General features: G+C 61.7%; 41 protein-coding genes, 1 tRNA gene, 1 pseudogene and 2 riboswitches (1 of these 45 running past the window's edge). Of the genes and pseudogenes, 25 read left to right on the top strand and 18 right to left on the bottom strand.

What is annotated here, in order from left to right; genetic code table 11:
* The 5 genes in view from AC3EA7_RS12145 to AC3EA7_RS12125 are tightly spaced (at most 32 nt apart) and all read left to right on the top strand, a layout consistent with a single transcriptional unit that may run on beyond the window.
* Positions 1-1,301, top strand: partial view of an amidohydrolase gene (locus AC3EA7_RS12145; RefSeq protein WP_488614322.1) — the 3' portion only. Its footprint begins 292 nt before the window's first position; only the last 1,301 of its 1,593 coding nucleotides appear in the window; its start codon lies beyond the left edge, outside the window; it ends in the stop codon at positions 1,299-1,301.
* A gap of 32 nt (positions 1,302-1,333) precedes the next feature.
* Positions 1,334-2,770, top strand: coding sequence for a tetratricopeptide repeat protein (locus AC3EA7_RS12140; protein ID WP_488614321.1), 1,437 nt, complete (start codon positions 1,334-1,336; stop codon positions 2,768-2,770).
* Positions 2,771-2,784: 14 nt separating this feature from the next.
* Entirely contained in the window at positions 2,785-3,864 is a 1,080-nt protein-coding gene (gene aroC / locus AC3EA7_RS12135) for a chorismate synthase (protein WP_488614320.1), read from the top strand.
* Positions 3,865-3,885: 21 nt separating this feature from the next.
* Positions 3,886-5,859: an acetoacetate--CoA ligase gene (locus AC3EA7_RS12130; RefSeq protein WP_488614319.1), complete on the top strand. Its 1,974-nt coding sequence runs from the start codon at positions 3,886-3,888 to the stop codon at positions 5,857-5,859.
* Positions 5,860-5,862: 3 nt separating this feature from the next.
* Positions 5,863-6,495 carry a shikimate kinase gene (locus tag AC3EA7_RS12125; protein WP_488614318.1) on the top strand — a complete coding sequence of 211 codons (633 nt, stop codon included), beginning with the start codon at positions 5,863-5,865 and terminating at the stop codon, positions 6,493-6,495.
* A 136-nt stretch (positions 6,496-6,631) separates the two neighbouring features.
* Here AC3EA7_RS12125 and AC3EA7_RS12120 read toward each other — a convergent pair whose 3' ends face one another.
* Positions 6,632-7,042 carry a response regulator gene (locus AC3EA7_RS12120; RefSeq protein ID WP_488614317.1) on the bottom strand — a complete coding sequence of 137 codons (411 nt, stop codon included), beginning with the start codon at positions 7,040-7,042 and terminating at the stop codon, positions 6,632-6,634.
* Positions 7,043-7,512: 470 nt separating this feature from the next.
* Positions 7,513-8,982, bottom strand: a complete 1,470-nt coding sequence (locus AC3EA7_RS12115; protein ID WP_488614316.1) for a sensor histidine kinase — start codon at positions 8,980-8,982, stop codon at positions 7,513-7,515.
* Between the two features lie 182 nt (positions 8,983-9,164).
* Here AC3EA7_RS12115 and AC3EA7_RS12110 point away from each other — a divergent pair, with 182 nt between their 5' ends.
* Positions 9,165-9,473: a hypothetical protein gene (locus tag AC3EA7_RS12110; RefSeq protein ID WP_488614315.1), complete on the top strand. Its 309-nt coding sequence runs from the start codon at positions 9,165-9,167 to the stop codon at positions 9,471-9,473.
* Between the two features lie 138 nt (positions 9,474-9,611).
* Positions 9,612-10,046, top strand: a complete 435-nt coding sequence (locus AC3EA7_RS12105) for a CBS domain-containing protein (protein WP_488614314.1) — start codon at positions 9,612-9,614, stop codon at positions 10,044-10,046.
* Positions 10,047-10,604: 558 nt separating this feature from the next.
* Here AC3EA7_RS12105 and AC3EA7_RS12100 read toward each other — a convergent pair.
* The 9 genes from AC3EA7_RS12100 to AC3EA7_RS12060 all read right to left on the bottom strand — a co-directional run bounded on the left by AC3EA7_RS12100 (position 10,605) and on the right by AC3EA7_RS12060 (position 22,689).
* The gene (locus AC3EA7_RS12100; RefSeq protein WP_488614313.1) at positions 10,605-11,639 is read right to left on the bottom strand and encodes a homoserine kinase; all 1,035 of its coding nucleotides are present in this window, start codon (positions 11,637-11,639) and stop codon (positions 10,605-10,607) included.
* 193 nt (positions 11,640-11,832) lie between these two features.
* Positions 11,833-12,309: a flavodoxin family protein gene (locus AC3EA7_RS12095; RefSeq protein WP_488614312.1), complete on the bottom strand. Its 477-nt coding sequence runs from the start codon at positions 12,307-12,309 to the stop codon at positions 11,833-11,835.
* An 807-nt stretch (positions 12,310-13,116) separates the two neighbouring features.
* Positions 13,117-15,921, bottom strand: coding sequence for a VWA domain-containing protein (locus AC3EA7_RS12090; protein ID WP_488614311.1), 2,805 nt, complete (start codon positions 15,919-15,921; stop codon positions 13,117-13,119).
* A gap of 1 nt (position 15,922) precedes the next feature.
* Entirely contained in the window at positions 15,923-17,857 is a 1,935-nt protein-coding gene (locus AC3EA7_RS12085) for a VWA domain-containing protein (RefSeq protein WP_488614310.1), read from the bottom strand.
* Positions 17,858-17,870: 13 nt separating this feature from the next.
* Complete coding sequence (locus AC3EA7_RS12080) at positions 17,871-18,761, bottom strand: DUF58 domain-containing protein (RefSeq protein ID WP_488614309.1); 891 nt, start codon at positions 18,759-18,761, stop codon at positions 17,871-17,873.
* 416 nt (positions 18,762-19,177) lie between these two features.
* Positions 19,178-20,182, bottom strand: a complete 1,005-nt coding sequence (locus AC3EA7_RS12075; protein WP_488614308.1) for an AAA family ATPase — start codon at positions 20,180-20,182, stop codon at positions 19,178-19,180.
* A gap of 12 nt (positions 20,183-20,194) precedes the next feature.
* Positions 20,195-20,392: a hypothetical protein gene (locus AC3EA7_RS12070; RefSeq protein ID WP_488614307.1), complete on the bottom strand. Its 198-nt coding sequence runs from the start codon at positions 20,390-20,392 to the stop codon at positions 20,195-20,197.
* A 48-nt stretch (positions 20,393-20,440) separates the two neighbouring features.
* A complete protein-coding gene (locus tag AC3EA7_RS12065) occupies positions 20,441-22,249 on the bottom strand; it encodes a hypothetical protein (protein WP_488614306.1) in 1,809 nt (602 codons plus the stop codon).
* A gap of 11 nt (positions 22,250-22,260) precedes the next feature.
* The gene (locus AC3EA7_RS12060; RefSeq protein WP_488614305.1) at positions 22,261-22,689 is read right to left on the bottom strand and encodes a zinc-ribbon domain-containing protein; all 429 of its coding nucleotides are present in this window, start codon (positions 22,687-22,689) and stop codon (positions 22,261-22,263) included.
* Between the two features lie 145 nt (positions 22,690-22,834).
* Here AC3EA7_RS12060 and AC3EA7_RS12055 point away from each other — a divergent pair.
* A tRNA-Lys gene (locus tag AC3EA7_RS12055) sits at positions 22,835-22,910 on the top strand.
* A 247-nt stretch (positions 22,911-23,157) separates the two neighbouring features.
* Here AC3EA7_RS12055 and AC3EA7_RS12050 read toward each other — a convergent pair.
* Positions 23,158-24,507 (bottom strand): NAD(P)/FAD-dependent oxidoreductase, encoded by a 1,350-nt coding sequence (locus AC3EA7_RS12050; protein WP_488614304.1) that lies wholly within the window; start codon positions 24,505-24,507, stop codon positions 23,158-23,160.
* A complete protein-coding gene (locus AC3EA7_RS12045; protein ID WP_488614303.1) occupies positions 24,504-25,769 on the bottom strand; it encodes a DegT/DnrJ/EryC1/StrS family aminotransferase in 1,266 nt (421 codons plus the stop codon). Before AC3EA7_RS12045 ends, AC3EA7_RS12050 begins: the two co-directional genes overlap by 4 nt.
* Positions 25,770-26,188: 419 nt before the next feature.
* On the opposite strand from AC3EA7_RS12045, the gene AC3EA7_RS12040 reads away from it, so the two are divergent.
* From AC3EA7_RS12040 to AC3EA7_RS12010, 7 genes and pseudogenes are all read left to right on the top strand, one after another.
* On the top strand, positions 26,189-27,136 hold the full coding sequence (locus AC3EA7_RS12040; protein WP_488614302.1) for a ribose-phosphate diphosphokinase: 948 nt from the start codon (positions 26,189-26,191) through the stop codon (positions 27,134-27,136).
* Positions 27,137-27,139: 3 nt separating this feature from the next.
* Positions 27,140-27,946: an MBL fold metallo-hydrolase gene (locus AC3EA7_RS12035; protein WP_488614301.1), complete on the top strand. Its 807-nt coding sequence runs from the start codon at positions 27,140-27,142 to the stop codon at positions 27,944-27,946.
* Positions 27,947-28,325: 379 nt separating this feature from the next.
* Positions 28,326-28,697, top strand: a complete 372-nt coding sequence (gene hypA / locus AC3EA7_RS12030) for a hydrogenase maturation nickel metallochaperone HypA (RefSeq protein ID WP_488614300.1) — start codon at positions 28,326-28,328, stop codon at positions 28,695-28,697.
* Positions 28,698-28,784: 87 nt separating this feature from the next.
* Positions 28,785-30,011 (top strand): tetratricopeptide repeat protein, encoded by a 1,227-nt coding sequence (locus tag AC3EA7_RS12025; RefSeq protein ID WP_488614299.1) that lies wholly within the window; start codon positions 28,785-28,787, stop codon positions 30,009-30,011.
* Positions 30,012-31,019: 1,008 nt separating this feature from the next.
* Positions 31,020-31,931 carry a DUF1641 domain-containing protein gene (locus tag AC3EA7_RS12020; protein ID WP_488614298.1) on the top strand — a complete coding sequence of 304 codons (912 nt, stop codon included), beginning with the start codon at positions 31,020-31,022 and terminating at the stop codon, positions 31,929-31,931.
* On the top strand, positions 31,909-32,604 hold the full coding sequence (gene hypB / locus AC3EA7_RS12015) for a hydrogenase nickel incorporation protein HypB (protein ID WP_488614297.1): 696 nt from the start codon (positions 31,909-31,911) through the stop codon (positions 32,602-32,604). Before AC3EA7_RS12020 ends, hypB begins: the two co-directional genes overlap by 23 nt.
* Before the next feature lie 43 nt (positions 32,605-32,647).
* Positions 32,648-32,869, top strand: a pseudogene (locus AC3EA7_RS12010) (transposase); the annotation flags it as partial.
* A 297-nt stretch (positions 32,870-33,166) separates the two neighbouring features.
* Here AC3EA7_RS12010 and AC3EA7_RS12005 read toward each other — a convergent pair.
* Positions 33,167-35,479 (bottom strand): serine/threonine-protein kinase, encoded by a 2,313-nt coding sequence (locus tag AC3EA7_RS12005; RefSeq protein WP_488614296.1) that lies wholly within the window; start codon positions 35,477-35,479, stop codon positions 33,167-33,169.
* 233 nt (positions 35,480-35,712) lie between these two features.
* On the opposite strand from AC3EA7_RS12005, the gene AC3EA7_RS12000 reads away from it, so the two are divergent.
* The 8 genes from AC3EA7_RS12000 (at position 35,713) to AC3EA7_RS11965 (ending at position 47,282) form a co-directional block, all read left to right on the top strand.
* On the top strand, positions 35,713-38,682 hold the full coding sequence (locus tag AC3EA7_RS12000; protein ID WP_488614295.1) for a PBS lyase: 2,970 nt from the start codon (positions 35,713-35,715) through the stop codon (positions 38,680-38,682).
* Complete coding sequence (locus AC3EA7_RS11995) at positions 38,645-39,436, top strand: response regulator (protein WP_488614294.1); 792 nt, start codon at positions 38,645-38,647, stop codon at positions 39,434-39,436. Before AC3EA7_RS12000 ends, AC3EA7_RS11995 begins: the two co-directional genes overlap by 38 nt.
* Positions 39,437-39,486: 50 nt before the next feature.
* Positions 39,487-39,589: riboswitch (glycine riboswitch) on the top strand.
* A 2-nt stretch (positions 39,590-39,591) separates the two neighbouring features.
* Positions 39,592-39,669: riboswitch (glycine riboswitch) on the top strand.
* Positions 39,670-39,722: 53 nt separating this feature from the next.
* A complete protein-coding gene (gene gcvT / locus AC3EA7_RS11990) occupies positions 39,723-40,835 on the top strand; it encodes a glycine cleavage system aminomethyltransferase GcvT (protein ID WP_488614293.1) in 1,113 nt (370 codons plus the stop codon).
* 41 nt (positions 40,836-40,876) lie between these two features.
* Positions 40,877-41,266 (top strand): glycine cleavage system protein GcvH, encoded by a 390-nt coding sequence (gene gcvH / locus AC3EA7_RS11985; protein WP_488614292.1) that lies wholly within the window; start codon positions 40,877-40,879, stop codon positions 41,264-41,266.
* 622 nt (positions 41,267-41,888) lie between these two features.
* On the top strand, positions 41,889-43,226 hold the full coding sequence (gene gcvPA / locus AC3EA7_RS11980; RefSeq protein WP_488614291.1) for an aminomethyl-transferring glycine dehydrogenase subunit GcvPA: 1,338 nt from the start codon (positions 41,889-41,891) through the stop codon (positions 43,224-43,226).
* Positions 43,227-43,577: 351 nt separating this feature from the next.
* The gene (locus AC3EA7_RS11975) at positions 43,578-44,483 is read left to right on the top strand and encodes a phosphotransferase family protein (protein ID WP_488614290.1); all 906 of its coding nucleotides are present in this window, start codon (positions 43,578-43,580) and stop codon (positions 44,481-44,483) included.
* A 126-nt stretch (positions 44,484-44,609) separates the two neighbouring features.
* Complete coding sequence (gene gcvPB / locus AC3EA7_RS11970) at positions 44,610-46,166, top strand: aminomethyl-transferring glycine dehydrogenase subunit GcvPB (RefSeq protein ID WP_488614328.1); 1,557 nt, start codon at positions 44,610-44,612, stop codon at positions 46,164-46,166.
* A gap of 486 nt (positions 46,167-46,652) precedes the next feature.
* Complete coding sequence (locus AC3EA7_RS11965; protein WP_488614289.1) at positions 46,653-47,282, top strand: hypothetical protein; 630 nt, start codon at positions 46,653-46,655, stop codon at positions 47,280-47,282.
* A gap of 3 nt (positions 47,283-47,285) precedes the next feature.
* On the opposite strand, the gene AC3EA7_RS11960 is transcribed toward AC3EA7_RS11965, so the two are convergent.
* The 4 genes from AC3EA7_RS11960 to AC3EA7_RS11945 form a co-directional block, all read right to left on the bottom strand.
* A complete protein-coding gene (locus AC3EA7_RS11960; protein ID WP_488614288.1) occupies positions 47,286-49,565 on the bottom strand; it encodes a protein kinase domain-containing protein in 2,280 nt (759 codons plus the stop codon).
* A 304-nt stretch (positions 49,566-49,869) separates the two neighbouring features.
* Positions 49,870-53,055, bottom strand: a complete 3,186-nt coding sequence (locus tag AC3EA7_RS11955; protein ID WP_488614287.1) for a clostripain-related cysteine peptidase — start codon at positions 53,053-53,055, stop codon at positions 49,870-49,872.
* A gap of 400 nt (positions 53,056-53,455) precedes the next feature.
* Entirely contained in the window at positions 53,456-54,262 is an 807-nt protein-coding gene (murI, locus tag AC3EA7_RS11950) for a glutamate racemase (RefSeq protein ID WP_488614286.1), read from the bottom strand.
* Between the two features lie 17 nt (positions 54,263-54,279).
* On the bottom strand, positions 54,280-55,059 hold the full coding sequence (locus AC3EA7_RS11945; RefSeq protein ID WP_488614285.1) for an LLM class F420-dependent oxidoreductase: 780 nt from the start codon (positions 55,057-55,059) through the stop codon (positions 54,280-54,282).
* A gap of 188 nt (positions 55,060-55,247) precedes the next feature.
* On the opposite strand from AC3EA7_RS11945, the gene AC3EA7_RS11940 reads away from it, so the two are divergent.
* Both AC3EA7_RS11940 and AC3EA7_RS11935 read left to right on the top strand, forming a co-directional pair.
* On the top strand, positions 55,248-56,618 hold the full coding sequence (locus AC3EA7_RS11940) for an NAD(P)/FAD-dependent oxidoreductase (protein ID WP_488614284.1): 1,371 nt from the start codon (positions 55,248-55,250) through the stop codon (positions 56,616-56,618).
* Positions 56,619-56,739: 121 nt separating this feature from the next.
* Positions 56,740-57,429, top strand: a complete 690-nt coding sequence (locus AC3EA7_RS11935) for a hypothetical protein (RefSeq protein ID WP_488614283.1) — start codon at positions 56,740-56,742, stop codon at positions 57,427-57,429.
* Positions 57,430-57,671 lie beyond the last annotated feature (242 nt).

Raw genomic sequence — 57,671 nt, 5'->3', positions numbered from 1 at the left:
CGGCAGAACGCCTTCCCGAAGGCGCCTGGGTGCAGGGGCGCGGCTGGGACCATTCGCACTGGGGGCGCTGGCCCACTGCCGCCGATCTCGATGCCATCCTTGGTGATCGACCGGCATATTTCTCGCGGAAGGACGGGCATTCCGCATGGGTCAGCAGCGCGGCGCTGCGTCTGGCAGGCATTACCGCCGATACTCCCGACCCGGTTGGCGGCGCGATCCAGCGTGAACGCGGCGAACCAACCGGCATCCTGCTCGAAACCGCCGTCGATCTGGTGCGACGCCATATTCCCCAACCGGGGCAGGAAGAGCGTCTGGCAGCGGTGCGCGAGGCCATCGCAGAAGCGCATACTTACGGTATGGTCGGCATGCACCTGCCCACCAGCATGATCCCTGGCGATGGGCGGATGACACTCGATGATCTGCAAGCATTGCGTGAACGCGGTCACCTCCAGTTGCGCTGCCTGGTCTATCTCGGTCTCGACGGTCTCGATGCGGCGCTGGCGCTTGGGCTGCATAGCGGACTCGGCGACCGCTGGATTCGCATCGGCGGCGTCAAGATGTTTGCCGACGGGTCGCTCGGTTCGCAAACCGCAGAGATGCTGGCGCCATACGAGGGGAGCGGGAACCGCGGGATTGCTGTGCTGTCAGCCGAGGAGTTGCGCAACGCTGTGCGCCGTTCGATCCATGGCGGTCTGGCGGTGATGGTGCATGCCATTGGCGATGCTGCCAACCGCAAGGTGCTCGACGCTATCGAGGCGGCGCTGCCCGGTGCGCCATCCCTGCTCATCCCCAATCGCATCGAGCACTGCCAGGCGCTGCACCCGGACGATCTGCCCCGCTTTGCGCGCCTCGGCATCGTCGCTTCGATGCAACCGATCCATTGCACTGCCGACATGGAGATGGCGGATGTGCTGTGGGGAAAACGCTGCGCCAACGCCTACGCCTGGCGCGCGCTCCTCAATGCCGGCGCAACGCTCGCTTTCGGTTCTGATGCGCCGGTCGAGTCGCTCAATCCCTGGCTTGGCGTCCATGCTGCGGTGACCCGCCAGCGACCGGATGGTACGCCGGATGGCGGCTGGCATCCTGAACAGTGCCTGACAGTCGAAGAGGCGTTGCGCGGTTTTTGCCACGGGTGCGCAGTGGCTGCCGGCGCTGCCGGTGAGCAGGGAATGATCGCGCCCGGCATGCTCGCCGACCTCGCCGTTCTGTCCGCCGATCCGTTCAAAATCGACCCGTCGGCGTTACATGCCATCCACGCTGAGATGACCATTCTCGAAGGCAATGTCGTTTGGGAACGGTAATACCTGCGGCGGCATCGTCGAAGGATACGTCTATGAATGCCAATGCCTTGTTGCACCAGGCAATTGCAGCAGCGCGTGATGGTCGCCGTGACGATGCGCGCGTTCTGTTGATGCGCACGCTGGAAGCGGAGCCGCGCAACGAGCGCGCCTGGCTCTGGTTGTCGGGGGTTGTTGATGATCCTTATGATGTGAAAATCTGCCTGGAAAACGTTCTGGCGCTGAACCCTTCAAATGCGCGCGCGCGCCAGGGATTGGAATGGCTGCATGCGCGCATCGGGTTGCCATTGCCGCCATCGCCGTTGCCGGCACGGTCCGACGGCAGCACCGAGCGCGAGATCGACGCCAGCGCCTTCTCGCTGACCCGCCTGCGTGTGTATCGGTCCGCGCCGGCGAACGTCACGGCTGCGCCGGAGACAGGACATCGGTCTGCACCGGCGCCCGCATCCGCTCACCAGAAGAGCCTCCAAGCATCGGCGCCTGCTGCGGCGCGCCAGAGCGCCCAGCCGACGCCAGCATCGGCGCGCACTGCCGTCCAGAGCGGCAATCGTGTCGTCACCTCTGCGCCGACGCCTGCTGCGGCGCGTCTGGCGTCAATCGAAACGGACGACAACACGATTCCCTGCCCCTACTGCGGCGCACCAACCGTCGAAGCGCAGCGCCGCTGCACACAGTGCGGCGGAAGCCTGCTCGTGCGGGTCGCCCTTCCGGATGAACGGTCGCTGATTGTGCCGGCGCTGGTCTGGCTCTGGCGCGGCGGCGCGATCGCAACGGTGCTGATTGCGCTGATCTTTCCTGCCCTTGGCATATTGCTCTATGAGGAGAACCCGTCACGCGGCTTTCCTATCGGCATCCTGATCCCGGCTGTCATCCTCGCGCTGGTCGGCATGACCGGCTTCTGGCTGGCTCAACACCTGGCACAACGCGCAGTGTGGGCGCTGTATCTGGCATCGGGATTGACGGCTGCCGGGTTGATTGCCGCGTTTGCGCCGGTTGCTCGCCCCGATGCGATGATCGACATCCTTAACCGGTTGCTCGGTGCGACGCCCCTGCCCTCCGGCTGGCCAGCATCGCTGCAATCTGGCGCCCGATTTGTCGCCATCAGCGCGATTGTGGCGCACATAACCGCCCTCGCGCTCATGATCATCGGGTACAATGACATCGTTGGCCGCCTCGAGCGGTTCCGCCATATCCTGAAGCCCTCCGACCACGTGACGCACTACAACAACGGCGTTGCGTTGAAAAACCGCGGGATGTGGTATGCTGCCTCCCTCGAATGGGAATGGGCCGTCAAAAAAGCCTCCTACGACGTCACCTATTTGCGCGCTCTGGGGCTGGCATATGCACGGTTGAAACAATTCGACAAAGCGCGGGCCATGCTCGACCGCGCGCTTCAGGCAGCGCCCAATCAACCCGGTCTGGCTGATGATCGCGCACTGATCGAGCGCCTGGCAGCGCAGAACGAACGCTAGGAGAAGCACGACTCATGCCCGGAAATACGTTTGGACAGGTTTTTCGACTGACGACCTGGGGTGAATCGCACGGGCCGGCAGTCGGGTGTGTAGTCGATGGATGCCCGGCAGGTCTTGAGATTTCGGAAGCGGATATTCAGCGCGAACTGGATCGCCGGCGGGTCGGGCAGAGCCGGGTAACCTCGGCGCGCCAGGAACCTGACCGGGTGCAGATTCTGTCGGGCGTGTTCGAGGGGCGCTCGACCGGAACGCCGATCAGTATGCTGGTGTTCAACACTGATGCGAAGCCGGGGCACTATGAGAACATCAAAGACCTCTACCGCCCCGGTCACGCCGATTACACCTGGGACGCCAAATACGGCTTCCGCGACTGGCGCGGCGGCGGGCGCAGCAGCGCGCGCGAGACGATCGGGCGTGTCGCTGGCGGCGCGATTGCCAAACGCCTCCTTGCGCAGCATGGCATCTCGGTGATTGCCTGGACGGCGCAACTCGGCGATCTGACAGCCGAGGTGATCGACGAGAGCGAAATCGAGCGTAATATCATGCGCTGCCCGGATGCGCGCGTGGCGGCGCTGATGGTCGAGCGCGTCGAACAGGCGCGTCGCAGCCTCGACTCGCTCGGCGGCGTGGTCGAAGTGCGCGCGCGTGGCGTTCCCCCCGGTCTCGGCGAACCGGTCTTCGATAAACTCCAGGCAGATATCGGCAAGGCGATGTTCAGCATCCCGGCAATTAAAGGCGTCGAGTTCGGTGAGGGCTTCGGCGTGGCGCATATGACCGGCTCTATCCACAATGACCCCTTCCTCCGCCGCGCCGATGGTACGATTGGCACTGAATCCAACCATCATGGCGGCATTCTGGGCGGGATCAGCACCGGTGAGGAGATCGTGCTGCGCATTGCCGCCAAACCTCCTGCCTCGATCGCCCGTCCGCAACGCACCGTTGATCGCGCGGGGAATCCGGCGGAGATCGAAATCCACGGACGCCACGATCCGACCGTGCTCCCGCGGCTGGTTCCGATCGCAGAGGCAATGCTGGCGCTGGTGCTCGCCGATCACCTGCTGCGTCAGCGCCTGGCACGGATGGATAGATGGTAAAGAAGCAACAGGTGATGGCTTATGACTGAGCATCCTGTCCGCGAAGGCGACCTGCTCTGGTCACCGCCTCCGGCGGTGATGCGCGCCAGCCGCATGCAGCAGTACATCGACTGGCTGGCGCATACGCGCGGTCTGGCATTCGATGATTACCACGCGCTCTGGCAGTGGTCGGTCACGGACCTCTCCGCGTTCTGGCAATCGATCTGGGACTTCTTCGATGTCCAGGCAACCACGCTGCCGCAGGCGGCGCTCGCCGACGCCCGTATGCCCGGCGCGCTCTGGTTTCCCGGCGCAACCCTCAACTATGCGGCGCACGCCTTCCGCTACGCCGCAGCGGAACGTCCCGCGATGATCTTCCAGTCCGAAGGCGGATCGCCGCAGACGATGACATGGGCTGAGTTGCAGCGCCAGGTTGCTGCGGTTGCCGCTGGTCTGCGAGCGCTTGGCGTGCGCCGGGGGGATCGTGTGGCGGCAGTGCTGCCCAATGCACCGCAGGCAGTCGTCGCCTTCCTTGCATGCGCATCGCTTGGCGCCATCTGGTCAAGTTGCTCCCCTGAAATGGGGGTTGCCAGCGTCGCCGACCGTTTTCGGCAGATTGAACCGCGCGTTCTGATTGCCGTCGATGGCTACCGCTACGGCGGGCGCGCCTTCGACCGTCGCGCCGCGCTTGCCGAACTGCGCAATGCGCTGCCTGGCGTCGAGCGTGTTGTGATTGTTCCTTCCCTCGATCCCGATGCGCGCGTGGCGGATACCGTTCCGTGGGACGAACTGCTGAACCATGATGCGGCGCTCCAGTTTGAACCGGTTCCTTTCGATCATCCGCTCTGGATTCTCTACTCATCTGGCACAACCGGTCTGCCAAAGCCAATCGTTCAAGGGCATGGCGGCATCCTGCTCGAACACCTGAAATCGTTGGCGCTGCACCTTGACCTCCGTCCGCAGGACCGCTTCTTCTGGTTCACCACTACCGGCTGGATGATGTGGAACTTCCTGGTCAGCGGTCTGCTGGCGGGCAGCACCCTCCTGCTGTACGACGGCAGCCCCGCATGGCCAGACATGAATGCGCTCTGGCGGTTCGCTGCCGATACCGGCATGACCCTGTTCGGCACGAGCGCCGCCTACCTTATGTCATGCCGCAAAGCCGGTATCACGCCCGGCGAAGCATTCGATCTGACCCGCCTGCGCGCCATAGGTTCGACCGGTTCGCCGCTGCCGGTCGAAGGATTCCACTGGGTCTACCAGCAAGTCAAACGCGACCTCTGGCTGGTCTCACTCAGCGGCGGCACCGACGTCTGCACGGCATTTGTCGGCGGCTGCCCACTGTTGCCGGTCACCGCCGGCGAGATCCAGTGCCGCTGCCTGGGGGCGCGCGTCGAGGTCTTCGACGAACAGGGGCGCTCGATTGTCGGCGATGTCGGCGAACTGGTCCTTACCGCGCCGCTCCCTTCCATGCCCCTCTTCTTTTGGGGCGATGCCGACGGATCACGCTACCACAGCAGTTACTTTGACGTCTACCCCGGCGTCTGGCGGCACGGCGACTGGGTCAAACTGACCGAACGGAGAACGCTGGTTATCTACGGACGTTCCGATTCAACGATCAACCGTCACGGCGTGCGTATGGGCACGAGTGAAATGTACCGTGCCATCGAGGGTATTGCCGAAGTGCGCGACAGCCTGGTGATCGACCTGGAAACCGCCGACGGCGCCGCCAGAATGTACCTGTTCGTCGCTCTCGAACCGGACGTCGTCCTGGACGACGCCCTGAAGGAGCGGATTCGCAGCCGGATTCGCGCCGCACTTTCGCCGCGCCACGTCCCCGACGACATCATCGCCATTCCCGATGTGCCGCGCACACTGAACGGCAAAAAACTGGAAGTGCCGATCAAAAAAATCCTGCGCGGCGTCCCGCCCGAACAAGCCGCCAACCGCGACGCCATGGCGAACCCGGAGACGCTCGACGCATTCGTGGCGCTTGCAGCCCAACTCCAGAGGTAGCGCGTGATTATCGGACTGATCGGCATGGCAGGCATCGGCAAGTCGCGCTGGGCAGCGCGGCTGGCGGATGCCGGATTCCAGGCGTTGCACTGCGACGACCTGATTGCCGAACGGCTGCGAACCGCATACCACGCCAATACCTTCACCGTCTACGACATCGGGCGCTGGATGGGGTTTCCATACGATACGCACTACGCCGAGCGAGAACGCATCTACCTCGCCTGCGAACACGCGGTGATGGCGGAGATCGCGGAACGGATTGCCGGGGAAGAGAATATCGTTATCGACACGACCGGCAGCATTGTCTATCTCGACGCCGCGCTCCTGGAACGCATCAAACGCCGCACAACGATGGTCTACCTGGCGGACGACGCCGATCTGCGGGTACGTTTGCTGGAAGACTACCTGGCGCGACCACGTCCGATTGTCTGGAACGGGATGTACCGGCCACGCTCCGACGAAACGCCAGCAGCGACGCTGACGCGCTGCTACCCGCAGTTAGTGCGCGCGCGCGCCGCGCTCTACCGGCAGATCAGCGACATCGTGATCGAACCGCAGCGCCACCGCAATCCGGCATTCACCGTCGCCGATTTTCTGGGGATGATCGATGCGTCATCCTGCTCCCGGACACCGTAGGGGCGGGTCTGACGATCAACCAGATGTTGCACAATCCTTGCCCGAGGTGACCGTCTTGCGGCGGACGGTGGCTTCGACAGGCTCAGACAACGTCAGCCGCTCCACGTCGGGCGGGTCTCTGAACCGCCCCTACGGATCAATTCATTGCCGAAGACATCTGCGCATTGTTGAGCGACTCAAGCACACCGCTGACCGTATTCTTCAACTCCGCCAATCCCACCGGCTTGGCAAGGTAGTGACGCACGCCCAGTCGCTTCATCTGTGTGCGCAGACGCGGTGTATCGTATGCTGTCAGCACCACAACGGGGATGTGGGGTCGTTCGTCGTGCAGCGCCTTGATCAACGCCGCTGCCGCGCGGCTTGGGGGGCTTGGATCCACGATCAGCAGATCAACCGACTCACGCATACAGCGCAGCCAGGCTGCCCCTGGCGATGGCGCCAGCGCGACTTCGACATCTTTGCCGAGCAGTCGTTGCAGTCCCTGCTGCGTTACCATCGCGGCAACCGGATCGTTGTCGACAACCAGAATGTGCTGCAAGTTCGACACGATGCCTTTCCAAACTGACAGTCATTGGGGAGAGCCGTCTGGAGCGCTTGATCCGCGCGTTCGCTTCGATTGCTCCGTTGCCACTATAACAAAAAGCGCCAGAATCGAGGAAAGTGAGGCGACAACTCCGTGTTGTAATCACACAACATCAAGATGGTACGGCACCAGAGATTCTTTGTACCGTTGGTTACAATCTTGCTATTTCTGGTTGAGAAGGGACAACAGGGGCGAGGGACGATAGAAGTGAACGTGGAAGATAGAAACGCGCCGGTAGTGCGCCGACGCAATCGCCAGCATTGCAAAAGAGAGCGTTCTCAGTTCTTGGTTCTCAGTTCTTGGTTCTCAGTTCTTGGTTCTCAGTTCTTGGTTCTCAGTTCTTGGTTCTCAGTTCTTGGTTCTCAGTTCTTGGTTCTCAGTTCTTGGTTCTCGGTTCTTGGTTCTCAGTTCTTGGTTCTTGGTTCTCAGAACCCCTACCCATCTTCCTCTCTTGCCCGATCCACAGGAAGCAGGACCGTGAAAGTACTGCCGGCGCCGGGCGTGCTTTCGACCTGGATATGACCGCCGTGCTGCGTCACGATATGAGCGCTGATCGCCAGCCCCAGCCCGGTGCCTTGCGGCTTCGTGGTGTAAAACGGCTCGAAGAGGTGCGGCATATGTTCCGGGCTAATCCCCACACCAGTATCGCGCACCACAACGACCACATACTGCATGCCTGCGTCGTGATCACGGGACAATTCGGTTGCAATGTGCAACTGCCCGCCGTGAGGCATAGCATCGCATGCGTTGAGCATCAGGTTGAGAAACACCTGACGCAACTGATCGGGATGCGCAATCAGGCGAGGGAGATGCGGGCAAAAATCGATCGCCACCGTCACCTGCCCGTGGCGCAGATGGGTCTGTACCAATTCGATCGTTTCCGCCAGCAGATCGTTGATCTCTGTCGGCTCCAGTTCATCACGCGCCGGACGGTAGAAATCGCGCATGCGCGTAATAATGCGGGCGATACGACCAAGTTCGTTCTGGGCAATGGTGAGAAAATGGCGCTGCGGCGTATCGGGAGGAATATCCTGTTCCACCAGGTAGAGACTGTTCCGCGCTGCGTAGAGCGGATTGTTGATTTCATGCGCCACCGACGCCGCCAGCTCGCCGACGGCTGCAAGTTTTGCGCTCTGCAACAGTTGCGCCTGCGCCGCATTGAGCCGCGCCTGCGCCTCCGCGTGAAGCGACTGTGTCTGATCGAGATCGCGCTGCAACGTTGCTGCCCGCACACGCTGGGCATGTTCCGCGATTGCAACTGCCGTCAAATCCGCCAGCGCCTGCACGAACGGAATATCGCGCGGATGGATCAGGTGTGGATTTTGATCGCCATACAGCACCAGAGCACCCATCCGGGACTCCTCGGTCCGTAACGGCGCCAGTAGTGCGCTCGCGGGGGGCCAGAACGCCAGGATTTTCTTCTTCTGCGCAAGCTGCGCCTCGCTCAACTCGCTCAAGGCCGCTTCGATCTCTGGACCGGCAACCAGCATCGCGCGCGGCGAAAGAAATGCACGCCCCGCCAGACCCTGACCGGGACGCAGGGATAGTTTACCGGTTTTACCATTGCTGCTGGCGACAAGCCGCAGCCGCATCCCTGCCTGATCGGCGAGAAACAGCAACGCGCTGCTCGTACCGGGAAACAGTTGAACAGCCTCGCGCACGACCAGCTGCAGGATGGTATCTATCTCGTGGGTGATAAGGAAAGCGGCGCTGATCGTCAGGATAGCGTTCAATCGTTCATTTGCCAGATGCACACGTTGAACAGACGCAGCCATCTGCGCTTCAAGCTCGGCAATACGCGCCTGTGCAGCCATCAATTCAGCTCGCAGATGCGCACTATCGTCCGCCTGACCGTTGACAGACCGCACAGGTTGCTGCGTCGGGGAGAGTCGTTGCTCGCTCATTGACCTGGTTTGCGCACGCTACTACAGTAACGTGGACCATCGTATCACACCTTTCCATCTCTCGCAAATCGAATGTTGCGAGACAATAACGGTTGGTCGAGAAGATTTCCCGTGGCGATCAGCACAAAGAAAGTACACTATCGCCATCCTGGTGTGGTTATTGTATCGGTAAGGGTAAACCTATGCCACGAAGAAAACGTCAACATCCGCTCATCAAAGTCGCGCGCGCATATCTGAGCGAACATCAACCGGTATTGAAAGACTCGCCGCTGCGCATCCATATGCTCGACGGACCTCCTGGCTCACCGAGATATGCCGTCTCGATCGAGCAGTGTGTTGCCAATGGATGCCCATACGACGTGCCTCCCGAGGATGCCGCCAATGGCCGCTGTCCGGTGATCGACTGTCCGGTACGGCATTCGGTGCGGTTGCTCTTCGACCGCAACGGCAAACTGGTCAATGCTTCCGAGAGCGGCATCCACTGGGGCTAGGGCATCGAAGCATCGATGCTCTCGGCCAACGTCGCCTGGCGGCGGGCTGAGAGCCTGCCTTTGTCGCAGCGAACACCAGCCAGGAGCGTCGGTTTGCAAGCAGAGCGTACCGCACACCACAGCGGACAATCTGAGCCTATGGATACAGTACGTGACTGGATGAACCAGCCGCCAATTTGCGTTTCCGACTCGACAACCCTCCCCGAAGCGCGACGATTGATGCATCGACACCGTGTGCGGCGTCTCCCCGTTCTCGACAGCAATGGCCGCCTGACAGGGATCGTCACCGAAGGCGATATCAACCGCATCTCCGACTCGCAGGTTCACGACATGCGTCAATACAATTTGTACCATCGCGTCGTCAATCTGCCGGTGCGTGATTTTATGAGCCGCACGGTTATTACCGTAGGACCTGATGAGCCGGTGATCGCTGTCGCTCAACTGTTGCTCCGCCATCGCATCGGCGGCGTTCCGGTCGTCGAAGGAGATCGAGTGATTGGGGTTATTACTGAAAGTGACCTGTTTCGCCGGATGGTCGAGCGGGAGACGAGAGGTTCGGAGTCAGGTCGCTAGACTTGATCTGTACTGATTCACGTGCAACTTTCCCGCCGGCAACCTTCCCTCCTGCAACGGGCAACCTTCCTGCCCCGCAACCTTCAATTCCCGCTTTTTCACCTCACGACTTGCATCTCTCGCTTTTTCCTCAACACTCGTGCGCAGTCATTTGGACCATACTGCCAGGGCGCTGCGGGCGACAGCCCTCGCTGAGCAAGTGAAAGCCCCGCTGGATCTGCTGATGCCGATGCGCAGTCGTCACGCCTGCCGGTGCGCGTTGATCGTTGCGCCTTGCCCAACGAATATCCTGTCTGACTGACCGCGATTTAGTATCAGATATGGAGCATTTTTGGCAAGCCCTTCAATTGCATCGCTCGCTTTGAGCATGAGGGCGCCGCCTCTTCCCAACCCTCCCTTCTCATACGAGGAGATAAGGGGGTTGGGAGGATGGGGAAAGGGCGCTGGGACGCTGAAAACACACATCGCATCTCAAAAACGCCGCCACCTGAGAGAGCGCCGCTTCCCACCTTGACTCGTATCCCACGCCTCTTGCGTTGTGCCCTTCGCCTCTCACCCTCACGCTGCCAGCGCGTCCAAGCGACCAATGGTCGCTTCGCTCCAGCGCTCGATCAACATCGGCGTATGCTGTTGCATCCATTCCGAGAGGCGCTTTCCCTGCGCCAGCACGGCTGCATGATAATCTGGCGCTCCCTCGGGCGTTGAGATAACTCGCCCCAGTTCGCTGCACAACCAGAGCACTTCGATCAGCAGAGGCAATGCTGCGACTTCATTCGGCAGCAATGGTGCGATTCGACCGTAACTGCACACCAGATTGACCGCCTGTGGAATGTCGAGCGGACCCCGAAAAACGCCCCAGGACGTCGCCTCCGACGGCAGCACCCTGGTCGCAAACCCAACCAGCGCATCTGCGAGATCGACAATGCGCGCATCCCGTTCCACCTGATCAAAATCGAGCAGCGCCACCACCCGGTCGCCGGCGAACCGCACATTATCGGGATGCATATCACCGTGGATCAGCACGCGCGGCAAGGCGCTGTAGGCATGATCAGGCAGGGCGGCGCGCAATGCTGACGCCCGCCCATCGTACCAGGCAAGATCGTCATGCAATTCTCCCATGACGTCACGTTCGTACAAACCTTCGGTCAGAGACGTAATGCGAGCCGGCGCATACCGGGGCAATGTCACGCCTTCTGGCGGCGGGAGATCAACGACTGTCTGGTGATAACAGGCGAGGGTCGCGCCGACTCCCACGATCTGCCCTGGATGACCCGGATCGAAGTCGGTCCCGTGGATATACTCCTGGACTTCGTAGATCCGGCCGTCGATAATCGTCACCGTTGAGCCGTTCTTGTTCTGGATCAGACGTGCAGTCGGAAACGACCGCTGACAGAGATGGTCGATCAGGCGATGGCGATAGCACACCGCAGCCAGCGAGAAGCGATAGTGGTTGCGGCGCACGACAAATCGACCGAGTCGAGTGATGACAATTGCGGTCTCATTGACAAACCCATGACCTGTAGCGGCGATTCCTTCGATCGTTCCCAAATCGTAGTGCGAAAGTATGCGTGTAATGTCAGTTGATCTCAGCATTGTTTTATGAAGTGCCGGGAGGCGCATCATTGCACCAGAGCGCACGGTAGAGACGTAAGAAAGCGACTAGCGCTTGCTGGAGGCGTTGAGCCGTTGAACACGACCGGTGTTTATTCGATTTCGTGCCCATTACTCACCAGAGCGAATAGCAGAGACCGCGCTGTCTCTGCCGTGTATCCCAGCAGATGGTTCCTTATCGACTCATTATTTCAGTTTCCAGTTGATGCACCAGCGCCTGGATGAACGCATCGATTTTGGCGCTTTCTGCAGACGAGACCTTCGACCATAGTACGAAATCGGGCGCCGGAAGGATGACCCTGAGCGGGGGAACAACCAACCGCGCACCTCGTTGTACCAATATGTTGACCAGATCGTCGATGCTGCTCGGCCGTTCGTCAACCGTTTGTGTACCGAACACTGCGACCCCCATACGTTTGAGGCGACGCTCTGGAATGGTTTCGACCAGACGCCGCATGCGCCAGCTGGCGTGATGAGCGTGGGTAAAGCTTCCCAGCACCAGCAGGTCACAACCTATGGTATCGTTAGCAGTTACAGCAGTTACGGGTGCGCAGATACTATGTGAGGCATACGGCGACAACCGGTCGGCGATGATTCTGGCGATTTCGCGGTTGTGCCCAAACCAGGAGGCGTAGACGATCAGGACTCTCATGGCACACACCTCATTGCTCCCGCACATCATTGTGCTTGCTTTGAGCATACCACAGCGGTCGTACCATGTCGGCACGGTCTGGCAACCAGCAGTGAATGTTCGGTTACGCAGTGCGTTATACTGTTGCCGCCAGGAAAGTTGTATCCGCTGGCGAACTTCAAGGCAGTGAATGTTCGGTTACGCAGTGCGTTATATTACTCAACCCAGAGTTGTCATTTCGCAATGCTGCACTGCGGCATGAGAGTGTATACTTATAGCGGTCGACGGACTGTCGAGTTGGGCAAAGGCGGTTGGCGGAGAGCCGCGTTTGCCATAGCGCACAAGCGCCGCTCGACTGAGCCCAGACCCACGGTGGCCGCCCCCCAAAGCCACCTGCATGCTGGCGTCAGCACCCCCGCTGGCGCCAGTCGCTTTTAATCGGGTGCGAGGCGTGAGGCAAGAGGCGAGGGGCGCATCTCAGGTGGAAAGGAGACATTTATGGTTATGCTTCGGGTGCGAGGCGTGAGGCAAGAGGCGAGGGGCGCGCCGAAGGTGACGGTCACCGAGGGGTGGCGGGCGGGCGGCGGGCATTCTGCGCGGCCCGACGGCGCCAGAGCGGCAACATTGCTAATCTCTAAACCCAATACCTTTCAAATAAGGACGACGAGCCATCATCGACGGGGCTAAAGCGCGGAGCCTTTGCACCTTTGTGCCTTTGTGTGAGCTTATTCGAAAGTATTGCCTCTAACCCCTAACCTCTAACCCCTAACCCCTAACCTCTAACCCCTAACCCCTAACCTCTAACCCCTAACCTCTAACCTCTAACCTCTATTCTTCACCGCGCAGACGCTTTCGCGCCGCTTCTTGCGCAGCACGAAGACGCTCCAATTCGCCGGCGGATGGCGTCATCGGTTCGGCGGGCGGGCGGCTGACGACCGTCTTGCGAGGGGCGGCGCTAGGCGGAGATGGTTGAGATGAAGCAACCGCCGTTTCCGATGCTGCTTGCGGTTCGAGACGCGCGGCGAGCGTGCGCAGACCGATGCGGTGCAACCCAATAGCGATCAGGTTGCGCGGAATAAGAATACGCCTGATCGCAATATCCAGCGGCAGCAGCAGAAGCGCCAGCCAGAGCAGCGACGCCCCTGCCTCGCGCACAACGCCACGTGCATCACGCCCTCGCTCAAAAACCTGATGCGGCTGCGGATCGATCCGTCCGCCGGTGATACGAGCCAACTCTTCCAGCACGCGGTAATCCCCTGCCTGACTGCGATACTCGGCGCTGAGCGGCATCGCAGCGCCGCCGGTTGCCAGTGCGACCGGCGTCCCCTGCCCATCACGCGCAACGATCTGCACCAGGTAGGCGCCAGCCGGCAAACTGTCGAGCGAGGTGCGATACTGGCCCGGACTGACTTCACGGAGCGTGGTTTCAACGATAGCGCCATCAGTGGCGATCAACCAGGCATCAATAAGCAACCCGGTTTGTGGCGCCCCATCGGGCGCGCGCGCCACGGCCTCCACAACCAGCGCGTCGCCGACAGGGTACGTCGCAAGGCTCAGAGCATCGCTGGCAGGTTGCGGCAGAATCCAGGCGAAGAGTTGCGCGCTGAACTGTGGGAACGCATTCCATGCAACCCATTCCTTCGCCCATCGTCCGCTGAGATCGCTCGTCCAGGCAAGGGAACGCCCCAGACCGTACTGCCACGCTGCCAGCGCCACATCGCCGTCGGGCGTAACGAGCGCCACCTGCGCCGTCTCGCGGGGGGTCGTCAGGACATAGCCGTAGAGTTCCGGCAGAGCGTCAATCCCGCGCAGGACGGGATGCGGCGTTCCCCGTTGTGGCGCCAATGCGCCCTCGACAATATATGGCGCAATGATCGTCTGCGCCTCGCCGGTCAACAGATCGGGAATATCGGCGGCGTACTCCGTCAGGAAGGTGCGCCCGCCGCCAACCGCAGCCATATCGCGGATAAATGGCACATGGTCGCCCTGCCCGATGGCAATGGAGGTCAGGGTCACGCCTTCGTCATGCAGTGAGCGCACAATTTCGAGCGCGCCTTCCTGCTGAACGGTATCACTGCCGTCGGTGATCGTGATAATATGGCGCATGGGTTGCTTGCTGGCGCGAGTATACCGCGCCGCCACCACAAGCGCATCGTGGATGTTGATGCCGCTGCCGCCAAGACTCACCTGGTTCAACTGTTCGATCGCAGCATCGCGCTGCGATCCCGGCAGCGGACCGACAATCACGCCAGGGCGATCATCGAAAGGAATGACGGTCAACTCATCTTCATCGCGCAACAGCGCCGCAATCCGCCGTGCGCCTTCGAGCGCCAGCGACAATTTGGGTACGCCATCCTCGGTTGCGGCCATGCTCCCCGAAATGTCGATCACGACGACGACGCTGACCGGCGGCTGGCGCTGACGCTCGGGAATATCCATAGTCACCGGCAGCGCCGCCTCGACCGGCGTATTGCGCCAGCCACCTGGACCGAACGACTGCGGACCACCGACCATCAGCAGACCGCCGCCGAAGTCGCGGACATATGTTGCGATCCGTTGCAGCGCCTCGTCGGAAAACGAAGAGCGGGGAACATTCACCAGCGCAATTGCCTCGTACTGGATCAACTCGCCAAACGTGTCGGGCATGGATGCCGGATTCACAACCGTAGCATCCACCTGCGCAGCGCGCAACGCGCGTTCCAGCGCGGTGACATCGTCGAGCGACTGCGCGACCAGCAGCACCTGCGGTTTGCCCCTGACGAAACTGAAGGTCTCGACGGCATTGTTCTGAGTGCGTGCATCATCGGGAACGTCGAGACGCACCGTATAGCGATTGAAACCGACCAGCGCTTCGGGAAGCAGGATCGCGACGGTTTGCCGCTCAGTCCCGATCTCGACCGGCACTGTCGCAACGACATCTCCTGCCGGACCGGTCACGCTCAGTTGCGCTGCGACGGGCGCAGTGCTCTCCAGATCGACGCGCAACGGCAGGCGCTGCCCTTCGCGCGCCGCCGCCGGCAACGTCACACCGACGATCTGCGCATCCAATCCGTCGGCGCTGCCACTGAGCGGGACCACATCTATTGCGATGCCCTGTGCAGCGGCGCGTTGTGCCAGCTCGCGCGCTGTCCCCCGATTTTCGCCGCCATCGGAGAGGAGCGCCACTCGGCGATGCCCTTCTGCCGGAAGCATCGCCAGTCCAAGTTGCAAGGCATCGGCAATGTTGGTCGCGCCGCCAAAAGGTCGCGCCTGTGGCGCACCGAAAGTGCGTTCCGGGGAAGGCATCCGCTCGACAAGCGCCTCACGTCCAAAGACAATCACGCCTGCCCGATCATCCGGCGGCATCGCCGCCAGCGCCTGCGCGATGAATGCCTCTGCGCGAGCACGTTGCGATGCGGCAACCGAGTCCGATCCATCAAGAAGGAAGATCGTTGTCGTGGTAGCGGGAGGCAGAACGACCTGGACGCCAGCAAGCGCGCCAATGAGCGCCAGCACGATAAGCGTGCGGAACACGAGGCTGAGGCGCCGTCGCCAGGCGCCGGTGCGCGCCGGAGAGAGAAGGGCGATACCCCAAAAGAACGGCAGGAGGCAAACCAGCCAGAGGGCTTCGGGATAGATGAACGAAATGCCCATACTACGCCGCACGGCGACGCGCTGCGAGCGCAAGGCGAATGCGCTGCCGCAGGTATGTCAGACTGTTTCGCTGATACACCAGCCATTCGATAATAACGATCAGGATTGCCACAGCCGCCAGCCAGCGCCAGATTTCCTGCCGCCCTACCTGTTCACGGGTTACTGCCTGTTGCAACCCGCTGACCTGCGGTACACGCAATTCGCTCGCCGGCGCAATGCGCGACTCCTCTGGCATAAACAGATTGATGGCGAAACGACGCTGCTCGACCACCTGATCGCCGCGCACCTGCTCGATGAGGTACGGTCCAAGCGCGTCAGCATCAGCGTAGATCGCCTGTCCGCCCTGAATCTGCGCGGCATCGACGCGACCATCCGGACGAACGACGCGCACGGCGGTGACGGCGGGATCGACCGCCATCACCAGCGGTTGCCCGGGCGCGATTTGCGACGCCTCCAGACCGCTCCCCGGCGCCAGATAGCCGATGATATTCGAGATCAGCAGTGGAAATGCAACCTGAAGCGGGAGATCGGAGTCTTGCAGCGCAAATGCCAGGATGACGATACGACGCCCTTCGCGTTCTCCGGCAAGCAGCATCGGGCTGCCATCTCCCTCGACCAGCGTGCGCGCCCATATGCCTGTTTCGATGCGCATTGCGCGCAGAACGTTCACCTCGCTCACGCTGACATTCCGCAGCAGCGGCGGCGCCTGCCCTTCGATAACGATTGGCGCCGGGCGCAGGAGCGGAAAATCGACGACGCCGGTGACGGAAAAGAGGGAGGTCGAGCGCATTGGAGCGATAAACAGCAGATTGCCGGTCGGCAAGGTATCCGGCACGACACGGTCGAAGATCGTGATCTGAGGCGCAGCATCGCCAGAAACCGTCGTAGTTGTTGTTTTGGTGGCAGTGATGCCGGGCAACAGTGCAAGCGCCGTTTCGAGGAAGCGATTGCCAGGACCGACAATGCGCACTTCAACGCCTGCGCCTGCCGAACTCACTGCCCACGCACGATCATCGGATGGCAGGAAGTCTACATCGGGCGCCGCAGTAAGACGCGCCTCAGCCACGCGCACCTGTGCCGGAATATCGACGATCACGGTCTGAACGGCATCTGCGGCGCCGTCGGAACCAAAATTGAGTTCATAGGCATTGAAGAGTGCGCCATCGAGATAGAGGTCGAGCCGCCGCGAGACCGGCGCCGAGCCATAACTGGTCGCCTGGACGAACAGCGTCTGCCCGGCAGGAGCCGGTTGCAGCGCCATAGCGCTTATAGCGACGTTCTCGGCGCGTTGCCCGACCGGAAAATAGCGCACCGTCGCCGGAACACGAATATCGGCGGGAATTTCGACATTCCCATCGGAAATGATGGCGATCTCGCTATCCGGTTCACGCGCCGAGAGGGCGGTGGCGAGCGCCAGCGCCTGCGACAGATCGCTACGACCGCCAGCATTGAGCGTAATCGAACGAATGGCGTCGTACATCTGGCGGCGATCCGTGGTTGAGGCGGCAAGCACATCCATCTGGCCGCCAATGGCGATGATCGTCGCCCGCCCGCCTTCGGGCAACTGTTCCACCAGTGTCTGCACCTGACGACGCGCCGCTTCGAGACGTGAAGGAGGAACATCCGTCGCCGCCATGCTTGCCGAGCGGTCGATGATAATGATCAGGTTGCGCCCGCTAATGCCGGTCGTGAGGAAGAACGGGCGCGCCAGCGCGATTGCCAGCAGCAGCAGGAGCAGCAACTGCAGGAAGAGCAACCAGTTGCGCTGCAGGCGCTGCCACGGCGCATTTGCCTCCACATCGCGCACCATGCGCTGCCAGAGGAAGGTCGAGGAGACGCGCCGTTCCTCGCGGCGAAGTTTCAGCAGATACATCGCCACGATCAGCGGACCCACGATCAGCGCACTGAGAAGCGCCAGCGGCGTCAGAAACGACATACGCCCCCCATCATTACCGCAACACTCCGCGCTGGCGCAGCATCGTCAGAATGAACTCTTCGACCGGTTGCGCCGTATCGACCTGCACATATGTAATACTGCGACCGTGACAGAAGCGTTCGATCGCTTCCTGCCATTCGCGCAGATGATCCTGATAGCGTTGCAACGTCTCCAGGTCGGCGGTAATCTCGACCGCCTCACCCGTCTCCACGTCCAGCAGGCGAAAATCGCCGTCGAGTTGCGGGCGCAATTCCTGCGGCGCCAGGATGTGGAGCAGAGTGATCTCGAACGGGCGCGATCCGAGTGCGCGAAGTGCATCTTCCCAGCGCGAATCGAGGAGATCGGAGCAGAGGATCAACGGACCCGGATTGATGGCGGTGCGCGCATAGCGTTTACAGGCGTCTGCCAGGTCGCCAGCGCTGCCGGGTTGGAGTCGTTGGAGAAACGCGAAGAGCGGCAACGCACCCGCCTTGCCGCGCACCGCGCGAAGTTGCGCCCCCGCTCCGGCCGCAAACGCCGTCACCGTCACCCGGTCGAGCGTCGAGAGCGCCACGTACCCGAACGCCGCCGCAAGACGACGGGCGTAGGTCAATTTATGCGGATCGCCCCAATCCATCGAGGCGCTGTTATCCACGAGCAGATGGATGGTCAACTCCTCCTCAGCGACGAACAGCTTGAGGAAGAAGCGCTCCATCCGCGCATAGAGGTTCCAGTCAATCTGGCGAATGTCATCGCCACGGACATAGGGGCGAAAATCGGCGAACTCGACCGACGACCCGCGTCGCGGACTGCGCCGCTCACCCTGGATGTCGCCAACCATCGCGCGCCGCGTCAGCAGCGCCAGGCGATCCAGTTTACGCAGAAAAGCGGAGTCAAACAACGATTGTGATGAAGTCGTCGTCACTGCTTCACCTTCGACTCAGTGTTGTTACTGTAACTGTTTGTTCACGCACTTCCTGGGATCGCAGGAGTGATGCATAGCGCCCTGGGGCGGCGGGGTGCCGTGCGTTGGCGCTTGCTGAGGCCATTCCGCCGCCGCTTCTCTTTTTCGGGGGCTGCCCCCGAACCCCCGTTTTGGGTGGCCAGCAGCATCGTTTCCCCCAACCGTGAACACTTATACGAAGGTGCGGTCATTCGTACCATACTGCCGGGACGCTGCGGGCTAAAGCCCTCGCTGAGGCACGTGAAAGCCCCGCCGGGGCTGCTGATGCCAGGGCGCGGTCGCGTCCACGACTGCCGGTGCGCGTTGTGGATCGTTGCGCCGTGAGCGCTGGGCGCGCGAACATCTTGTCTGACTGACCGCAAGTTCGTATTCCATTGTTACTCTGCGCGCACCGACTCGACCACCTGCTTAACGATATCGTCGGGGGAAACCCCTTCCGCCTGCGCCTCAAAGTTCAGAATGACCCGATGGCGCAGCGCGGGCAAGGCAGCCTGGCGCAGGTCGGCGAACGCGACATTGTAGCGCCCGTCGAGCAGCGCCATGATCTTGCCCGCCAGAATGAGCGCCTGCATGCCGCGTGGGCTGGCGCCATACCGCACATACTGCTTCGTCACTGCGGGCGCGTCCTTATCTTCGGGATGGGTGGCGGTAATCAGGCGCGCCGCATAGGACAGGACGTGGCTGGCAATCGGAACCGAACGCGCCAGTTGCTGCATTGCCAGGATCGTCGCAGCATTCGCCACTTTGCGCACCTGCGGCGTGCGCGCGCCGGTCGTGCGGTTGGCGATTTCCACCAGATCGGCGGCGGTTGGGAACGGGATGAGAATCTTGAAGAAGAAGCGGTCGAGCTGCGCTTCGGGCAACGGATAAGTGCCTTCCATTTCGAGCGGGTTCTGCGTCGCCAGCACAAAGAACGGGCTTTCCAGCCGATGGATGGTTTTGGCGACGGTCACCGTATGTTCCTGCATCGCTTCGAGCAGCGCACTCTGCGTTTTCGGCGTTGCGCGGTTAATCTCATCCGCCAGGATGAGGTTCGCAAAGATTGGACCCGGCTCGAACCGGAATGTTTTGCGCCCTGCGTCATCCTCGCTGATGAGAGTCGTACCGACAATATCGGCAGGCATGAGGTCTGGCGTGAACTGGATGCGGCTGAAGGAGCAATCGATCACATCGGCGAGCGTGCGCACCAGGGTTGTCTTCGCCAGACCGGGCACCCCTTCGAGAAGCGCATTTCCCCCTGCAAGCAAGGTGATAACCGCCAGACGGATCAGTTCCCGCTGACCAACGATCACCTGTGCGATTTCGGTCTCGATCGCCAGCGCGCGCTGGCGGAACTCCTCAGGCGACAAGGCATCCTGCCTGATCTCTTCGGCTGCTGTCATACCGCTTCTTTCTCAAAGACTGACCGTTGCAAGATTCCGCATCATCAGACTGATCGACACAACGATCAACGCTACCCACGATACTGCTGTTATGGCAAAGACGAAGGCTACAACGCCAGCAGATGGCTTCATCAGGCGTCCGCCGACGATGATCGCAACGCTGCCAAGCATGACGATCAGCGCAAGCACGCCGGGAAATAGCCACATCATACGAATTCGACACCTCCTAACTCGAACATGGAGCCAGGGAAATCACAATCACGGCTCGAGCCGTGAGAAATAGTCGCGCACATAATCCTTCAGGTGCGGCGGGATGGCGCTTTGATCGAGCGCTTCTCCGGCTGCACGCTGATAGTCCTGCAACACCTGCTGGTACGGAGTCTGAAGCGGACTCACGCTACCCGGCACATTCGTCTGCCCTTGCTGGATCTGCGTCTGCCCGCCTGCGCTTTCCTGCCCCTGAATGCGCTCGACATCGCGCGGCTGGCCGTCGGGTGTAAACGGCTGATATACCAGATCGCTACTGCCGCTGCCAGCGTCAGTTCCGGTTGCAGGGTTCTGCTGATTTCCTTCCAATTGTGCGCCCGACTGCCCTTGCTGCTGCCCTTGCTGCTGTCCCTGCTGCTGCCCTTGTTGCTGCCCTTGCTGCTGTCCTTGCTGCTGTCCCTGCTGCTGCCCTTGCTGCTGTCCCTGCTGCTGCCCTTGTTGCTGCCCTTGCTGCTGCCCTTGCTGCTGTCCCTGCTGCTGCCCTTGTTGCTGCCCTTGCTGCTGCCCTTGCTGCTGTCCCTGCTGCTGCCCTTGTTGCTGCCCCTGCTGCTGTCCCTGCTGCTGTCCCTGCTGTTGTTGCCCTTGTTGCTGCCCTTGCTGCTGTCCCGGTTGTTGCCCTTGCTGCTGTCCCGGTTGTTGTGCTTGCTGTTGCCCCTGCTGCTGTTGCCCGGACTGCGCAATGGACTGGCGTTCTTCCTGAAGCTGGGCTATCGACTGTTGGGCCGTCTGCTGCGCCGCTTGCTGTTGTTGCGCCTGCTGAATGCTCTGTGCCGCCTGTTCGAGCGCCTGCTGCGCCTGCTGAACATTGTTTTGCTGCAAGGCGTCCGCCGCCTGCTGCAACGCCTGTGCAGTCTGCGGTGCACTTTGTTGCAGTTGCTGCGCTTCCTGACGCAGTTGTTCCGCCAGTTGCGCGCGCTCTTCGGGGGTCATGCGCTCGATTTGCTGCGCCAGTTGCTGGAGCGTATCTTCAGCCTGTTCCAGCGTCGGACGGCTGCTCTGTTGTTGACCCTCGCTTGCCTGGAGGTTGCGGGCAAGTTGTTCCAGCGCTGCGCGTTGTGCTTCGACATCCGGCGAAAGGCGCTGCTGCAAACGCGCCTCGGTGGTCGAAAGGTCGGCGAGCGCCTCTTCACGATTGCCCGGATTCTGCTCCAGACGCTGTTGCAATTCCGCCAGTTCGCGATCCAGCGCGGCGCGTTCCTCGGGGCTGAGCGTCTGGTTCTGCGCGATCTCCTGGCGCAGTTGTTCGATCTGCGCCGCCGCCTGCTGCGTCGCCTCACGGATGGCAGCCCGTTCAGCCAGAACCTGGTCTTGCGGATTAGGCGACACCATCAGCGCAACCACAGCAGCGATCAACACCAGCGCGACCATCAGCAACCGGCGATTGATCTCGAGTGGCACCAGGCGCGGTTGAAGAGTTGTGGCAAAGGAATAGGCGTCGCGCTGCTGCAATTCGACCAGCGGCGTCTGTTCAGCGCGCTGACCAAGTTCGAGCGCGGTTGCCAGTCGCTCGCGCGCATCGAGCAACGCATCGATCCGTTGCGCAGCGCGAATCGGCGGCAACGGACGCACCGCCAGATACCCAATGACAATCAGCGCCCACAGCGCCAGCGGCGCCAGGGAAATCCAGAGAAGCCCTGAAATCGGAAACAGGCGACCGGCAATCTGGATAGCCAGCGACAGGACTGCGGCGATCCAGAGCTTGCTGCTGGCAAACCAGAGCGTGTCGCGCAGACGCAAGCGCAGCGCCAGGGGGCGCAACAGTTGCTGAAGGTGATTGACTGTTACGGAAGGCGCTGACATCAGGCCGTCGCCTATTCCTTGACGCGGCGCCAGAACGCGCGTTCACTGACGCGTCGCGTTCCGTTGCCATCGTCGATGAACTCGATCACCCGTTCGCTGATGATCGTCACGACATTCGCCGCTGCGCGCGTTGCCGGCGGTTGTGCTGCGGGTCTCACAGCCTGCAGCGGTGCAGCAGGAAGGTTCACGGGCGCATTCCGCTGTTCGATCCGCCGCGACAGCCAGGAAATGCCGGCTTCCGCCGCCAGTGCGACGGCGCTGATCGCCACTGCGCGCCCGACATCGCGCCAGCGTGCAGGAATGGATGCGCCCAGGCGCGCCAGAGGCTGCGACGGCAATGGCGCCGGAAGCAATCGCTCCAGCGCTGCGCCGCATTTCCCGCAGAAATGATGATCGAGCGGATTCCCGTGACCGCATTGCGAACAAATGCGTTCCACCATCGATTGCTCCTCGTTCCGCTTATGACGCCCCGAAGAAGTATAGCATACTTCATCGCCCTTTGCCGTGATAATGGAATGAGAGGGTTGTGAGATGCAATACCGCATTGATTTGCGCAATTCGCTGTGTTGTGGTATTATTCTGCGTGGGCCTCTAGCTCAATTGGCAGAGCAGTTGACTCTTAATCAATTGGTTCAGGGTTCGAGTCCCTGGAGGCCCACCACGCGCCCCCTCCCACTGCGAGAGTTTTTCGGAAGCGTACTTTCCGCGCCTCCTTGCCGGTTGTTCCCTTCACCCCCGCGCCTCGTTTTCCCGCCAGAGGACGCGGGCATCGGGGCAAGGCAGCATTCCGCCTGCGCCCCAATACTCACAGCGAGCGATGCAACGATGGGCTGACCAGAAAAATCCGCCCTGAGCCGCCCACACCCCCGATAGCGATGCTGCACTGCAACGGCGTCACCGGAGGCGCATCACAACTGCCCGGTATCCGTCCAGGCGTCGAGGCGTGCAGCATAAGCGGGATCATCGTAGCGCGCGGGATGAAACGCCGACGCACAGGCAGGGAGCGTCGTGCCGCTGACATGCGCCGCCAGGATTTCTGCCGCGCCACAGGCTGCCATGATGCCATACCCGGAAAACGCCCCCATCACAAATGAGCCACGCGGTCCCGCCGGTCCGATGAGCGGACGATTCTCGCGGGTTTTGGTATAGTAGCCGCCGTCGATCGACGGGCGCGGCGGACGGTGGACGTAGGCTTCGAGCGCCGGAATGATGCGCGCCAACCCGCGCAGCGTGATATCGAAGAAATACGGCGCCGGCGGCAGCGGGAAGACCTCTTCGACCGGCGCGGCGTCGTATGCCCACAGCGCAATGACCCACGCACTCCCGGCGCCGCCTTCGGGACGGCAATGCGCGCCGGCTGGCAATTCGCCGAGCAACATCCGCGCCTCCGGCTCGTCTGCAAGCATGGTGCGTTCCTCATCAGTCCAGGGAAGCGTCTGCGGATCGGCGCAGATCAGCAGCGGCGCATCGCGCGGAATAACGCCCAGGTAATCCTCGAATGCGGCTTTGAGATGCCGTTCTGAGAAGACCGGCAACTCCACACCGACCATTCGCCCGACGTGTTGGAGGAATGGCCCGGCAGCGTTCACGAACGCGCCTGTGATGACGCGATGACCATCGATGTGCACGGCGGAGACGTGTTGGTTCGTGATCTCAACCGCCTCGACGCGCCCGCGCAGAAAGCGTGCACCGCGACCCCGCGCCCGTTCCAGCAAGGTCATACCGAGTTGTTGGGCGCTCAACCAGCCGCAACGCCGCGTGTGCAACGCAGCAACGGCGGTATCGGCGAGCCAGGAAAAGAACCGGCGGAGCGTTGCCCGGTCGAGGATCAGATCGGCGCCATCAGGCGAACCATCCCATCCATGGACGATGGAGGGTGAATACGTACCGGATTCGGCGTGGACGCGCAGTGGTCCTGCACCCAGCGCCGCCGCATCTTCGCCTGCCTGCCGCAGGAGACCGACCCGCGCCGGATCGGTCGTAACGTAGAGATAGCCGCGCCGGTTGAGCGCAATAGCGTTTTGCGTTTCCCGCGCCAGCGCCTCAAGCATATCGATGCTGCGATTCATCAGCGCCACCATTGCACCGTCGGGACCGGGCCACCAGTTGCGATAGCACTCACTCGACGCATCGCTGGTCAGTGAGAGGGGCGGACGCTCATCGACCAGCAGCGCCGAGGCGCCGCGCGCTGTCAGCGCCTCGGCGGCGGCAACCCCGGCAATGCCGGCGCCACAGATCACAACATCATAGCTGCTCACAGCGCCTCCAGTACCTTGTTCAACGCCGCTGCAACCTCTTCGACCTGCACCTTGCTCAGATCGGGACTGACATCGATATGGAGGGCGCGGCTCAACAGATCGAGTGAGCGCGGGCACATATCGGGCGCATACTCGATTGGGTGTGTTGCCCAGCGCCAGGGACCGCCCTGTTCTGACCAGGTCTTCCGGTTCATGATCGGCGCCCAGTAGCGATAGACGTGGTAATCCTCAACATCGGGGCGATACAACGCCATTGCACCAACGCCCTCGGCGTGCAGCGCATCGACCGCCCAGCGTGTGCGTTCGGCGGATGGAAGCAACAGCACCAACGCCAATCCGGCATCACCTGCCGGATCGTTGAGATGGCGAAGCGCCGAACCAGAAGATATTACACGATTTGCAATGCGTTCGACAATCGCGGCGTGATTGCGCCGCATATCCGCCAGTAATCCTTCCAGTTTGTCCAGTTGCGCCAGCGCAACCGCTGCCTGGAGTTCGCTCATACGAAAATTGACCCCTGGAAGGATCTCGTCGGGCGGAATATGATGGCGATACCCGCCGACCACATCGTGATACATGATGGCGCGCTTGTACAACGCGTGGCTGTTGATCAACAGCACTCCGCCTTCACCCGACGTGATAATCTTGTTGAATTGAAGACTGAAGGCGCCAGCGTCGCCCCACGTCCCGAGACGTTTCCCTTGAAAACTTGCGCCTGCCGCCTGAGCCACATCTTCAATCAACGCTACGCTATGCCGGCGTGCAATCTCGGTCAGCGCATCCGTCCGGCACGGCGATCCACGCATATGCACCGCTGCAATCGCGCGGGTATGCGGCGTTATCTTGCGTTCCACGTCTGCCGGGTCAAGCGTCAGCGACTCATCGATCTCGGCGATCACCGGAACTGCGCCAAGCGCCACTGCCGCCGAGGCGGTCGCAATCCAGGTGTATGCCGGGACGATCACCTCGTCACCCGGTCCGACTCCAAGACCTGCCATAGCGCACATGAGCGCTGCTGTGCCGGATGAGACTGCCAGGGCGTATGCCGCGCCCATATAAGCAGCGAATTCCTGCTCGAACAGGTCAGCCTGCGAGGGACCCGGCGCCGGACCATAGTGGCGGAAGAGGCGTTTGCTGCGCAGAACATTGAGCACTGCCTGTTCCTCTTCTGCGCCAATGCGCAGACCGCCGGGAAACATGGGCGGCAAAGGCGTTTTGATCGCTCGCTCGCCGCCATTGATTGCCAGTCGTGAAGACATCATCGTCCTCCTTGGGTAGGGTTAGGAGTGAGGAGTGAGGAGTGAAGAGTGAGGGGTTGGAGGTGCGATGTTTCCACCTGGAACCTGCAACCTTTGCACCTGCAACCTGTAACCCCTCATCCCCTACCACTTGCCTCTTGCTTCTTACCTCTCGCCACTTGCTTCTTGCCCCTCGTCACGTGCCATACCGCCGAACGACCTGGGCGCGGCGCCGCCGCGCCCCTACCTCCCGCCTGCCACCTTCGCACCTTCCACCTTCCACCTTCCACCGTTCCGCCTCTCGCCTCCGCATGATGCCCCCAAACGCCGCAATGGTCAAGATATGGTGCGAGAGCGCACATCGTGCGGCGCTGCGTGGTATACTCAACATCGTTCCTGCTTACGCAGCGATGGCGGCGACAGATACGGCGGAGGGCAGGCGTATGAGCGCTGATGATATGTTAATCTTTCCCGGCTCAGGAAGTCCGAAGTTGACAAAGAGCATCTGCAATTACCTGGGTGTGACGCCGGGAGAATGTGAAGTGCTGCGCTTTTCCGAGGGCAATCTGTTTGTGCGCATTCTGGAGAACGTCCGCGGGCGACACGTGTACATTGTGCAGTCAACAGCGTTTCCGGCGAACGACAATTTCATGGAACTCCTCTTCTGGATCGACGCGTTCAAGCGCGCAAGCGCCGCATCGGTGACGGCCGTGGTGCCCTTTTTCAGTTACGCCAAGGGAGACAAAAAAGACGAACCGCGCGTCTCGATCCGCGCGCGGGTGTGCGCCGACGCTATCGAAGCAGCCGGCGCCGATCGAATCGTCGTCATGGACCTGCACGCACCGCAGATCCAGGGGTTTTTCAAGATCCCCGTCGACGATCTCTATGCTCTGCCAGTGCTCTGCGATCGGGTCAAACAGATGAATCTGGACAATCTGATCGTTGTTGCGCCCGATAGCGGTTTTGCCAAGAAAGCGCGGAAGTACGCGCGGTATCTCGGCGTCTCCATGGCGGTGGGCGACAAAGAGCGTGTTGCGCACGACGAGCACGCGCACATTGTTGAGATTATCGGCGATGTGGAGGGCAAAACGGCGCTGATCGTCGATGATTTCACCATTTCGGGGGGAACGCTCGTCGAGGTTGCCGGGCAACTGCTGGTGCGCGGCGCGAAGGAGGTGTACGCCGCCGTTACCCACGGCGTCTTTGCCAGAGGAGCGATGGAGCGGCTGGCGGACAGCCCGATCCGGCGGTTGTTCGTGACGGACACGGTCGAGACGCAACCCATTACGCTCACCCCACAGATCGAAGTCGTGTCGGTGGCGCCGCTGTTTGGTGAGGCGATCCGGCGCATTCACAACCGTGAAAGCATCAGTGTCCTGTTTCCGCGATAGCCTATGACGCTCACTGTCACCTCCTTTGCTTCCGGCAGCAGCGGCAATGCCCTGCTCGTGCGCTCCGGCGAGGCGGCGCTGCTGGTCGATTGCGGGTTGCCGTTGCGCACCCTCGAGCCGGCGCTGGCGCGCGTTGATGTCCATCCTGCGCAGTTGGGCGCCATTCTGCTTACCCACGAGCATGGCGATCACGCTCTGTCCGCCGGTCTGCTGGCGCGACGCTACGGCATTCCAGTTGTCGCCAACCAACCAACGCTGGCGGCTATCGAGCAAGACCTGTCGGGCGTACTAGTACAGGAACTGGCGACCGGCGCCGCCGCCACGATTGCCGGTTTCGACGTGCGCAGTTTCCCGGTGCCGCATGATGCCGCCGAGCCGGTGGGATACACCATCAGCGCAGGGCGATGGTGCGTCGGCATCGCAACTGACCTGGGGCACTGGAATGACACGATTGTGGAAGGACTGACCCCGGCCGATCTGGTGGTCATCGAAGCAAACCACGATCAGGAGAAATTGTGGCGTGCGCCGTATGTGGAAGTCGTCAAACATCGCATCTACAGTCCAACCGGGCATCTGGACAATATCGCCGCCGGACGCCTGCTTGCCCGTCTCGGCGCCGGCGGGCGACGGCGCAGCGCCTGGTTGGCGCACCTTTCACGTGAAGCCAATACGCCACAGATCGCCGAGCAGGCGGTGCGCGGCGTACTGGCGCTTGCAGGGGTGCAGTACGTCAGTGTCGTCGCACTGCCGCGCCGCGCGCCGATCCACTGGTCAAGCGACATGCACGGCGAGCAGTTGGTCCTCTTGTAGGACGATCAATCTAAATCCGGACAAACACACTTGCACCTGTGAAGCGGTTGGCGTTGGCTTCGACAGGCTCAGCCAACGCTGGTCACGGTCGATCTTCCTATTAGACTGAAAACGCCTACCTTTTGTTCAGATTGTGTCCATGATCGCGCCGCATCAGCATGCAATCCAGCCGTTTCGTTATCATATACTCTCTCTTAGTTGCGATTTGTTAACCGGCGCACACTTCAGCGGTTTACTATAATAACCTCAAGCAAATCTCCATATTTTGCACCGTGAGTTCTGCCGCACCGATCTGCGCCAGGGAGTCAGAGCAGCCGACATCAGCGTTGACAGACGTTTGTCTGCCTGGATTCGTGCGCCTTACAACCGGCGCCAGCGTATGCATGAATTATCGATTGCTCACAGTCTGGTAGAGATTGCCGAAGAAGCGGCGACGAAGGCGGGCGTCACACGGGTGACAGCAGTACATCTTCGGCTGGGAGTTCTGTCGGGCGTGGTGCGCGATGCGCTCTTGTTCGGCTTTGATGTCGCCACTGCCGGCACACGACTAGAAGGAGCGCGGTTGGAGATCGAAGATGTGCCATTACAGGTGTATTGCGCCGACTGCGAAGCAGTGGTGGCGCTGCCTGATCCGCAACGGTTCCGCTGCCCGCGTTGTGGCGCCCCGTGCGGACGCATCGTGACAGGACAGGAGATCGAACTAACGGCGCTGGAATATGAAGAGAACGCGCCGGAAACCACAGCGTCGTGACGATCTGGCGCTGGCATTATCGCGAAAGACAACGGCGCCCGTAGCGATAGAGCCGACTGATACGGGATCCTTCCCGAAGGAGGCGTTATGGCGCATCTATCGCTTCGCCCACAACCGCTCGGCATCTTTCCCGCACCGACGGGATATCTGGTGATCCCGCCTGTTGCTGGCGCCGAAGAGGTCTGCGCTGCTCTGCTCGCAGGGCAAACTCCAGAACGAACGCCCGATGCGCTTCGCTTCTACACCCTGGCGCTGGCGAATGATCGCGAGAGCGCCTGGCGCGCGCTGGCGCGTGATTCCTCACCGGAAGCGCACTACAATCGTTTCGTGCTGCACAGCGACCCGGACTCCTATCTGCGTTTGCGCCAGCGGTTGCACGGCGATCTGGTCGCTCTGCTTGATCTGGTCGCGTATATGGCGGGCTTGCGCGACTCGCCGCCTGCGGCGGATACGCTGAGCGGTGAAATCGCGGCGTGCGTCCTCCCGGCGCATGCCGCGGATGCGCTTGCCCGCCGTCAGTACGACGCCGCCATCGCGGCGCTCCAACGAGCGATCGAAGAAGTCCGGCACATTTCGCCGTTGTTTGCTGCACAGCTGCTTGATCGTCTGGCAACGATCTATACAAATGTCGGTCAGGCGTCAGCAGCATTACAGGCGCTGCGCGATGCAGTGCGCCTGACCGGCAGGAGTCGCCGTCTCGATCTGCGCGCGTATCTGGCGTTGCGACTGGGCATGCTGTACCAGGACCTTGCCAACGGGCAGCGCACCTTGTTAGTCGAGGCGAACGAGTGGTTCCAGGAAGCGCTGCGTTGTTGCTCCATCGAGCGCACGCCCGATCTCTACGCGCTGGCGCATTACCGCCTGGCGCTGACGATCCTGACACTCGCGCCTGCCGGCAATGGCGATCAGATATTGCGCGAACGGGCCATCCAGTCGTTGCGGGAGTCGCTCCGGGTCTACACCTGCGATACGCACTACGAGCAGTGGCTCAATGCGCAGGTCACTCTTGCCAATGCGCTGCGCATTTCGTCCAATGCCTCCCCTACCGATCATCTGCTCGAAGCCGTGCGATTGTATGACGAGGTGTTGGCAAGCCGCGATCAGGAGAGCGACCCGCTCTGGTATGGACGGGTGCTGGCGAACCAGGGGAATGCGCTGTTTCACCTTGGCGACGCTGCCCGCGCCCGCGACCATCTGATCCGTGCACGTGCGATCTTCCTTGCCCACCGCGACTATGGCGCTGCGGCGCTGCTCGATGAGGCGCTGGTCGAGATTGACAGCCAGGGGTTAGGGGTTAGGAATCCCTGGGCGTGACCGTCACCTCACCTGCACTCGGGTGGTGCGCCAGCGCCGTCTTGCTGCGGAAGACCCCTGCCCGCCGCCCGCCGCCGGTTGGTGACGGTCACATCTGAAGCGCCCCCCGCCCACTGCCATCCTCTGTGCGGGACCGTCACCCTGCCTGTACTCCAATGTTGCGCCAGCGCCGTCTTGCTGCGGAAGACCCCTGCCCGCCGCCCGCCGCCGGTTGGTGACGGTCACCCTGTTCAGGTCACCGCACCACCAGCGGCAGCGCCACGTTCGTCAACGCCACATCGTAGGCGAAGACAGCAACGAACCCGTTTGTGTCATTCTCCACAAGAACCGATCAGAACAAACAGAAGTGCGCTGAGCATCAGACTCAGTGACGCAACGCGCAGATGAACAGGTATGATGATGCATTCCCTCTTCTTGTAATGGCAATGGTGCGTCAGTTGATTGAACATGGTGCGAAACCGAGCACAACGCCTCACAATCGGAAGAGAAAGAAAAGGGATTGTGCTTATGTTGGGGTGGTGCGTGTATACAGTGGGAATGAGCAATGAGCATAGAATGTTGCAAAGGATGCAGCAGAGTTGTGAGCAGCAGCAGTCATACTGCGCAGACGAGACGTGTATCAAGAGGGGCGCGTTTTTTACCACCCGCCACGGGCAGTCGCGCTAGCGGCGTGGGCGCGCCAGCGGCGCGCCCCTGCCACGTCCGTTTGCCACGGGCGGCGTGCATCACACGGGCGGTCGCGTCCCTACCTTCAACGTTCCCACCTTCAACCTGCAACCTCTCCTGCCCTGGTTGTCACTTTTTCGCTGTAGGTGAAGAGACATTAACTGTTATTTTGTGCACAGTATCACTATGATCGGAGCTAGAACTTTTTCTCCGCGAAATCGAAGTTGCCGCAGCAACGCTTCGCATTGATCGCACATCGTTTGCTGTGTTGCTCTTTCGACCCTTCCACGCTGGCGTGCGTCAGCGTCTGTAATCATAGAGTGCAAGTCAAGGGGGAGCGCCATGACCTCCACGCTCGATGGTCATCACCGCAATGGCGCACAGCGCGCCGGGGTCGAGCAGTTGCTTGATCGTCTGAACGAGCCGCGAACGCTCGAGGCGCTGAATCGCCTCCTCGATCACGCCGAGTTGCTGGCATTTTCGGCGGCATCGCTCGATGGTCTGGTGCGCCGGAGCGAGGTGATCGTCGAAAATGTGACATCAACTGTCGCTGAGGTGCGCGAGACGCTGCCAGCGGCGCCGGAGATCGACACGGCTTCACTGACGCGCCTGCTTCACGATCTTCCCCGTCTGATCGAGTTGATCAACCGCCTCACAGCACTGACAACGACCCCGGAGTTTGAGGCGCTCCTGAACCTGCTCGGCAACCCGACGACCATGACCGCGCTCCAGCGCCTGTTGCAGCACGCCGAATTGCTTGCCTACCTGATGGAGGCGCTCGATGCGCTCATTCGCCGTAGCGACACGATCGTGGACAGCGTCAATGTGCTGCTGCGCGACATTGCCGCCGGTACGCCGGGCGCCAGCGACAGCCTGCTGACCCTGGTCGAAATGCTCCACCGCCACCGCGACTATGTGCCGCGCCTGATCGCCGTTGTGCCGCAGTTCACCGAACTGGTGGAGCAGATCGGTCCGTTTGTCGCCTCCGAAGAGTTCCGCACCCTGCTCACTTCTGGCGTCTTCGATCCCGATACGGTCACACTGGTCGGGCGCGCTGGCGATGCGTTCGTCGCAACCTACAATGAGGATCGTCAGGTGCAGCGGCGGTTGGGACCGGTTGGTCTCGTCCGTGCGCTCTACGATCCGGATGTTCAGCGGGTCGCCGCGTTGCTGGTCGATTTCGCCCGGCGCTTCGGAAGGACGCTGAATGGCAATGGAAAGGGAAGTGTCAATGGCAACGCCACGACTCCTTGAGATTCGCCAGGGGGTGCTCAGCAAGAACGACCGCCTGGCGGCTGAGTTGCGGAGCCGCTTTACTGCAGCCGGCGTCTTCGTGGTCAACCTGCTCTCTAGCCCTGGCGCCGGCAAGACCCGGCTGCTCGAGGAAACCATGCGCCTCATGCAGCAGCGCAACCTGCGGGTGGCGGCGCTCGTCGGCGATCTGGCGACCGACAACGACGCGCAGCGCCTGGCGCGCAGCGGCGCGCCGGTGCGCCAGATCCAGACCGGAGATATGTGTCACCTGGAAGCGCACCTGATCGAACGCTACCTGGAAGACTGGAGTTTGAACGATTTCGATGTGCTGTTTATCGAAAATGTCGGCAACCTCGTCTGCCCGACAGGGTACGACCTTGGTGAGGCGGCGCGCGCTGTATTGCTGTCGGTGACCGAGGGCGAGGATAAGCCGTTGAAATATCCTGGCGCATTCGTGTCGGCGGATTGCGTCGTGGTCACCAAGGTCGATCTGGCAGAGGCGGTGGAGTTCGACGTGCGCGCAGCCGAAACGAACATCGTCTCGGTCCACCCTGGCGTGCCGGTGCTGTACACGTCGGCGCGCACCGGCGCCGGGCTGGACGCCTGGATCGCCTGGCTCGACGCACGACGACATGCAATGGCGGCGGCGGTGGAAGCCTCCTCTTCTGGCTAGAGCCTGTTATGCACTTCAGAGATAAACGTGGTATAACTTCAGTATGACACGTAAACCCTATCCAAGCGATGTGAGCGACGAGGAGCGGGCCTTCGTCGCTCCCTCCCTGACCTTAATAACCGAAGACGCCCCGCAGCGCAACTGCTCGCTGCGCGAGGTCTTTAACGGATTACGCTGGATCGTCCGCGCGGGGGCGCCCTGGCGCATGATGCCCAACGCTCCGCCGCCGTGGTACACCGTCTATCAGCAAACACAGCGCTGGCTGAAGGCCGGGGTCGTTGCAACGCTCGTCCATGATCTGCGCGCGCCGGCTATGACGGGCATAAACGCCGCAAGGGCAGCAAGGTCCACGTGGCTGAAGCGGTTCATTACCGTTATGCTCGAAAGTACATAACAGGCTCTAGGAACGCAGGCGTTGCGCCCGCACACGAGCAACCCCTGGAGCGCGAGCGTCTCGTCCGCACACCGGGGAAGCCCTGGGAGCGCGGGCGTCGCGCCCGCACGCTGCTGGGAGCGCGAGCGTCGCGCCCGCCACGCTATTCCTGAGGGTGAATAGTAACCGTTACTTCTGTGCTCTCCAGGTGGCATTCGCGCAGGGTACGCCATCAAGTTGTGCAGTCAGCACTCCATTTGCCAGCGTCGTCGACACAAACGTCCCGCTGACGCTGATCGTATGGTTTGGGTTGCCGCCGGTAATAGGATTGAAAACGCTGCCGCCCAACGCAAAGGTATTGCCGTTGATACGAATGCCGTTCGGAAAGTTCGGATACGTTTCAAACGGACACGACGGACCATCAACCGACACGCGATAGATGGCGCCGTTGCGCACCTCGATCTCGAAGCGTCCTGGTGGATAATTGCCCGTTGTTGTCTCGCCAGCGTTGGTGCCGCGCCATATGCCGTCATACAGGCTGGATTCCGGCGTTGGCGTCGGCGGCTCAGGCGTCGGCGTCGGTATGTCGGTCGGCACTGCAAGGTCCTGGCGGGCAGTGAAATCGACAAAGAATATCTCACCTGGCTGCCCGCTCAGACGAACCCGCACTTGATGACCGGCCTGTTCTGCCGGCAGGGTGGGTTTATTGTGGACCGCATACACGGCAATGCCCCACTCACCTTCGCCAAGCCCGCAGATGCGGTAGTTGCCGGTGTCGTAGAAATGTTTCGCCGGAATCGTCCTGCCACGATTGTCCACCTGCACATAGAAACTCTGGAACAGACCGCCATTGGCCTGGATCACGCGCCCCTGGATGCACGATCCGCCCTCGCTGTTCGCCGGATCGATCGTCCCGCGTCTGGCAGCGCCGCGAAACAGATCGCCGCTGCCGCCAATGCCGATCACGACGCCGGTCGGACCGGCAGGGGCGGTTGTGGGACCGGAAGGAATCGGTGTAGGCGCCTGCGTTGGCTGATTTGGATCGGGCGTACTGGTTGGACGCGGCGTATTCGTCGGTCGAGGAGTGTTCGTTGGGCGCGGCGTATCAGTTGGAGCGAGCGTATCGGTCGGCGCCGGCGTCTCCGTTGGCGGCAGCGCGGTTGGCGAGGGCTGGAGCGCAATCGCCGTCTGCGTGTTGGCGCTGTCGACCTGATTAACAATCGCGCGCGCAGTGGCGACTTCCGCCGTGCGCCGTTCCGCTTCGGCTGTTTGCAGCACCACTGCGGTCTGCAACAGTTGCTCATTGTCCAGCGGCGCAGCGGTTGGCAGCAGCGTCATTGTGGGCAGGTTGGTTGTATCGACGGCTATAGCGCCGCCGGGGGTCACCTGTGCCGGCGGTTGAGACCTACTGCCGCCAAAGGCGAAAAAGCCACCGATTGCCGCCAATGCCAGAACCGCAACGCCCAGCAGAGGCCGCAGCCAGCCGGGACGGGCAGCAGGCGCAGTTTGTGCAGCAGCAGGCTGATTTTGCGTGGTGCTTGTCACCGCTCGCGGCGCGGACCCTGGTGGCATTGCGGCAGCATCGATATACGCCGCCTGTTGGCGTGTGGCATCCGCAAGGCGCACGACGGTTGGCGGCGGTTCATCGAGCAGCACCGTCGCAGCAGCGCCGCCGCGAGCCGCATCGCGCAACGCTGCGCGCATGTCGCTCGCCGACTGATAACGCTGGTCGGGTCGCTGTGCCATGGCACGCATCAGAACAATTGCCGTTGCGGGATTGACGGCGGGATTCTGCTGATTGGCAGGAACAAGCGGATCCGGTTTGTCGTTGATGACGGCGGCAGCACGGGTAAGCGCGTCCGGCGGCGGTGCGCCGGTCAACAGATGATACAGCGTCGCCCCAAGCGAATAGAGGTCGCTGCGCGGATCGGTGCCTGTGCCCTTGATCTGCTCAAGCGGCGCGTAGTGCGGCGTATACCCGAAGATGCTGGCAGTTGACGCCGAGCGGGTCATTGCAGCGGCGGCGCCCTTTGCCAGCCCGAAATCGAGCAGAATGATCTCGCCGCGATTGGTGAGTTTCAAATTTTGCGGCTTGATGTCGCGGTGGATGATAGGCGGCGTATGGTCATGGAGATATTCCAACGCATCAAGGAGCGTATCCGCCCAGCGCAGCACATCAGCAACCGGGAAGGGACCTTCGTTTTTGGTCAGAAGCGTACCCAGATCATCGCCTGGAATGAACTCCATCACGAGAAACTGCCCATCGTTTTCGACGAAGTGGTCGCTGACTTTTGGTAACGCCGCATGGCGCAACCCGGCGAGCAATTGCGCTTCACGCTCGAACGCCCGCCGTAGCGCGTCGCCGGAGACCAGTGTCTGTTTCAGTGCAACAATGGCGTGCAGGCGCAGATCCATCGCCTTGTACACTGCACCCATGCCGCCGCGCCCAATTGGCTCGATAATCTGATAACGTCCTTGCAAGATGTGGTTGGCTTCTAGCATGGCAGACACCTCTCCGGCACGTGATCGATGGTGTGCACACGTGTGCAACAGTCGCCTGCTGCCTGCCTAAGTATAGCATGGCGTAACAACCGGCTGATTTCCAGATCGATGACATTCTTGTTAGGGATCGCACACGGTTTCTCGTGAACTGAATGTAATGTTCGCAGGCTTATCGTACATATCAAAACGGCGTATAACCAGAGTGGTAGAACAGCAGTCTCAGGACGCCTTTTATGATAACGATCGATCCGCTGCGCTGGTTGAAACGGCATCGCCCTCCACCAGCAGCCCCCGCACCGTCGCGCGAAGACGCGCTTTCCGATCTTGTGCACGAGATTGCCTCGACGAACCATCTTGCGATGCTCGATAATCTGCCGGCGCCAGATCGCATGACTGTGGCAATCCGTCTGGCAGTGCGCGCCGATAATCCGCACGCATTGGTACGTTTTTTGTGGCAACGCGCTGCTGTTGCGCCGGAGTATCTGCTTACCCTCGTCGCATGCTTGAAGGTGATCGATGATGTTGGCGCGCTCTGGATCATTCGCGCGACCACGGCGCTGGCGGAAGGTCGCGCCGGCGATCTCGCCGCCGGTCCGGTCCTTCAGGCGTTACTCGATTGCCTGCCACTGCTCGATACGGCGCTTGACCAGATTGTGCAGCGCAAACGCGCGCCAATCCGCATGTTGCGTCGTCTCTTCCACGCGCTGACGCCAGAACTGGCGGCGCCGCGATTGATGCGGCTGGCATTCGATGAGGCAACACCTGCAACGCTGGCATGGTCCGCGACAGATTGGCTAACGGAATGTCTCTCCGATGCTGGAACATTGCCCGATCCACCAACCACTCCCGCAGCATTTGCGCGCTGGATGTACGTTGATGCGCTGCGCAGCGCGGCTGGCATACAGAGAGCTGACGCAGCGGCGCTGGCATCGTTTTCCGCTTCCGCTGCCGGCGCCAAACGCTGCGAACGTCTCGGGCGCGTGGTGCTGACGAACCCGGCACTCCCACCAGAGATGCGACTGGCTGCTGTTGATCTCTTGATGCAGCAGGAGTCGCCCCCGTGGACAGTGATTGCCACTGTCTGCGCCGATGAGAGTGAGGCGGTGCGGCGAGGGGCGCTGGCGCGGATCGGGTCGTCTTCGGCGCGGGAAGCGATAGCCAACCTGGTTCGCCTGGCGCTCCACAGCGATACACCGGTGGATGTGCGCCTTATGGCAGTGATGCGTCTGAGCGCCGAGACGCAGTGGGATGTGGCGCCGGTTCTGCAGCGTTGTGCGCTCGATCCATCGCTGCCATTCGTGGGACGACTGCGCGCGGCGGCGGCGCTAGGGCGGCGTTCCGCCAATCTGCCGCGTCTTCTGGCGCTCATGCGCGACCCGCAGGCACACGTCGAGGTGCGCGCCGCCGCCGCGCGCGCAGCGGCGTTTCCTTCTGCTGCGCCTCATTTGATTCGCCTCCTCCTCGATCCTTCAACACCATCACCGGTGATGACAGCCATTGTCGATGCGCTGGCGACGCCCGCCTGCCGCGCTGCGGCTCGTATCGCGCGTCCTGCGCTTATCCGTTTGCTCACCGTCGTTCGCGCCGATGTGTCATTGATACTGGCGCTCATCAGGGTGCTGGGCGCTCTCAGCGGCGATGAAACGGTGCCGACGCTGGGATTGCTGGCAGGAACGGGAGCGCTGAACCGGCTCCAGAGCGCGGTCCCGCCGGATGCGCTCGATCTGCCGGTCGCAACTTGCCTGGAACGCTCTCTTCTTCCGCTGCCGATAATGGCGCGCCTGTTGGTCGCCCTGGCAACTGCGCCGACAGAGGCGGAGCAACCGACGACGCTGGCGCAGTTTCTGAGGCGCGAAGCGGATCTGGTGCGCTGTGCTGCAATCGAAGCCCTGACCGTGAATGACAGCGTCAGGGCGCGCGAGGCAATCCTGGCTGCGCTACGCCATCCCGCGTCTCCCACCGTTGCGGCAGCGCTGGCTGAAGCGCTCGATCTGCGCGGCAGCCTTCAGGATATGCTTCAGGTCGTTCTGGATTCCGATCTCGACGCAACACTGCACTGGCATGTCGCTGATCGGCTGGCGCGATGTGTGGACGGACCAACGCTGATCCGCGAGGCATGGGCGCGATCAGACCTCGATATGCTTGGGCGCGAGTTGATCATCGATACACTGGCGCACCATGATGCGGCGGCATCTGCACCGTTCTTCATGCGGCTGGCGAACGACTCTGGAGTATTGCCAATCTTCCGCGAACGTGCACTGGCAGCGCTCGAAGGAGTGGCGGATGGATCACTCGAAGAGCCGCTGGTGCGCCTGGTCAATGACCCATATCTCGACCCCAGGTTGCGCGGTCTAGCAGCGGCAAGTCTGCCGACGCCGCTCAGCGCTGCAACATGCAGCATGCTGCGCGATCTCGTGCGAACCGATTCGCCGCCAGCGCCGCTGCTCATTGGCGTGATGCAGGCGCTTGGTCGCACGCGCGACACTGCTGCACTACCGGTCTTAATGCGTTATAGCCTCGATCAACGTTCGGAGATTGCTCAGACAGCGGTCGCAGCCCTCGCAGCGATCGGCGATGGCGCCATCAGTCCGATGCTGGTGCGTGTGGCGCTGAGTCCTCAAACCGACGCCGCCGTCAAACTTGTCGCCATCGAGTCATTGTTGCGACTTGGCGAACCAGATGCGGCGCGCCTGTTGCGCCCATATTTGCGTAATCGTTCGATCATATTTCAAATGCGTGCATTTCGTTTGCTGGCAGACGCCAGACAGATCGATGATGAAGCGGAACGGCTAGCGCGTGATCGGCTCTGCCCGACGCCACTGCGTCTGTGTGCGCTCGAATACCTGCCGCGCAGTCCATCTGCCGGGGCGCTGCTCGCAACCCTGTTGCGCGACACCGGTGAGGATCCGGCGGTTCGCGCCGCTGCTGCTGCGCGACTGCCCCCGCACGAGCATGGCGCAACATTGGCTGAGGTAGCGCTCGATACAACCGCGCCGATTACCGTGCGCAACACGTGTATTGCCGGTCTTGGCGTCAGTGGTGAAATTGATGCATTGCTGACACTCACTGCCCTCACTGAACGCGATTGCGATCCTGCCGCGCGCGAACGAGCACGGATCGAACTCTGGTCTTTGGCAATGCAATTGTTGAGTGATAGAGCATCTGATGAACACCATACGCGCCACTATCATGGTCGTCGATGACGACCCTGCGATCAGCACGCTGATCAGCCAACAGCTTCGGAGCCTTGGGTATCGCACGGTCTGTTTGCACGACGGACTTCAGGCGCTCCAGCAGCTGGCGATTGTCCAACCGGACCTGGTGCTGCTCGATGTCATGATGCCGCATATGAGCGGTTGGGACATATGCCGCCAGATTCGCGCCTGTTCCCAGGCGCCGATCATCCTTCTGACCGCCAAAGATGCGGATGCCGACGTGATCAACGGATTGAATGCAGGAGCGGATGACTACGTTACCAAACCTTACCGGATTGCACAGTTGCATGCGCGTATCGAGGCGGCGCTGCGCCGATCGTCGCAGCAGATGCGACCACATCCTGCCACGCATGCCGTGCCCGCATCCGACAGCCGCCGTCCGTCTTCGCCGTCGCCAGCAGCCCGGCAGACGCCTGATGCGGCGACGGCGAATCCGCCGGTGACGCATCCTCGTCTTCGCCTTGGCGCAACGCTGTGCGAGGAGCGATTGCGGCGAGGAGTGTCGCTCTATCAGGCGGAACAGGTCTGCCATGTGCGCTGGGACTACCTGCAGGCAATTGAACAGGAGCAGTGGGAGTATGTTCCTCGATCGCGTCGGCTGCCCGCCGTTCGCGCCTATGCCGCGTATCTTGGCGTTCCTCTGCGCTCCCCTCAGTCGAAGCGTCCGTCGTTTGCCTCGGTTGCTGCGCCACTGGCAGCGGTCGCGTTGATGCTGGTGGTGGTCGTCATCTATTTCTTCTAGAAGAATTCAGCAGATGTGGTATACTGAAGAAAAGCGTTCCATATAGTCGAATGACGGGCGTGGGAGAGCGCCGCGAAAGCGGACGCCGAAGGAGCAAGCCAGGGAAGCCGAACCCTGTGCGAATCTCTCAGGCTGAAGGACTGCGCCCCGACGACCCTCTGGAGAGTCCGTCCATTCGGGCGCCGACGGAGAAACCCGTCATGCGGGGCATCTCACAGGTCAGTGGACAGAGGTCAGGCGCAACGTCTGGCCCTGTCCCTTTTTTATTTGACGAGGAGGTCGCCTGATGAGCGATTACGGCGGGCTGCGTCGCACGCCGTTGTACGAGCGGCACCTGTCGCTCAGCGCGCGGATGGTCGAGTTCGGCGGCTGGGAAATGCCGGTTCAGTACAGCGGTATCATTGATGAACATCGCGCAGTTCGTGAAGCCGCCGGTCTGTTCGATATCAGTCACATGGGCGAAGTCGAGGTGCGGGGACCGGACGCGCTGCCATTTCTCCAGCGCCTGGTCACGTATGATGTTGCCGACATTCCGCCAGGACAGGCGAACTATGCGCTCATGTGCCTTCCCAACGGCGGGATCATCGATGATCTCTTCATCTACAACCTGGGCGATCACTACTTGATCGTTATCAACGCCGCCAACACCGCGAAAGATGTCGCCTGGATGCGCGGATGCGCAGCAGGGTTCGATGTGACCGTCACCGATGTGTCGGAGCGCACCGGTATGCTGGCGCTTCAGGGTCCGGCGGCTGAGGCGCTGCTGGCGCAGGTGGCGGGCGCTGACCTTGCGGCGTTGCCGTTCCACGGCGTAACGCGCGGGATCGTGTCGGGCATGCCGGCAATCGTGGCGCGCACCGGCTATACCGGCGAAGATGGATTTGAACTCTTCGTGGCAGCGGAAGATACCGCGCAATTGTGGGATGCACTGCTCGATGCCGGGCGCAGCGCCGGGTTGAAGCCGTGTGGATTGGGTGCGCGCGACAGCCTGCGTTTCGAGGCATGTCTGGCGCTCTACGGTCACGAGATTACCGAGGAAACCAATCCCTACGAGGCGCGGCTTGGATGGGTGGTCAAACTCGACAAGGGCGATTTCATTGGGCGTGACGCATTACAGCGTATCAAACAGGAAGGGGTGCAGCGGCGTCTCACCGGCTTTGAGATGGTGGGGCGCGGCATTGCTCGCGGTGAGTATGAAATCCGCGATCTGGAAGGAGCGCCCATCGGCCGGGTGACGAGCGGCATGCCATCGCCGACGCTGGGGAAAAACCTGGGCATGGGGTATGTGCCTATCGCACTGTCGGCGGAAGGGAGCGAGTTCGATGTCGTGGTGCGCGACCGGCCGGTGCGTGCACGCGCTGTGAAGATGCCGTTCTACCGTCCACGCTACAAGAAGTGATGCACGTCTGACGTTCACCATATGCCTGCAGGAGGAAACCCATGGCTTTCAAGACGCCTGCCGAATTGCAGTACAGCAAAACGCACGAGTGGATCCGGATCGAAGGCGATGAAGCAACGGTTGGGATCACCGATTATGCGCAGGATGCGCTTGGCGATGTGGTCTATGTCGATCTGCCGCAGATCGGTGCACGCTTCGAGGCGGACGGCGTGTTCGGCGCGGTCGAGTCGGTCAAAGCGGCATCGGACCTGTTTCTGCCGGTCGCCGGAGAGATCATCGCGGTCAATGATGCGTTGGTTAGCGCCCCTGAGCTGATCAACAAAGACCCGTATGGCGAGGGGTGGATCGTGAAGATCAGGGTTGCTCCCGGCATCGGTGCGCTCATGAGTGCGGAAGCGTATGCTGCGTTTGTGGATACTATCAAGCACTGAGAACTGAGAACTGAGAACTGAGAACTGAGAACCGAGAACCGATACTCGTGCGCGGTCATTTGGACAACACTGCCGGGTCGCTGCGGGCTGAAGCCCTCGCTGAGCACACGGTTCGACAGTGCTCACCGCACGTGCAAGCCCCGCGCCGGAACGATGAGATCCGTCCAATCGCTCGGATGTTCGACTGCGCTCACCGCACGCGGTTCGACTGCGCTCACCGCAAGTGTAAGCCCCGCCGGGGCTGCTGATGCCACTACGCAGTCATGTGTCCACGATACGGACTGCCGGTGCGCGTTGACTGGTGCGCCTTGCGAACCGGGCGCTCGATCATCTTGTCTGACGGACCGCACGTTCGTATGAGAACTGAGAACCGGGCACTGAGAACCGAGAGTCAGAGACCAGGAGCCTACTCGAGTAAACGGGGAGGACGGTGTCATTGCGAGCGCAGGTGAAGCAATCTCTCCACGTCATCCGCTGTCACTGCAAGCGCCGACGAAGCATCTCCATGCTCAACAGAAGATCGCTTCATCGTCTGCGTCCCTCGCAATGACGACAGCACAGGTTCTTCGAACAGGCGACAGGTATCGGCAGGTCTTGCGCCTGCCCGACAATGGAGTGACGCATGACACACTATATTCCTATCACCGACGCAGATCGCGCCGAGATGCTGAAGACCATCGGTGTTGAGCGTCTCGCGGATCTGTTCGAGGCGGTGCCGACGGATCATCGCTTTCCGCCGCTGAGGTTGCCCGATCCACTCTCCGAACCGGAACTGCGCCGCGAGTTGGGCCGGCTGGAGCGCATGAATGCGCACGCAAGCAGCCATATGATCTTTCTCGGCGCCGGCGCATACAACCACTTCGTGCCGGCTGCCGTCGATCAGATACTGCGCCGCGGCGAGTTCTATACCGCTTATACCCCCTACCAGCCGGAGGTGAGCCAGGGCACGCTCCAGGCGATTTTCGAGTACCAGAGCCTGATCTGCGCGCTGACCGGCATGGATGTTGCGAATGCGTCGCACTACGACGGTGGCACGGCGCTGGCGGAAGCCGCGATTATGGCGATCAACGTCGTGCGCGGGCGGCGGAAGATCGTCGTGGCGCCAGGCGTGAATCCTCAGTACCGTGCGGTAATGCGCACATTACTGCAGGGCGTTGATGTCGAGATTGCCGGTGACGAGAACCCGGAGGCGTCGCTCGCAGAGGTTGCGGCGCTGGTGGATCAGACGACGGCTGCGTTGGTGGTGCAAAGCCCCGATTTCTTCGGTGTGCTGCACGATCTTCGTCCACTGACAACAGCAGCACATGCAGCAGGCGCGCTGATGGTCGCGCATTTCGATCCAATCGCCCTGGGTCTCTTCCAAACGCCAGGCGAGGCGGGCGCCGATATTGCCACTGCCGAAGGACAACCGCTGGGAGTCGGTCTGTCGTTCGGCGGTCCGTACCTGGGCATCTTTACCTGCCGTCAGCAGTATGTCCACAAAATCGCCGGTCGTCTGGTCGGCGTGACGCGCGATGTCGAGAACCGTCTGGCGTATGTGCTGACCCTGCGCGCCCGTGAGCAAGATATTCGCCGTGAACGCGCAACGAGCAATATCTGCACCAACCAGGGGTTGATGGCGCTGGCGGCGGCGGTCTATCTCAGCCTGGTCGGACGGCAGGGGTTGCGGCAGGTGGCGGAGTTGTGCTACCACCGCGCCCACTATGCTGCGGCGCAGATTGCGCAGTTGCCAGGGTATCAGGTGCTCGACCGGGGACCGTTCTTCAAGGAATTCGTCGTCAGAACCCCGCGACCGGTCGGCGCGATCAATGCGGCGTTGCGCGAGCAGGGCATCATCGGCGGCTACGATCTTTCCGGTGATTATCCGCACCTTGGCGATGCCATGCTGCTGTGCGTCACCGAGATGAATTCACGCGCCGACATCGATGCGCTTGCGGCAGCGTTGCGGGCGGTTGCGTAGGGGCGAGAGGCGCGAGGCGAGGGGCGAGGGGCGAGGGGCGAGAGGCGAGAGGCGAGAGGCGAGAGGCGCGAGGCGAGAGGCGAGGGGCGAGAGGCGAGAGGCGAGGGGCGCGAGGCGCGAGGCGAGAGGCGAGAGGCGAGGGGCGCGAGGCGAGAGGCGAGGGGCGCGAGGCGCGAGGTAAGAGGCGCGAGGGGCGCGAGGCGAGGGGCGCGAGGCGAGAGGCGGGAGGCGAGAGGCGCGAGGGGCGCGAGGCGAGGGGCGCGAGGCGAGAGGCGGGAGGTGATAACGAACTTTTACCTTCGCGCTTTGTGTGCGTCTCTTCACCAGGGTACGGGCGGAATGAGGCCAGCGATGGAGCTGCAACGGGAACCAATCGAGGCAGCGCTTGGCGTGCGCATTCGGGAAGCGGTGTCGCTTGGCGGCGAACGCTGGACGCTGGCGCTTGCCGATGGAGAACGTGGCGTGGTGCAGCGCTTCGCTTCCACCGATGCGCTGGCAAATGCTGAGGCAGCGCTGAGTCGGTTGCGCGGCGAGATCGATCTGCCAATCCCGCACATCCGTCGTCTGGATGTCGCCGGTGCTGCGCCGAACGGCGGCTGGGCGCTATTTACCGGGGTGAGCGGCGACCCGCTGGCGCGCAAGTTGCCGCAGATCGCTGATGAACCACTCTATCAGATTGGGATGCGGTTGGGCCAGGTCATCTATCGCATCCATCGCGTAGCAGGCGGGCAATATGGGGCGCTGACCGGCGATGATCCATGCGCAGCGAACGAGGAACAGCAGTACATCCTTGCGCGGCTCGACGACGATCTCGCCACAGCAGTGGCGCTGAATGCGATGAGCGACGAGGAAGCCGCTGATGTGCGTCGCGCGCTGGAAACCTTCATACCCCCCGGTCGCCAGGCGGCGCTGTTGAATGGCGGGTTGTCACCGGAGACGTTGCTGGTGACGCAGCGCGATGGGCGCTGGACACTCGGCGGCATTCTGGGATGGGAACACGCGCTGAGCTGGTGCCCGGCATGGGAACATGTGACGTTCCTTGAAGCATGTGAAGGACAACGATGTTTCAGTCTGCGGGTGGGCTACGGTAATGGCTACGACAACGAAACGCAGCGTGCCTATGAGCAGGTGCGTGAACCGGCGCTCCGCCCATATCGTGTGCTCCTGGCGCTGCGCCGGGCTGTGGAACACGCCAGGCGCGGCGCACGCGACCATGCACGAAAGTATGTGGGCGTTGCGCTGCGGTTGGTAACGTAGATGACTGTCACCTGGACAGTTCGGTTGGCGCCACAATCAGCACGCGACGGCGTCGTCAGTATTCGAGCAACGGCGCGGCTGCTGGCGTGGGTGACAGTCATCTCTGACAAAGAGGAGAAGAACACAATGCACAATCACGAACCTCCTATCTTCGAGTTATCAGGGCGGGGCAAGTTCGGCGTCAATCTGCCGCAGATCGATGTGCCGCAGAGCAATCTTCCCGCCGATCTGTTGCGCACCGACGATCTCGCCAGGCTGCCGGAACTGACCGAACCCGAGGTCATCCGGCACTACACGCGCATTAGTCAGCGCAATTTCGCCATCGATACGACAATGGTCAGCCTGGGGTCATGTACGATGAAGTACAACAGCAAACTCCATGAGGAAGCGGCGCGCCTGCCCGGTTTTGCTGCGGCGCATCCGTTGCAGGGCGAAGAACTGTCGCAGGGTGCGCTGCAACTGATGTATGAACTGCAAGCGTACCTCGGCGAAATCTCCGGCTTCGACGCCGTTTCGCTGCAACCGGCAGCCGGGGCGCAGGGGGAGTTGACCGGCATCCTGGTGTTTCGCGCCTATCATCTTGATCGCGGCGATCACGAGCGGGTGGAAGTCCTGACGCCTGATTCGGCGCACGGCACCAACCCGGCGACTGCGGCGATGGCAGGGTATCGGGTTGTTGAGGTGAAGAGCGATGCACGCGGCAATGTCGATCTCGAGGACCTGAAGCGTAAACTGTCGCCGCGCACGGCAGCGCTTATGCTGACGAATCCGAATACGCTGGGATTGTTTGAGGAGCACGTCGTCGAGGTGACGCGCCTGGTGCATGAAGCAGGCGGGCTGATGTATGGCGATGGCGCCAATTTCAACGCCATCCTTGGGATTGCAAAGCCGGGTGAACTTGGGTTTGACTTCATGCATTACAACTTGCATAAAACGTTCACTACTCCGCACGGCGGCGGCGGTCCCGGATCAGGCGCCGTGGGGTGCACGGCGGCGCTCGCGCCGTTCCTGCCAGCGCCACGGGTGCGTCGTGTTCCACAAACGGGTCAGGCGTCGCCGCCAACCGAACGCGGCGCAAGCCTGCGTCCTGCAAACGCCGCGCCGTTGCCCGAAGGCGCGTATGAGTTCTTTGTACCGGAGAAGTCGATCGGTCGGATGAAAACATTCCACGGCAATTTCGGCATGCTGGTGCGCGCCTGGACATACATTCGCTCGATTGGCGCCGCCGGGCTGCGCAAGGTCAGCGAGACGGCGGTGTTGAACGCAAACTATGTACAGGCTCGGCTGAAGCATGTGTATCCGGCAGCGGTTGAACGCACCTGTATGCACGAGACGGTGTTGCAGGGGAAATTGGCGATGGCGCCCGAAGTGCGGACGCTCGACATTGCCAAGCGGTTGATCGACTACGGTTTCCATCCGCCGACCGTTTATTTCCCACTGATCGTCCCAGAAGCGTTGATGATCGAACCAACCGAGACCGAGTCGAAGCGCACACTGGACGCTTTCTGCGATGCGTTGCTGGCAATCGCCGAGGAAGCGGCGCGCGACCCGGAGATGTTGAAGCGCGCACCAACCACGACGCCAGTGCGTCGGCTCGACGAAGCACGCGCCGCGCGCCAGCCGATCCTGCGCTACGATCCGGCAGTGTTCGCGCGACTGCGGGAGGAGGGCCTTCAGTTCTGAACGTTTCGGTAAAGGCAATGCCTTCGCCTGCCCGACGGTCGCTGAGTGGGTCGAAGCGCCGCATTTCACACGACGATGTTTTCAACGCCGCTCGGTTGACCGTCGCGCGGTTGACGTTGGCTACGACAGGCTCAGCCAACGCCGCTCGGTTGACCGTCGCGCGGTCATTCGGACAATATTGCTGGGGCGCTGCGGGCGAAAGCCCTCGCTGAGCAAGTGAAAGCCCCATCGGGGCTGCTGATGCCAGGGCGCAGTCATGCGCCCATAACCGCAAACGCATGCTGTGGATCGTTACGCCTTGCGAACCGGGCGCTCGAACATCTTGTCTGACTGACTGCAAGTTAGTATAAAATGTCCTGGTCATAGTTCGTGGAGGGACAGGTCTGAGATTCGTCGGGCTTGAGCGCAAGTGCATATACGTGATAGTCGCCTGCAACAACAACGGAGGCCAGGAGAAGGCGGCGCGTGAAGTCAATGAAGCAACAGATGCGCATACCTGCAGGACGACAGGTAATACTCGGACTGCTCCTCTCGCTGATCGTCGGGTGCAGCGCGCCGCCGCAATCGTCTGGACCAACGACGCCTGCGCCTCCGGCAGTGCAACAGGTGATGTCCTCGATTCCGCCAGCGCCGGGTGTACAACCTGTGCTGGCGTCGCCGACGATTCCGCCTGCACCCCGTCCCACTCCGGCGGGTTCTGCCTCACTCGAGCAGGGCGATCCAACCCGTTTTGTGTACCGGTGGCCCTCGTTTCTGCCAGAAGGGATGCGGCCATCGCCTCAAGAGACGCGCATTGCCCGCGAAGATGAAGTTGGCGATGGCGATATCGGATTTTATCTGCTGACGTTCAATGGTGACGCGGGCAAGATCGTGATCGGCGGCGGGGCAGTCGAGCCATTCAGTTTGAGCGGACCGATTGAGCGCATCAATCTGGATTCATACGCTGCTCGTATCGTCACGCAGGGCGATCAGGCATTGATTGTCATCGACGATGGCGCGCCGGGGGTGTTGTTTGTGTTTGGCGCGGGCATTGCACGCGATGACCTGCTGCGCGTTGCCGGATCGCTGACGCCAATCGATCCGCGCGAGATGCGGCGGCGCGCTGGCGTTGAGTAATTGCTATGGCTGCTGACGAAACCGCACTTCTGCGGCGGTGTATCTGCCGCCGTTGAGATTGGTCACCCGCACCTCGTTCGCCTGAAATTCGGCAAAATCGGGCACCGCAGTGAGGCGCACAATCCATGTGGTACACCCCAGTCCACCAATCTCGTAAGTGCCGTTCGCGCGGGTGCGCACCGTAAACTGGTTGCGTCCATCGGCGCTTGTGATCGAGAGCGTGGCGTCGGCAATCCCTCGCCCATTCCGGTCCTCGACGCTGCCATAGATGCTCGACCTGAACTGCGCACCACATCGCACTGCCAGGTCGGTTGGCGTTTGCCCCAGAATACCGCTGAAGATCAACGGCGGCACATTCTGATCGTCGATCAACCAGCGTTCGATCCAGCCGACTGCCCCGACATGAAGCGCGTTCGCGCCTTGACTGATGCGCACCTCATACCAGCCGGGCGTATCGGCGCGCAAAACCTCGACCACATCATCATTGCGCAACACCGCAAAACGGTTGCTGGCAGAGTCTGGCGCCATGTACAGGCTGGTATACGCGCCTGCTTCATCCACCCCGATCTGCGACAGGTAGCGGTAGTCCCGACGCACCCCGGCGACCGTCTTGCGCTCCAGAAAATCGCGCAGCATCAGGGTGACCTCTGGCTGCGGCACTCCATCAATGACGAGGGTCAGCATCACTTCACCGTGGACATCAGGCGGGAGCGTCGCCAGCCGCAGCGAGATCTGGTCGCTGGAGCCGCTGACGATTTCGAGCGGCAGGCGTCCAGTCTCCGGCGCATTCAGTTCAAACGTATGATTCGCACCAAGATGGCTGCCTTCGATCATCAGCGTCGCCGGAAGTGAGCCAATATAGACCTTGCGGGGCGTAATGCGCAGCGCGATCGGTTTGATGACCGGCGAACCGTCAGTTGATACCGGGTCGAGGCGCGGTGCATCAACAACGGCGGGCACGGTTGACAATGCGTACACCGGACTCGGATTGACGGCTGGCGCCGACGTCAGCGCAATGAGCGAAGAACCATTCGAAGCAACCATTGGCGCTGTGGTCTGAGAAGTCATAAGCGAGACTCCCAGTATCAGGGTCAACGCAAGCAAGATCGTTCCAGGAAGGGCATACCTGTTCCAGGGATGCGGCAGCCTGGCGACAAACCCCTGGAGCGTGATCCATCCGTGCGCACCGGTTGCGCTTATCCGTTGTCGTAGTGCAACGAACCGTCTGACAATCGTGTTCAGGTCGTTGCGTTGCATTTCTGGCGTGGGTTGAGTTTGCGCCCTGGACGGCGCCCGCTGAGACATCACCAACGCGTTCGCCGGAGGAGCGGTAGGCGTCAGGTGTTGAATGGCTGCGACATCGTGACGGACCGTGTAAGCAACCTGCGCCGCAGAAAGTGTATCGGCATCGGCCGGATACACAGATGATGCGATAGCAACTTCTGGAATGATAGCGGCTCGCGCTTTTGCCAGCGAGAGGCGCATATCTGTAGCGCTTGCCGGTCGTTCGTCAAGACTCAGCGCGAGGGCCTGCATCAGAACGACACTGACATCTTCAGGTATAGCAGCATTCAATTGTCGTAGCGGAATCAGCGGATCGGGCAGGCGGCGCAGCACGGCAGTGGCGCGGGTAAGCGCATCAGGCGGCTGTACACCGGTTAGGAGATGATACAAGGTTGCCGCCAGGCTGTAGAGATCGCTGCGTGGTTCAGTGCCGATATTGTTGATCTGTTCCAGAGGAGCGTAGTGCGGCGTGTAGCCAAAGATGCTCTCATTTGATCGATGGAACGTATGCCCGCCTGATCCGCCCTTTGCCAGCCCGAAGTCGAGCAGCACAATGTCGCCCTCGGCAGTCAATTTCAGATTCTGCGGCTTGATGTCACGATGGAGAACCGGAGGCTTCTGGCGATGGAGATATTCGAGCGCACTCAGGAGTTGCTCTGCCCACATCAGCACCTGTTGCAGATCGAAGGGACGACTCTGATAGAGCAGTATAGTGCCCAGGTCGTCACCATCGATGAATTCCATCACCAGGTACTGGTAGTGACCATCGACAAAGTGGTCGATCACGCGCGGCAGCGCAGGATGACGCAATCTGGCAAGAAGACGCGCCTCGCGCTCGAGCAGATTCAGCGTCTGTTCGGCAGGGATAGCGGTCTGTTTGAGGGCGACACGGTTGCCCAGGCGCAGATCGACTGCTTCGTAGACGGCGCCGGAGCCGCCTTTGCCAATGGGGCGAACAATCTGATACCGATGTTGAAGAATCTCTTCTGGCGCAGGCATAGATGGTCTGGATGTACAGCGCTTATATAAATATTATACCGCGTTCATGAGAGAACAGAAACGTTAAGCGCTCCCGATTTTCCAACCACCTGTCCTGGTTCTGGTGATGACTCATTTTTTTGGCAAGCTCCCACGTTGTTGCGTCGTGGTTCCCCCTCTTCCCCCTGCCCCGCTCCCACCAGAGGAGCGGGGGAAATACTCCCCCTCCCCCTTTATGGGGGTGGGGTTGGGGGTGGGGGGTGGGTGGGGCAGGTCGGAACCCCACTCCAGAAAAACCCGCCCCGGTGACGATTATCCTTTGATCTCACTCGATCTTCATCGAGTCCGCAATGCCGCCGAGCGTATCCGCATAGCGGCTGAAATCGGCGGAAGGCGCCTGCAACGATACCAGATAACTCAGGCCGGTGCGCGGACTGGTGACAACCACGACAAGACCGGTTGAGGCGACGCCGTTCTGGTCGGTGTACTGGTAACTCGCCGATGGTCCGACTTCGCCGCCAACCTGCAACGGGTCGCCAGGTCGTTGCTGGAAGTTCTGCTGGGACTGAAGTGATTCGAGGAAAAACTCCAGCAACAGCCGGTTTGCTTCCGAAGGCTCAAGTCCGACCGAGTAGACATCAACGCTGACGAAGACATTGCCATTCTCGGCGGGATCGTAGAAATAAATCTGATCGTTGCCGGTGTCGAGCGTCTTCCAGGTTGCCGGATACTCAATCGAAAACCCGAGTTTCGGATTATTGTACGACTGGTATCCTGCCTGTGTGCCCGGTGATGTCTGCACCGGAGGTGGCACGTTTGCGCCTGTTCCGGTGTTATTCACGTTAATGTCGGCGTACTGGTAGCTAAAGCGTCCAGCAATGTCGCGCACCAGGAAGCCGGCGACATAGGCGCCGCTCTGGAGTGGAATGCGCTGCACAGCAAGCGACTGGTTGCCGATGGTGAGCGTATCGCCTTCGACGAAGCCGGGTTCGAGACGGTCGCCCTTCACCGTGTATGTGCGGATCATTGCGGTAAAGGTATCGCCCGGCACCGGTATGATCTCGAACGGTTGCGCTTCTTGCTTCTGGTTCTTCGGGAAGCCGTAGATCGTGATCAACTCCGGCGTGCCGCTTTCAACGGTAAAGACCAGTGCTGCCGCAATCTGCTCATTCGAGCGGCTCACGGTATAAATCCCCTCAACGCCGTACAGGGCTGTGCCATATTTCGCCGGACCAAGAAGCACCGGGATGGTATCCCGTCCATTGGTCAGGCCCCACTGTGTGCCGCTGTAGTTGACCTTGAGCCGCGTGCTGCCGCCGGTCCAGGGTGGAATACTGCTGCCCGGCACGCTTCCCGGCGGATAGAGGAAGTCGATGCTGGTCAACAGCACGCCGCTGCGGTCGTTGTTCGGTATACCGGCGAAGAAGAAGACATACGCAATGTCATTGCCGCTAACGACCCCTTCGACCGTGATCGGGTTGTCGATACTGACGGTTGTGTTCGAGACGGTGAGCGAACCGATCTCGGCGGCGCTCTGCAAACCGGTGTTTGCAGTATGAAACGCCTTCAAAAAGTCGCCCCACGACGTCTGCTGCGGCAACGGCGACCCCTGTCCGTAGATCGGCGGGTACAGTTGCGCATACTGCGGGAAGAAGATCGACAATCCGGTGGAATTAGCGTGGAAGCCGCCATTCCACTCAGCGATGCGCGCCTGGTCGATTGCTTCGTAGAGCGCGCGCGCCGGTTCCGCTACAGCAGGGCGCCCGCCGCGATCAACGACGAGACGGGCGAAATGCCCCAGGTCAACAGCGCTGAACTCCTCGGGAGCGGGTTGACTGTACACATCGACGAACGACCGGGCCTCGGCGATTGCGGTGTATGAGTCGCCCATGCCGGTCATCATCGCGTCGGAGAGCGCGTTCAACTTCTGGCGCAGATCATTGGCGCGGGTCAGATCAAACGCCGAAAGCGTCACTGTGGGATCGCCTTTCGACTCATAAAATTCACGGAAGGACTCCACAATCGCAGCGCCAAACGTTGCGGCATCCTGTTGAGGATTCTCGACCAGACGGCGCAACAGCAGATCCCAGGCCCAGCCGGTATTCGGTTCGAGTTCAGCAGAAGCGACAAACACGTCGGCATAGGGGGCCGTGACCAGCGCCACATCGATCTGCGCCATCAGGCAGGCATCGAAACCGATCAGATCGATGCGTCGCCCGGTCTGCTGTTGGATGGTGCGCAGCGCCGCGTCGAGTTCCGGCATGTTGATGCCATCTTCGCCATCGGTATCATCGAATGTAATCCCGGCCCACGACGCGCCGTGATCCCACAGGATGAGAGCGTACCGCTCGGCAGGATACGTCTGCATCCCCCACACCGCAAAATCGACCAGCGTCTGCGGATCGCCCATGTTCAACTCGCCCAGGTCTGCCAGTTCCTGTGAACGGATCGTCTTCGGGTCATCATCCCTGGTCACAAGAAAACGTTTGGTCGTCTCCCAGTTGCCGTTCGAGGTATCGTCCCATGGCGCCATGGCGCCGATGCGGTCGAACTGCACGACGATCTTGACCTGATCGGTCGAGCCAACCAGCTCCATTTCATTGAAGTCGATGATGGCGTCGCTCTCCAGGTTATTGTCCCCATCGAGATAGACGAGGACCGTCCAGGCGGCTCTATCGCCGGCCGGTTGCGCAACCGGCGTTAGCGGGAGGGTTGGCGGCGGCGATGCGCCGCCGCTCTGTGGCGTTGGAGTGGTTGCGCCGCCGCTCTGCGGCGTCGCGCCGCCGCTCTGCGGACCCAATGGTTCAAATCGCACATCGATGCTGTTGGTCACCACAAGGATGCCGATGCAGCCAGCAACAAGCACGAAGCCGACAAGGGCAAGAATGAGCGCCCAGGTCGGCAGGCACCCTTTGCGGGCCGGCTTCGCGGCAGCGGGTTGCGCGGGCGGCGGCTGGTACGATGGCTGCGCTGGCGGAACCTGGAACCCCTGCGGCGGCGCGGAAGGCGGCGGCTGATACGATGGCTGCGCTGGCGGAACCTGGAACCCCTGCGGCGGCGGCGACGGCGGTGTGCCCTGGGGCGGTTGCGACGGCGGCTGTGGTTGCGACGGCGGCAAGCGGAACCCCTGCGCCGGTTGTGGCGGCGGGGTTGCCGGGGCGGTTGGCGGCGCCGGAATGGGCGCCGGCGCTGCGACAAGTGTGGCATCGACAGCAGGCTGCGGTTGCTCAAAGCGAAACGTCTCATCGCCGATCTCGATGAGGTCGCCATTGCGCAGGCGATGCGGCGCTGCAATGCGTTGACCGTTGACCACCGTGCCGTTGGCGCTTCCCAGGTCGTGCAGAACGAACCCGTCTCCTTCGCGGCGGATTTCGGCGTGGCGGCGCGACGCGCGGGCGCTGGCAATAACAACGGTGTTGTCCGGGTTGCGCCCAAACGAGCATGGTGCATCGGTCAGTGGGATCTGCCTGCCCGCCTGAGCGCCGCTAACCGCAGTAAGGTATGCTGTCATTGTTCCTCCGATAGCGTCGTGTAGTGTCGATGACGGGTGACGAGTAATACGTATGAGGTCATGAACTATGCGGTTCTCGTCAGGGTGCGGAGCAGGACCGATTCTCCTTCAGGATGTCTTCGACATGAGGCGCTGGCGGGTGGGCGAAGCATCGCCTTCGCTCACCCAATTGACTTTTTCAGAAACGCTGCTCACGATAAGTCATCCTGGCTATCCGTGGCGCCCTGACCGAACCTGGCGCAACAACTCTTTCGATTGTCGCATACGAACAGTCGTTTGTCGAGGTTGCGCAGTGGAACTGATGCAACCTTCTTCCTAAAGAACGTAACAAAGAGGGGAGTTGGGATGTTTGTTGCAAAAGAGTCACAACATACTTGTCGTATGCTTTATGTTCCTCCATCTACTCAACGCGCCCCTCCAACCTCGCCTGTTCCACCCGCCCGCGCGGCAGGTCGATGCGGTCGATCAGATCGGCGAGGCGCGCCGGGTCGCCGGTTGTCGCGTAGGTGACGCTGCCCGACATCCTGATCGGCGCTCTGGTCAACCCGCGTTCCCGCAGCACCTGCGCCACACGCTGCGCCACGGCGGGCGCGGCGTCGAGCAGGCGGATGTCGTTACCGACAAGCGCGCGGAGGCGCGGCAGGAGCAGCGGGTAGTGGGTGCAACCGAGGACAATCGTGTCGGCGCCGGCGTCGAGCAGCGGTGCGACATACTGGCGCAGCAGTGCCATCGTTGCCGGCGAGTCGAACATTCCTTCCTCGATGTGTTCGACCAGACCGGGGCACGCCTGCGGGACGACACGCACGCCGTTCGCCCACTGTTCAATCACGTCGCGCAGCAGATCACCCGCCAGGGTTGCCGGTGTCGCCAGCACGCCGACGACGCCGCTGCGCGTGTGCGCGGCTGCGGGTTTCACCGGCGGCACCATGCCGACGAATGGAGTGTCGGGGAAGCGGCGGCGCAGATCGGTGAGCGCGGCAGCGCTGGCGGTGTTGCACGCAACGACGACCAGTTTTGCGCCGCGCTCGATAAGCCATGCGGCGCACGCAGCGGCAATGGCGCGCAATTCGTCGAGTGGGCGCGAACCATACGGGCAGTGCGCCTGATCCGCCAGATAGAGCAGGTCTTCTCCCGGCAGCAGGCGACGCACTTCGCGCAACACGGTGATGCCGCCAATACCGCTATCGAAGAAACCAACGGGTTGCATAGGGTGATCCGAAAACGCTACCTCCGAGAACCTCGCGTCTCCCGGTACTGCACCAGGCGCTCGACAGCGGTGAAGTTCCACGGTTCACCCAGACCCAGGATGATGTGCGCCGCGCCAGCCTCCACGAAAGCGTCGAGGTTATCCAGGTCACCGGAGCTAATAGCGACGGTGCGTTCGATGGTCGCCGGGTCACGCCCGAATTCGCGGCACCAGTCATCAAGCACCTGATTTTTGTGGCGGAATGTTTCAGGCGGACCAAAACCGTTCCACATATCGGCGTGCTGCGCCGTCAACTTGAGCGTCACTTTTTCGCCGCCGCCGCCGATCAGGATGGGGAGCGGCTGGCGCAGCGGCGGCGGGTTCAGGTGCGCAAGCCGCTGTTTGATCTGCGGCAGCGCCCTTCCCAACGCACGCAAGCGATCCGGCGCCGTTCCGAATTCGTATCCATATTCGTTATAGTCGCGCTGGAACCAGCCCGCACCAATGCCCAGGATCAGGCGACCGCCACTGATATGATCGACGGTGCGCGCCATGTCGGCAAGAAGGTGCGGGTTGCGGTAACTGTTGCACGTTACCAGACAACCAATCTCGGCGCGACTCGTCAGCGTCGCCATGGCGGTCAGCAGCGTCCATCCCTCGAAGTGAGCGCCATCGGCATCACCGTACAGCGGAAAGAAATGGTCCCAGTTCCAGATCGAGTCAACGCCAAGCGCTTCGACCTGGCGCACGGCATCGGCGAACGACCAGTACGACGTGTGTTGCGGATGTAATTGGACACCGACACGAATGGCAGTCATATGGTTCCTTTCCAGGCATACTCGATCCGTGGTACATCATACACGAATCTCACTCGCTTCTGTACGGACGCGCACGCCAAGCCGCCAGGAGCAGGCACAGGAACCAGCCCCGACAAGGGCAGGGCATTGACTGCCACACGATTCAATGATATAATTGTGAACAATTTCACGAAAGAAGGTGACAACCAATGATCGAAACCCAGATCGAGACACAACCCGCTGCGAAGGCGCGTGACACATACAAACAGAACGGCATACCCGCTTCGTCGCGGGCGCGTCCGCGCGTCGTGATCGTCGGCGCGGGATTTGGCGGCCTGGCAGCCGCACGCGAACTGGCAAACGCCGATGTTGATGTGCTGATGATCAACCGCACGAACTACCACGGTTTCTGGCCCCTCCTCTACCAGGTGGCAACCGCCGGTCTGGAGCCGGAGTCGATTGCCTACCCGGTGCGCGCGATTTTGCGGCGCTACCGCAACGCCAATTTTCTGCTCGCCGAGGTGAGCGGCGTGGACTTCGAGCGGCGCACAGTGCTGACGGATGTCGGTTCTGTGCCCTATGACTATCTGGTGCTGGCGGCAGGCAGCACCACGAACTTTTTTGGGAATGAGTGCTTCGAGCAGTATACACTCGGGATGAAGGACCTCGACGAGGCGCAGCGGTTACGCAACCACATTCTGCATTGCTTCGAGCGTGCTGCATCCGAACTAGACCCCGCACGCCGCGCGGCATTGCTGACCTTCGTCGTCGTCGGCGGCGGTCCGACCGGCGTCGAGCTGGCGGGGGCGTTCGTTGAGTTGATCCGCCATGTGATGCACAGAGACTACCCGATGCTCGATGTGCATCAGGCGCATGTGGTGCTCGTCGAAGCGACCGACCGGGTGCTATCGATGTTTCCTGATCCGTTGCAGCGCGCGGCGCTGGATCGGTTGTGGCGAATGGGTGTGGATGTGCGCCTGAACGCGCCGGTGGCGGACGTGCGCCCCGGAGTGCTGGCATTCAAAGATGGAACAGAACTGGCAGCAGAGACGATTGTGTGGGCGGCGGGGGTGCGCGCGTCGCCGCTGGCGGAGGCGCTCGGCGTGACGCTGGGGCGCGGCGCGCGGGTGAAGATCGAACCGACGCTGACGCTGCCAGGACGCTCCGATGTATTTGTCGTCGGCGACATGGCATACCTGGAGGGATACCGTCCTGGTGTGCCCTACCCGATGGTTGCGCCGGTTGCCATTCAGATGGGGGAGCAGGCGGCGCGTAACATTATCGCGCGCACCCGGCGCAACCCGATGAAACCGTTCCGCTACTTCGACAAAGGACAGATGGCGACCATCGGGCGGAGCGCCGCCGTGCTCGACGCCTTCGGTATTCAGTTGACCGGCTGGCCCGCGTGGGTTGGTTGGCTCTTCGTGCATCTGATGGAACTGGTCGGCTTCCGCAATCGGGCGCTAGTGCTGCTGAATTGGGCGTACAGTTACTTCACCTATGATCGCGGCGTGCGCCTGATCTTCGGCATCGGAGCGGAGGAGCGGCTGAAGATTGAACGGTTGAAGGTTGAAGGTTGAACAGTTGAAGGCTGCTCCACCCTTCGTGCACCTTCGTGGTCTTCGTGGACGCCAGGGAACAAATCGCGCCCGCTGCGCGTCATGATGAGCAGAGAATCATCGCAGAACTCAGAGGAATGCCATGCGTGCAATGATCGCCGCTCTGCTTGGATGCGCCCTGTTGCTGGCAGCGTGCGGCAGCGTCAGCACCGGCGCTGTGCCTGCCGAGCCAACCCAACCCTCCAACCCGGCGCTGTTGCAACCGACGCAACCGCCGGTTCCTACTGGCGTTCCCGGTCAGCCGCTGCTTGCCGACACCCCTGTTCCACAGCCGACGGCGACTCCTGCGCTTGCAACGCCGTCACCGACAGTCGGCGACGCGCAAATGCCAACCGCTACGCTGACGTCGACGCCCGTTCCGGTGGTCATCCAAGGGAAGGAGACGCCCATGCCCACGCCTGATCCAGGGAGTGAACCCGTGCGCCCTATGCCACCATACAACGCGCAACCGCTGACACCCCCCTTCGGCGCAGTAATGGACGCGCAGATCGATGCAGCGAAACAGGACCTGGCGCAACGTCTGGGGATCGATACGTCAACCGTTGAGGTCGTGGAGGTAGCCGCGGTCACCTGGCCCGACACGTCGCTCGGTTGCCCGAAGCCGGGAATGATGTACCCACAGGTGCTGGTCGACGGCATCCTTGTGCAACTCCGCGCCAACGAGCAGGTCTACAACTACCACGGCGACGGTCAACGCCGGTTGTTCCTGTGCGATGCGCTGGCGGGCCCCGTCGGCGGGCAACCGGGGCGTCCGCCGCGGGGTGAGCCGTGAAGACCAAATGACAGTGGTGCTTGCACCCCCGCCAGTGACCGTCACATCCGGCGGGTCGGGGCAGATGACCCGCACACTGCCCGGCACCCCGTGGTGACGGTCACATCCGCCCGCAAACCACCCACGGGTCGGGGCGGATGACCCGCACACTGCCCGGCGCCCCCTGGTGACCGTCACATCCGCCAGCGCCGCCCCGCCCGCAAACCACCCACGGGTCGGGGCGGATGACCCGCACACTGCCC

Source organism: Roseiflexus sp., from assembly GCF_057785375.1.
Note: the sequence above shows the minus strand (reverse complement) of the source record. Positions and strands in the feature narration are given on the sequence as shown.

Coding starts and splice junctions, on each gene's coding strand:
- AC3EA7_RS12070 (WP_488614307.1), bottom strand. CDS start 20,392: ATGATGTGGCTATTTCCCGGCGTGCTTGCGCTGATCGTCATGCTTGGC.
- AC3EA7_RS11960 (WP_488614288.1), bottom strand. CDS start 49,565: ATGCCTGCGCCAGAAGAGATTCTTCAACATCGGTATCAGATTGTTCGC.
- AC3EA7_RS12105 (WP_488614314.1), top strand. CDS start 9,612: ATGGATACAGTACGTGACTGGATGAACCAGCCGCCAATTTGCGTTTCC.
- AC3EA7_RS12115 (WP_488614316.1), bottom strand. CDS start 8,982: ATGAGCGAGCAACGACTCTCCCCGACGCAGCAACCTGTGCGGTCTGTC.
- gcvH (WP_488614292.1), top strand. CDS start 40,877: ATGGCTTTCAAGACGCCTGCCGAATTGCAGTACAGCAAAACGCACGAG.
- AC3EA7_RS12110 (WP_488614315.1), top strand. CDS start 9,165: ATGCCACGAAGAAAACGTCAACATCCGCTCATCAAAGTCGCGCGCGCA.
- AC3EA7_RS12060 (WP_488614305.1), bottom strand. CDS start 22,689: ATGGTGGAACGCATTTGTTCGCAATGCGGTCACGGGAATCCGCTCGAT.
- AC3EA7_RS12045 (WP_488614303.1), bottom strand. CDS start 25,769: ATGATGTCTTCACGACTGGCAATCAATGGCGGCGAGCGAGCGATCAAA.
- gcvPA (WP_488614291.1), top strand. CDS start 41,889: ATGACACACTATATTCCTATCACCGACGCAGATCGCGCCGAGATGCTG.
- AC3EA7_RS11945 (WP_488614285.1), bottom strand. CDS start 55,059: ATGACTGCCATTCGTGTCGGTGTCCAATTACATCCGCAACACACGTCG.
- hypA (WP_488614300.1), top strand. CDS start 28,326: ATGCATGAATTATCGATTGCTCACAGTCTGGTAGAGATTGCCGAAGAA.
- AC3EA7_RS12085 (WP_488614310.1), bottom strand. CDS start 17,857: ATGTCGTTTCTGACGCCGCTGGCGCTTCTCAGTGCGCTGATCGTGGGT.
- AC3EA7_RS11965 (WP_488614289.1), top strand. CDS start 46,653: ATGCGCATACCTGCAGGACGACAGGTAATACTCGGACTGCTCCTCTCG.
- AC3EA7_RS12065 (WP_488614306.1), bottom strand. CDS start 22,249: ATGTCAGCGCCTTCCGTAACAGTCAATCACCTTCAGCAACTGTTGCGC.
- AC3EA7_RS11955 (WP_488614287.1), bottom strand. CDS start 53,055: ATGACAGCATACCTTACTGCGGTTAGCGGCGCTCAGGCGGGCAGGCAG.
- AC3EA7_RS11935 (WP_488614283.1), top strand. CDS start 56,740: ATGCGTGCAATGATCGCCGCTCTGCTTGGATGCGCCCTGTTGCTGGCA.
- AC3EA7_RS12035 (WP_488614301.1), top strand. CDS start 27,140: ATGACGCTCACTGTCACCTCCTTTGCTTCCGGCAGCAGCGGCAATGCC.
- AC3EA7_RS12000 (WP_488614295.1), top strand. CDS start 35,713: ATGATAACGATCGATCCGCTGCGCTGGTTGAAACGGCATCGCCCTCCA.
- hypB (WP_488614297.1), top strand. CDS start 31,909: ATGGCAACGCCACGACTCCTTGAGATTCGCCAGGGGGTGCTCAGCAAG.
- AC3EA7_RS12130 (WP_488614319.1), top strand. CDS start 3,886: ATGACTGAGCATCCTGTCCGCGAAGGCGACCTGCTCTGGTCACCGCCT.
- AC3EA7_RS11975 (WP_488614290.1), top strand. CDS start 43,578: ATGGAGCTGCAACGGGAACCAATCGAGGCAGCGCTTGGCGTGCGCATT.
- AC3EA7_RS12040 (WP_488614302.1), top strand. CDS start 26,189: ATGAGCGCTGATGATATGTTAATCTTTCCCGGCTCAGGAAGTCCGAAG.
- AC3EA7_RS12075 (WP_488614308.1), bottom strand. CDS start 20,182: ATGACAGCAGCCGAAGAGATCAGGCAGGATGCCTTGTCGCCTGAGGAG.
- AC3EA7_RS12020 (WP_488614298.1), top strand. CDS start 31,020: ATGACCTCCACGCTCGATGGTCATCACCGCAATGGCGCACAGCGCGCC.
- gcvPB (WP_488614328.1), top strand. CDS start 44,610: ATGCACAATCACGAACCTCCTATCTTCGAGTTATCAGGGCGGGGCAAG.
- AC3EA7_RS12095 (WP_488614312.1), bottom strand. CDS start 12,309: ATGAGAGTCCTGATCGTCTACGCCTCCTGGTTTGGGCACAACCGCGAA.
- murI (WP_488614286.1), bottom strand. CDS start 54,262: ATGCAACCCGTTGGTTTCTTCGATAGCGGTATTGGCGGCATCACCGTG.
- gcvT (WP_488614293.1), top strand. CDS start 39,723: ATGAGCGATTACGGCGGGCTGCGTCGCACGCCGTTGTACGAGCGGCAC.
- AC3EA7_RS12100 (WP_488614313.1), bottom strand. CDS start 11,639: ATGCTGAGATCAACTGACATTACACGCATACTTTCGCACTACGATTTG.
- AC3EA7_RS11995 (WP_488614294.1), top strand. CDS start 38,645: ATGAACACCATACGCGCCACTATCATGGTCGTCGATGACGACCCTGCG.
- AC3EA7_RS12140 (WP_488614321.1), top strand. CDS start 1,334: ATGAATGCCAATGCCTTGTTGCACCAGGCAATTGCAGCAGCGCGTGAT.
- AC3EA7_RS12090 (WP_488614311.1), bottom strand. CDS start 15,921: ATGGGCATTTCGTTCATCTATCCCGAAGCCCTCTGGCTGGTTTGCCTC.
- AC3EA7_RS11940 (WP_488614284.1), top strand. CDS start 55,248: ATGATCGAAACCCAGATCGAGACACAACCCGCTGCGAAGGCGCGTGAC.
- AC3EA7_RS12025 (WP_488614299.1), top strand. CDS start 28,785: ATGGCGCATCTATCGCTTCGCCCACAACCGCTCGGCATCTTTCCCGCA.
- AC3EA7_RS12005 (WP_488614296.1), bottom strand. CDS start 35,479: ATGCTAGAAGCCAACCACATCTTGCAAGGACGTTATCAGATTATCGAG.
- aroC (WP_488614320.1), top strand. CDS start 2,785: ATGCCCGGAAATACGTTTGGACAGGTTTTTCGACTGACGACCTGGGGT.